This window comes from Curtobacterium sp. MMLR14_002 (genome assembly GCF_001864975.1).
In the GTDB taxonomy this organism is placed as follows: domain Bacteria; phylum Actinomycetota; class Actinomycetes; order Actinomycetales; family Microbacteriaceae; genus Curtobacterium; species Curtobacterium flaccumfaciens.
In genome coordinates this window covers 170563-225313 of record NZ_MJGT01000001.1, presented here as the reverse complement: position 1 = coordinate 225313, position 54751 = coordinate 170563, and the positions used below count along the sequence as shown (strand labels likewise).

General features: G+C 68.2%; 62 protein-coding genes and 1 pseudogene (1 of these 63 cut by a window edge). 26 read left to right on the top strand and 37 right to left on the bottom strand.

Translation table 11 applies throughout. The features are described 5' to 3' along the window. The 5 genes from BIU91_RS01055 to BIU91_RS01035 form a co-directional block, all read right to left on the bottom strand. On the bottom strand, positions 1–637 hold the 5' portion of the coding sequence (locus BIU91_RS01055; RefSeq protein WP_071403836.1) for a phosphodiesterase. 323 nt of this gene lie to the left of the window's left edge; the window shows 637 of its 960 coding nt (coding positions 1–637); it begins with the start codon at positions 635–637; its stop codon lies off the left edge, out of view. 167 nt (positions 638–804) lie between these two features. Beyond that, complete coding sequence (locus tag BIU91_RS01050) at positions 805–2493, bottom strand: ubiquinol-cytochrome c reductase cytochrome b subunit (protein ID WP_071403835.1); 1689 nt, start codon at positions 2491–2493, stop codon at positions 805–807. Further along, entirely contained in the window at positions 2493–3557 is a 1065-nt protein-coding gene (locus BIU91_RS01045) for a Rieske (2Fe-2S) protein (protein ID WP_027465615.1), read from the bottom strand. Before BIU91_RS01045 ends, BIU91_RS01050 begins: the two co-directional genes overlap by 1 nt. A 33-nt stretch (positions 3558–3590) precedes the next feature. Next, positions 3591–4400 carry a cytochrome c gene (locus BIU91_RS01040; protein WP_071403834.1) on the bottom strand — a complete coding sequence of 270 codons (810 nt, stop codon included), beginning with the start codon at positions 4398–4400 and terminating at the stop codon, positions 3591–3593. Positions 4401–4421: 21 nt separating this feature from the next. After that, positions 4422–5060: a heme-copper oxidase subunit III gene (locus BIU91_RS01035; protein ID WP_027465617.1), complete on the bottom strand. Its 639-nt coding sequence runs from the start codon at positions 5058–5060 to the stop codon at positions 4422–4424. A gap of 70 nt (positions 5061–5130) precedes the next feature. Between BIU91_RS01035 and trpD the strand changes: the two genes are divergently transcribed. Next, the gene (trpD, locus tag BIU91_RS01030) at positions 5131–6186 is read left to right on the top strand and encodes an anthranilate phosphoribosyltransferase (RefSeq protein WP_071403833.1); all 1056 of its coding nucleotides are present in this window, start codon (positions 5131–5133) and stop codon (positions 6184–6186) included. 729 nt (positions 6187–6915) lie between these two features. Here the strand turns inward: trpD and glpK are convergent. Together glpK and BIU91_RS01020 are read right to left on the bottom strand one after the other, a co-directional pair. Beyond that, complete coding sequence (gene glpK / locus BIU91_RS01025; protein WP_071403832.1) at positions 6916–8427, bottom strand: glycerol kinase GlpK; 1512 nt, start codon at positions 8425–8427, stop codon at positions 6916–6918. An 84-nt stretch (positions 8428–8511) separates the two neighbouring features. Further along, positions 8512–9237 carry an MIP/aquaporin family protein gene (locus BIU91_RS01020; protein ID WP_084740395.1) on the bottom strand — a complete coding sequence of 242 codons (726 nt, stop codon included), beginning with the start codon at positions 9235–9237 and terminating at the stop codon, positions 8512–8514. Between the two features lie 315 nt (positions 9238–9552). Between BIU91_RS01020 and dhaK the strand changes: the two genes are divergently transcribed. From dhaK to dhaM, 3 genes are all read left to right on the top strand, one after another. Then, positions 9553–10554: a dihydroxyacetone kinase subunit DhaK gene (gene dhaK, locus BIU91_RS01015; protein WP_071403831.1), complete on the top strand. Its 1002-nt coding sequence runs from the start codon at positions 9553–9555 to the stop codon at positions 10552–10554. 110 nt (positions 10555–10664) lie between these two features. Further along, positions 10665–11291, top strand: a complete 627-nt coding sequence (gene dhaL / locus BIU91_RS01010) for a dihydroxyacetone kinase subunit DhaL (protein WP_071403830.1) — start codon at positions 10665–10667, stop codon at positions 11289–11291. After that, on the top strand, positions 11288–12022 hold the full coding sequence (dhaM, locus tag BIU91_RS01005; RefSeq protein ID WP_071403829.1) for a dihydroxyacetone kinase phosphoryl donor subunit DhaM: 735 nt from the start codon (positions 11288–11290) through the stop codon (positions 12020–12022). The genes dhaL and dhaM overlap by 4 nt, the downstream gene beginning before the upstream one ends. A gap of 62 nt (positions 12023–12084) precedes the next feature. Here the strand turns inward: dhaM and BIU91_RS01000 are convergent, their stop codons facing one another. After that, positions 12085–12663 (bottom strand): TetR/AcrR family transcriptional regulator C-terminal domain-containing protein, encoded by a 579-nt coding sequence (locus BIU91_RS01000; protein ID WP_071403828.1) that lies wholly within the window; start codon positions 12661–12663, stop codon positions 12085–12087. Between the two features lie 54 nt (positions 12664–12717). On the opposite strand from BIU91_RS01000, the gene BIU91_RS00995 reads away from it, so the two are divergent. Next, positions 12718–13938 carry a beta-ketoacyl-[acyl-carrier-protein] synthase family protein gene (locus BIU91_RS00995; protein WP_084740392.1) on the top strand — a complete coding sequence of 407 codons (1221 nt, stop codon included), beginning with the start codon at positions 12718–12720 and terminating at the stop codon, positions 13936–13938. Here the strand turns inward: BIU91_RS00995 and BIU91_RS00990 are convergent. Further along, positions 13925–14758, bottom strand: coding sequence for a helix-turn-helix domain-containing protein (locus BIU91_RS00990; protein WP_071404000.1), 834 nt, complete (start codon positions 14756–14758; stop codon positions 13925–13927). The two genes, BIU91_RS00995 and BIU91_RS00990, sit on opposite strands and share 14 nt — an antisense overlap. 102 nt (positions 14759–14860) lie before the next feature. Between BIU91_RS00990 and BIU91_RS00985 the strand changes: the two genes are divergently transcribed. Further along, on the top strand, positions 14861–15541 hold the full coding sequence (locus BIU91_RS00985; RefSeq protein ID WP_071403827.1) for an SDR family NAD(P)-dependent oxidoreductase: 681 nt from the start codon (positions 14861–14863) through the stop codon (positions 15539–15541). Between the two features lie 31 nt (positions 15542–15572). Here BIU91_RS00985 and BIU91_RS00980 read toward each other — a convergent pair whose 3' ends face one another. Beyond that, entirely contained in the window at positions 15573–16013 is a 441-nt protein-coding gene (locus tag BIU91_RS00980; RefSeq protein ID WP_084740384.1) for a GNAT family N-acetyltransferase, read from the bottom strand. Positions 16014–16202: 189 nt separating this feature from the next. On the opposite strand from BIU91_RS00980, the gene BIU91_RS00975 reads away from it, so the two are divergent. After that, the gene (locus BIU91_RS00975; RefSeq protein ID WP_071403825.1) at positions 16203–17234 is read left to right on the top strand and encodes an alcohol dehydrogenase catalytic domain-containing protein; all 1032 of its coding nucleotides are present in this window, start codon (positions 16203–16205) and stop codon (positions 17232–17234) included. Positions 17235–17249: 15 nt separating this feature from the next. Here the strand turns inward: BIU91_RS00975 and BIU91_RS00970 are convergent, their stop codons facing one another. Beyond that, complete coding sequence (locus BIU91_RS00970; RefSeq protein WP_084740380.1) at positions 17250–17891, bottom strand: copper resistance protein CopC; 642 nt, start codon at positions 17889–17891, stop codon at positions 17250–17252. A 534-nt stretch (positions 17892–18425) separates the two neighbouring features. On the opposite strand from BIU91_RS00970, the gene BIU91_RS18035 reads away from it, so the two are divergent. After that, entirely contained in the window at positions 18426–18518 is a 93-nt protein-coding gene (locus BIU91_RS18035) for an Lsr2 family protein (RefSeq protein WP_084740377.1), read from the top strand. Positions 18519–18648: 130 nt separating this feature from the next. On the opposite strand, the gene BIU91_RS00965 is transcribed toward BIU91_RS18035, so the two are convergent. The 5 genes and pseudogenes from BIU91_RS00965 to BIU91_RS00945 form a co-directional block, all read right to left on the bottom strand. Further along, complete coding sequence (locus BIU91_RS00965; RefSeq protein WP_139196847.1) at positions 18649–19608, bottom strand: hypothetical protein; 960 nt, start codon at positions 19606–19608, stop codon at positions 18649–18651. A gap of 169 nt (positions 19609–19777) precedes the next feature. Beyond that, the gene (locus BIU91_RS18365; protein ID WP_139196711.1) at positions 19778–20800 is read right to left on the bottom strand and encodes a hypothetical protein; all 1023 of its coding nucleotides are present in this window, start codon (positions 20798–20800) and stop codon (positions 19778–19780) included. Positions 20801–21144: 344 nt separating this feature from the next. Then, the gene (locus tag BIU91_RS00955) at positions 21145–21741 is read right to left on the bottom strand and encodes a recombinase family protein (protein ID WP_071403821.1); all 597 of its coding nucleotides are present in this window, start codon (positions 21739–21741) and stop codon (positions 21145–21147) included. A gap of 115 nt (positions 21742–21856) precedes the next feature. Next, positions 21857–22075: pseudogene (locus BIU91_RS18030) on the bottom strand (ATP-binding protein); the annotation flags it as partial. Between the two features lie 576 nt (positions 22076–22651). Then, positions 22652–23716, bottom strand: a complete 1065-nt coding sequence (locus tag BIU91_RS00945; RefSeq protein ID WP_253183654.1) for a TDT family transporter — start codon at positions 23714–23716, stop codon at positions 22652–22654. A gap of 171 nt (positions 23717–23887) precedes the next feature. Between BIU91_RS00945 and BIU91_RS00940 the strand changes: the two genes are divergently transcribed. Then, a complete protein-coding gene (locus tag BIU91_RS00940; protein ID WP_071403819.1) occupies positions 23888–24814 on the top strand; it encodes a LysR family transcriptional regulator in 927 nt (308 codons plus the stop codon). Here BIU91_RS00940 and eno read toward each other — a convergent pair. The 14 genes from eno to BIU91_RS00870 all read right to left on the bottom strand — a co-directional run bounded on the left by eno (position 24799) and on the right by BIU91_RS00870 (position 35437). Next, the gene (gene eno / locus BIU91_RS00935) at positions 24799–26133 is read right to left on the bottom strand and encodes a phosphopyruvate hydratase (protein WP_084740375.1); all 1335 of its coding nucleotides are present in this window, start codon (positions 26131–26133) and stop codon (positions 24799–24801) included. The two genes, BIU91_RS00940 and eno, sit on opposite strands and share 16 nt — an antisense overlap. Before the next feature lie 138 nt (positions 26134–26271). Further along, positions 26272–26757, bottom strand: a complete 486-nt coding sequence (locus BIU91_RS00930) for an inorganic diphosphatase (RefSeq protein ID WP_071403818.1) — start codon at positions 26755–26757, stop codon at positions 26272–26274. A 26-nt stretch (positions 26758–26783) separates the two neighbouring features. After that, positions 26784–27155: a CrcB family protein gene (locus BIU91_RS00925; RefSeq protein ID WP_071403817.1), complete on the bottom strand. Its 372-nt coding sequence runs from the start codon at positions 27153–27155 to the stop codon at positions 26784–26786. Further along, a complete protein-coding gene (locus tag BIU91_RS00920) occupies positions 27152–27562 on the bottom strand; it encodes a CrcB family protein (protein ID WP_071403998.1) in 411 nt (136 codons plus the stop codon). The genes BIU91_RS00925 and BIU91_RS00920 overlap by 4 nt, the downstream gene beginning before the upstream one ends. Before the next feature lie 89 nt (positions 27563–27651). Then, positions 27652–28395, bottom strand: coding sequence for a 2,3-diphosphoglycerate-dependent phosphoglycerate mutase (locus BIU91_RS00915; protein ID WP_055960826.1), 744 nt, complete (start codon positions 28393–28395; stop codon positions 27652–27654). Beyond that, positions 28392–28898, bottom strand: coding sequence for a universal stress protein (locus BIU91_RS00910; protein ID WP_060915497.1), 507 nt, complete (start codon positions 28896–28898; stop codon positions 28392–28394). Before BIU91_RS00910 ends, BIU91_RS00915 begins: the two co-directional genes overlap by 4 nt. A gap of 357 nt (positions 28899–29255) precedes the next feature. Continuing rightward, positions 29256–29483, bottom strand: a complete 228-nt coding sequence (locus BIU91_RS00905; RefSeq protein WP_071403816.1) for a hypothetical protein — start codon at positions 29481–29483, stop codon at positions 29256–29258. A gap of 498 nt (positions 29484–29981) precedes the next feature. Beyond that, on the bottom strand, positions 29982–30269 hold the full coding sequence (locus BIU91_RS00900; protein WP_071403815.1) for an antibiotic biosynthesis monooxygenase: 288 nt from the start codon (positions 30267–30269) through the stop codon (positions 29982–29984). 20 nt (positions 30270–30289) lie between these two features. Beyond that, positions 30290–31372 carry a cation diffusion facilitator family transporter gene (locus BIU91_RS00895; protein ID WP_071403814.1) on the bottom strand — a complete coding sequence of 361 codons (1083 nt, stop codon included), beginning with the start codon at positions 31370–31372 and terminating at the stop codon, positions 30290–30292. After that, a complete protein-coding gene (locus tag BIU91_RS00890) occupies positions 31369–31731 on the bottom strand; it encodes a metalloregulator ArsR/SmtB family transcription factor (protein WP_071403813.1) in 363 nt (120 codons plus the stop codon). The genes BIU91_RS00895 and BIU91_RS00890 overlap by 4 nt, the downstream gene beginning before the upstream one ends. Before the next feature lie 167 nt (positions 31732–31898). Continuing rightward, on the bottom strand, positions 31899–32360 hold the full coding sequence (locus BIU91_RS00885) for a DUF4383 domain-containing protein (RefSeq protein WP_071403812.1): 462 nt from the start codon (positions 32358–32360) through the stop codon (positions 31899–31901). 110 nt (positions 32361–32470) lie between these two features. Beyond that, complete coding sequence (locus BIU91_RS00880; protein ID WP_071403811.1) at positions 32471–32974, bottom strand: DUF4396 domain-containing protein; 504 nt, start codon at positions 32972–32974, stop codon at positions 32471–32473. Positions 32975–32981: 7 nt separating this feature from the next. Then, a complete protein-coding gene (locus BIU91_RS00875; RefSeq protein ID WP_071403810.1) occupies positions 32982–35183 on the bottom strand; it encodes a heavy metal translocating P-type ATPase in 2202 nt (733 codons plus the stop codon). Further along, the gene (locus BIU91_RS00870; protein ID WP_253183652.1) at positions 35180–35437 is read right to left on the bottom strand and encodes a heavy-metal-associated domain-containing protein; all 258 of its coding nucleotides are present in this window, start codon (positions 35435–35437) and stop codon (positions 35180–35182) included. The genes BIU91_RS00875 and BIU91_RS00870 overlap by 4 nt, the downstream gene beginning before the upstream one ends. A gap of 284 nt (positions 35438–35721) precedes the next feature. Between BIU91_RS00870 and BIU91_RS00865 the strand changes: the two genes are divergently transcribed. From BIU91_RS00865 to BIU91_RS00835, 7 genes are all read left to right on the top strand, one after another. Further along, a complete protein-coding gene (locus BIU91_RS00865) occupies positions 35722–36207 on the top strand; it encodes a hypothetical protein (RefSeq protein WP_216099622.1) in 486 nt (161 codons plus the stop codon). A gap of 38 nt (positions 36208–36245) precedes the next feature. Beyond that, a complete protein-coding gene (locus BIU91_RS00860) occupies positions 36246–36560 on the top strand; it encodes a metal-sensitive transcriptional regulator (RefSeq protein ID WP_056120637.1) in 315 nt (104 codons plus the stop codon). Positions 36561–36655: 95 nt separating this feature from the next. After that, a complete protein-coding gene (locus tag BIU91_RS00855) occupies positions 36656–37108 on the top strand; it encodes a hypothetical protein (protein WP_071403809.1) in 453 nt (150 codons plus the stop codon). 104 nt (positions 37109–37212) lie between these two features. After that, positions 37213–37812 (top strand): DUF305 domain-containing protein, encoded by a 600-nt coding sequence (locus BIU91_RS00850; RefSeq protein ID WP_071403808.1) that lies wholly within the window; start codon positions 37213–37215, stop codon positions 37810–37812. A 280-nt stretch (positions 37813–38092) separates the two neighbouring features. Next, a complete protein-coding gene (locus tag BIU91_RS00845; protein WP_139196709.1) occupies positions 38093–38872 on the top strand; it encodes a M23 family metallopeptidase in 780 nt (259 codons plus the stop codon). Beyond that, positions 38869–40218, top strand: a complete 1350-nt coding sequence (locus tag BIU91_RS00840; protein ID WP_084740369.1) for a M23 family metallopeptidase — start codon at positions 38869–38871, stop codon at positions 40216–40218. The genes BIU91_RS00845 and BIU91_RS00840 overlap by 4 nt, the downstream gene beginning before the upstream one ends. A gap of 84 nt (positions 40219–40302) precedes the next feature. After that, the gene (locus BIU91_RS00835) at positions 40303–40707 is read left to right on the top strand and encodes a four-helix bundle copper-binding protein (protein WP_071403806.1); all 405 of its coding nucleotides are present in this window, start codon (positions 40303–40305) and stop codon (positions 40705–40707) included. 192 nt (positions 40708–40899) lie between these two features. Here the strand turns inward: BIU91_RS00835 and BIU91_RS00830 are convergent, their stop codons facing one another. Next, positions 40900–41253 carry a metalloregulator ArsR/SmtB family transcription factor gene (locus BIU91_RS00830; protein ID WP_071403805.1) on the bottom strand — a complete coding sequence of 118 codons (354 nt, stop codon included), beginning with the start codon at positions 41251–41253 and terminating at the stop codon, positions 40900–40902. Positions 41254–41369: 116 nt separating this feature from the next. On the opposite strand from BIU91_RS00830, the gene BIU91_RS00825 reads away from it, so the two are divergent. From BIU91_RS00825 to BIU91_RS00800, 6 genes are all read left to right on the top strand, one after another. Continuing rightward, on the top strand, positions 41370–42767 hold the full coding sequence (locus BIU91_RS00825) for an FAD-dependent oxidoreductase (protein WP_071403804.1): 1398 nt from the start codon (positions 41370–41372) through the stop codon (positions 42765–42767). 5 nt (positions 42768–42772) lie between these two features. Continuing rightward, on the top strand, positions 42773–44170 hold the full coding sequence (locus BIU91_RS00820) for an arsenic transporter (protein ID WP_071403994.1): 1398 nt from the start codon (positions 42773–42775) through the stop codon (positions 44168–44170). A 19-nt stretch (positions 44171–44189) separates the two neighbouring features. Beyond that, positions 44190–44606, top strand: a complete 417-nt coding sequence (locus tag BIU91_RS00815) for an arsenate reductase ArsC (RefSeq protein WP_071403803.1) — start codon at positions 44190–44192, stop codon at positions 44604–44606. Positions 44607–44626: 20 nt separating this feature from the next. Further along, the gene (locus tag BIU91_RS00810) at positions 44627–46024 is read left to right on the top strand and encodes an FAD-dependent oxidoreductase (RefSeq protein WP_071403802.1); all 1398 of its coding nucleotides are present in this window, start codon (positions 44627–44629) and stop codon (positions 46022–46024) included. 14 nt (positions 46025–46038) lie between these two features. Next, positions 46039–46434, top strand: a complete 396-nt coding sequence (locus BIU91_RS00805) for a low molecular weight phosphatase family protein (protein ID WP_071403801.1) — start codon at positions 46039–46041, stop codon at positions 46432–46434. Positions 46435–46548: 114 nt separating this feature from the next. After that, on the top strand, positions 46549–46953 hold the full coding sequence (locus BIU91_RS00800; RefSeq protein ID WP_139196708.1) for a hypothetical protein: 405 nt from the start codon (positions 46549–46551) through the stop codon (positions 46951–46953). Between the two features lie 125 nt (positions 46954–47078). On the opposite strand, the gene BIU91_RS19100 is transcribed toward BIU91_RS00800, so the two are convergent. The 3 genes from BIU91_RS19100 to BIU91_RS00780 all read right to left on the bottom strand — a co-directional run bounded on the left by BIU91_RS19100 (position 47079) and on the right by BIU91_RS00780 (position 49266). Further along, positions 47079–47693 carry a hypothetical protein gene (locus tag BIU91_RS19100; RefSeq protein WP_139196846.1) on the bottom strand — a complete coding sequence of 205 codons (615 nt, stop codon included), beginning with the start codon at positions 47691–47693 and terminating at the stop codon, positions 47079–47081. 235 nt (positions 47694–47928) lie between these two features. Continuing rightward, the gene (locus tag BIU91_RS00785) at positions 47929–48516 is read right to left on the bottom strand and encodes a hypothetical protein (RefSeq protein ID WP_071403797.1); all 588 of its coding nucleotides are present in this window, start codon (positions 48514–48516) and stop codon (positions 47929–47931) included. Positions 48517–48567: 51 nt separating this feature from the next. After that, positions 48568–49266: a hypothetical protein gene (locus BIU91_RS00780; RefSeq protein ID WP_139196706.1), complete on the bottom strand. Its 699-nt coding sequence runs from the start codon at positions 49264–49266 to the stop codon at positions 48568–48570. Positions 49267–49332: 66 nt separating this feature from the next. Between BIU91_RS00780 and BIU91_RS00775 the strand changes: the two genes are divergently transcribed. Further along, entirely contained in the window at positions 49333–49737 is a 405-nt protein-coding gene (locus tag BIU91_RS00775) for a hypothetical protein (protein WP_139196705.1), read from the top strand. On the opposite strand, the gene BIU91_RS18025 is transcribed toward BIU91_RS00775, so the two are convergent. Beyond that, positions 49734–50012, bottom strand: coding sequence for a helix-turn-helix transcriptional regulator (locus BIU91_RS18025; RefSeq protein ID WP_216099621.1), 279 nt, complete (start codon positions 50010–50012; stop codon positions 49734–49736). The genes BIU91_RS00775 and BIU91_RS18025 overlap by 4 nt on opposite strands. 308 nt (positions 50013–50320) lie before the next feature. Here BIU91_RS18025 and BIU91_RS00770 point away from each other — a divergent pair, with 308 nt between their 5' ends. From BIU91_RS00770 to BIU91_RS00760, 3 genes are read left to right on the top strand one after another with little or no spacing between them, the layout of a single operon-like run. Further along, entirely contained in the window at positions 50321–51445 is a 1125-nt protein-coding gene (locus tag BIU91_RS00770) for a site-specific integrase (protein ID WP_071403794.1), read from the top strand. After that, complete coding sequence (locus tag BIU91_RS00765; RefSeq protein WP_071403793.1) at positions 51438–51785, top strand: helix-turn-helix transcriptional regulator; 348 nt, start codon at positions 51438–51440, stop codon at positions 51783–51785. Before BIU91_RS00770 ends, BIU91_RS00765 begins: the two co-directional genes overlap by 8 nt. Further along, positions 51778–53238 (top strand): Fis family transcriptional regulator, encoded by a 1461-nt coding sequence (locus BIU91_RS00760; protein WP_071403792.1) that lies wholly within the window; start codon positions 51778–51780, stop codon positions 53236–53238. Before BIU91_RS00765 ends, BIU91_RS00760 begins: the two co-directional genes overlap by 8 nt. An 8-nt stretch (positions 53239–53246) precedes the next feature. Here the strand turns inward: BIU91_RS00760 and BIU91_RS18355 are convergent, their stop codons facing one another. Further along, positions 53247–54350, bottom strand: coding sequence for a hypothetical protein (locus tag BIU91_RS18355; RefSeq protein ID WP_139196704.1), 1104 nt, complete (start codon positions 54348–54350; stop codon positions 53247–53249). Between the two features lie 166 nt (positions 54351–54516). Then, complete coding sequence (locus BIU91_RS18695; protein WP_163343611.1) at positions 54517–54672, bottom strand: hypothetical protein; 156 nt, start codon at positions 54670–54672, stop codon at positions 54517–54519. Between the last annotated feature and the right edge of the window lie 79 nt (positions 54673–54751).

Genomic DNA, 54751 nt, shown 5'->3' with positions numbered 1-54751 from the left:
CACTGGTGGAGTAGTGCAGGTGCCCGGCGATGATGGCGAGGACGTCACTGCCCTCGACGACCTCGGCCAGGGCCTGCTGGTCGCGGAGCTCGACGAGGACGGTGAGGTCCTGGACACTCGGCACCGGCGGGTGGTGCATCGCGAGGATGGTGCCGTGCGGCGCGGCCTCGGACAGGACCTCGGCGAGCCAGTCGAGCTGCTCGGGGGAGACCTCACCGTGGTGGTGACCCGGCACGCTCGTGTCCAGGGTGATCACGCGGAGACCGTTGACGTCGTAGACGAAGTCGACCGGGCGGTCGGTGGGCTGCAGGCCGAAGAGCTCCTGGCGGAAGGCACCGCGCTCGTCGTGGTTGCCCATGGCCCAGATGACCTGTGCACCGATGCGCTGCGCGGCCGGTTCGAGGATCTCGCGGACGCGGGCGTACGCTCCCGGCTCGCCCTTGTCGGCCACGTCGCCGGTGACGACGATCGCTTCGGGACGCGTGCCCGAGGCTTCGATGTCCGCGACGATCTGCGTGAGCCGAGCGGCGGAGTCGACAGCGCCGTACAGGTTGCGGTCCCCGGAGACGAGGTGCGTGTCGCTGAGGTGGAGGAGGAAGTGGTTCGGCCTGGGGTGTTCGGCCGTCCGGCTGTCCATCGGGGTCTCATTCCGTTGGCGGATGCGTGGTGCAACACGTTGCCACACCGTCCTGGACGAGTCCAGCACGCGAGAGTGAACCAGCCGTGAACTGGGGGCGGCGTTTCGCGGTGTGGACGAAGAAACCCCCGCCACTTCGTGACGGGGGTTGCTTCGTGCGCTACCGATCAGTGATCGCCGGGGCCGACCTGGGGAGCCTGGTGGCCACCCTCGAGGTTCGGGCCGTGGTGCGCGGCGTGTGCTGCCTCGAGTTCTGCCTTCGAGACCGGCTCGATGCGGTCTTCGAAGAAGAAGCGGGAGACGCCGGCGCGGACCTTCTGCAGACCCGTGATCTTGCCCTTGGCGTTCGGGCGGATCATCAGCGGCTTGTACTCGTTGAACTGCAGGAGCTTCCACCGCTCGTACTCGTCGAGCTGCTCGTGCACCTCGATGTACTCGCCGTGGGGGAGTCGGACGATGCGGCCCGACTCGTAGCCGTGCAGGACGATCTCGCGGTCCTTCTTCTGGAGGGCGAGGCAGACACGCTTCGTGATCCAGAAGGCGATGAACGGACCGAGGACCGTCGTTGCCTGGATCACGTGGATCACGTGTTCGATCGACACCAGGAAGTGCGTCGCGATGATGTCCGACGAGGCTGCTGCCCACAGGCTGGCGTAGAGCGTGATGCCAGCGGCACCGAACGCCGTGCGCGTCGGCGCGTTGCGCGGGCGGTCGAGGATGTGGTGCTCACGCTTGTCGCCCGTGACCCACGCCTCGATGAAGGGGTAGAGCAGGATCGCCAGGATGAGCAGCACCAGGACCGCGATCGGCGCCAGGATGTTGAACGACACCGTGTAGCCGAACCACACGACCTCCCAGTGCGGCGGGACCAGTCGGAGCGCACCGTCGGCGAAGCCGATGTACCAGTCGGGCTGGGTACCGGCGGACACCGGGGAGGGGTCGTACGGGCCGTAGTTCCAGATCGGGTTGATCGTGAACAGCGACGCGATGAGGGCCAGGATGCCCGCGACGATGAAGAAGAACCCACCGGCCTTCGCGGCGAACGCCGGGAGGATCGGGACACCGACGACGTTCTCGTTGGTCTTGCCCGGACCGGCGAACTGCGTGTGCTTGTTGATCACGACGAGCACGAGGTGGACACCGAGCACCGCGACGAGGATCGCCGGCAGCAGCAGGATGTGCAGCGTGTACAGGCGGCCGACGATGTCGGTCCCCGGGAACTCGCCACCGAACAGCAGGTAGGCGATCCAGACGCCGATCACCGGGACACCCTCGATCATGCCGACGATGATCCGCAGACCGTTTCCGGAGAGCAGGTCGTCGGGGAGCGAGTAGCCGGTGAAGCCCTCAGCCATGGCGAGGACCCAGAGCAGGAAGCCGAAGACCCAGTTGAGCTCACGTGGCTTGCGGAAGGCGCCGGTGAAGAACACGCGGGCCATGTGCAGCATGATCGACGCCACGAACAGCAGGGCTGCCCAGTGGTGGACCTGGCGGACGAAGAGCCCGCCGCGGATGTCGAACGAGATGTCGAGCGTGGACTGCAGGGCCGTCGACATCGCCACGCCCTTGAGCGGGACGTACGAGCCGTTGTAGACGACCTCGGTCATGGACGCCTGGAAGAAGAACGTCAGGAAGGTCCCGGAGAGCAGCACGACGACGAAGCTGTACAGCGCCACCTCGCCGAGCATGAAGCTCCAGTGGTCCGGGAAGATCTTGCGGCCGACTTCCTTGACGAGGCCCGAGATGCTGGTGCGCTCGTCGATGTAGTTGGCGACCCCGCCGATGATGCGGGATCCGCGCTCCGGCGCCGGCTTGTTCGTCGACGTGTTCGGTGCGGTGGTGGTGGTGCTGGTCATCAGCGTTCACGCTCCCAGAAGGACGGTCCGACCGGCTCGTGGAAGTCGCTCTGGGCAACCAGGTAGCCGTCGTCGTCGATCGCGATCGGAAGTTGGGGGAGGGGGCGTGCTGCCGGACCGAAGATGACCTCGCAGTTGTTCGAGACATCGAAGGTGGACTGGTGGCACGGGCACAGCAGGTGGTGCGTCTGCTGTTCGTAGAGCGCGACGGGGCAACCGACGTGGGTGCAGATCTTGGAGTACGCGACGATGCCGTCGTAGCCCCAGTTCTCGTGGCCCTTGGACGGGTTGAGGTCCTTCGGGTCGAGACGCATGAGGAGGACGGAGGCCTTGGCCTTCTCCTCCAGCATGTGCTCGGACTCGAGCATGCCCTCGGGGATGACGTGGAACACCGAACCGATGGTGACGTCGGAGGCCTTGATCGGCAGACCCGTCGGGTCCTTCGTCAGGCGCAGGCCCTGCTTCCAGAAGGTGTGGCGGAGCAGCTCGTTGGGGTCCTCGGCCGGAGCGAGGTCACGGACCAGGACGATGCCGGGGAGCGGGAACGCGGCCAGGGCACCGATCATCGAGTTGCGGATCAGCTTGCGACGGCTGAAGCCCGACTCCTTGTCGGCGAGCTGGAACGCCTCGACCGCCTTGGCGCGGGTCGCGTCGGTGCCGCGGGTGCCGTGGCGGAGCTCGGTGATCTCACGGTCGACGACCAGGGACTTCGACCAGTAGACGGCGCCGAGGCCGAGGGCGAGGAGCGCGAGGGCGATCGACAGGCCCAGGAAGAGGTTCGCGGTGCGGACCGTCCCGAAGTCGCTCGGGTCGATCGGGAAGGCGACGTACGCCGCGATCGACAGGACGCTGCCGACGATCGACAGGTAGAAGTACGCGGCGACCTGGCGCTCGGCCAGACGCTGCTTCTTCGGGTCGACGTCGGTGCGACGCGGGCGGTGCGGCGGCTCGCCCGGGTTCTCGAACGGGTCGACGGGGAGGACCGCGATCCCGGGGGAGGTGGTCGTGCCGTGCTTCTCGACAGCCGAGGACGAGTTCAGCGTCTCGTCGTCGTGCTCTGCCATGGTGTTCCCTTCAGTGTCGTTCGACACGGACGATCAGTTGGACTTCGCGGTCAGCCAGACGGTCATCGCGACGACCGCGCCGAGTCCGAAGATCCAGATGAACAGACCCTCGGCGACCGGCCCCAGGGAGCCGAGTGCGAAGCCACCGGGGGACTTGTTGTCCTGCACGTACTTGAGGTACGTGATGATGTCGGCCTTCTGCTCCGGCGTCAGGTTCAGGTCGTTGAAGACCGGCATGTTCTGCGGGCCGGTGAGCATGGCCTCGTAGATGTGCTTGCCGGAGACCGTCTCGAGGTTCGGGGCGTACTTGCCCTCGGTCAGCGCACCGCCGGCGCCGGCCACGTTGTGGCACATGGCGCAGTTGATGCGGAACAGCTCGGCGCCTTCGGCGGCGTCGCCGTCCTCACCGTTGGTGAGCTCGGTGGAGGGGACCGACGGGCCGGGGCCGAGGGAGGCGACGTACTGCGCGAGTGCGTCGACCTGCTCGTCCGTGAACTGCGCGGGCTTCTCTTCGGCCTGCGGGCCCTGAGCGGCCATCGGCATGCGGCCGGTGCCGACCTGGAAGTCGACCGACGCGGCGCCGACACCGATGAGGGACGGGCCCTCGCTCGTGCCCTGCGCGGAGAGACCGTGGCAGGTGGCGCAGTTCGAGGCGAAGAGCTTCTCGCCCTCGTTCACCTGCGACTGGCTCGAGGCGGCGACGGTGTTCGTGCTGTCGTCGGCGTTCGCCGTGGAGCTGAACAGTGCGTACGCGCCACCGGTGGTCATGAGACCCACGACGATGAGCGACACGGTCGCCATCGGTGAACGGCGGCCCTTCTTGGACTTGGTTCTGTTGAACATGTGCTGGGGGGTGTCCAGTTCCTACTTGAGAAGGTAGATGACGGCGAAGAGGAAGATCCACACGACGTCGACGAAGTGCCAGTAGTACGACACGACGATGGCGGTGGTCGCTTCCTTGTGGCCGAAGTTCTTGGCGGCGAAACCGCGGCCGAGCGTCAGCAGGAAGGCGATGAGGCCACCGGTCACGTGGAGCCCGTGGAACCCGGTGGTCATGTAGAACGCCGAGCCGTAGGCACTGGAGGAGAGCGTCACGCCCTCGTGCCAGAGGTTGGCGTACTCGAAGATCTGGCCGCAGACGAAGATCGCACCCATCGCGTAGGTGACGAAGAACCACTCCGTCATGCCCCAGTGGCGCGGGTTCCAGCTCGTCCGGTGCACCTGGAAGCGCTCCGCGGCGAACACGGCGAACTGGCAGGCGAAGCTGGACAGCACCAGGATGATCGTGTTCACGGAGGCGAAGGGCACCTCGAGCTTCGCGGTCTCGGTCGCCCAGAGCTCAGGGGACGTGCTGCGGAGCGTGAAGTAGATCGCGAACAGGCCGGCGAAGAACATGACCTCGCTGCCCAGCCACACGATCGTCCCCACGGCCACGGCGTTCGGCCTGTTGAGGGCCGGACCGCTGGCTGATCTGGAGAGAGAGGTGCTAGTCACGTCCTCCATTATGGCCGAAACCCCCGACAGTGTTTTCGCAGGAGACTGGCGGGTCTCTCGAATTCACTACGATCGAGCCATGCCTGACGCACTTTCTTGGCCAGCGGTGATCAGCGCGCTCATGGCGCGCGAGGACCTGACGATCAGGCAATCCACATGGGCCATGGAGGAGATCGTGCACGGGCGCGCCACCCAGGCACAGATCGCGGCCTTCGCCGTGACGCTCCGCGCGAAGGGCGAGACCGTCGACGAGGTCGTCGGGTTCCGCGACGCGATCCTGGACGCCGCGGTTCCGCTCGACGTCGATCCGATGGCGCTCGACATCGTCGGCACCGGTGGCGACGTGGTCGGCACCGTGAACATCTCGACCATGGCGGCCATCGTGATCGCCGCCGCCGGGGTCCCCGTCGTCAAGCACGGCAACAAGGCCAGCTCGTCGAAGTCCGGGTCGAGCGACGTGCTCGCCGCCCTCGGACTCGATCTCACGATGGACGCCGCGCGTGTCGCGGACACCTTCCGGCGTGTCGGGCTGACCTTCGCCTTCGCCAGCGCGTTCCACCCCGGTTTCGCCCACGCAGGGCCGGTGCGGCGCGAGATCGGCGTGCCGACGGTGTTCAACTTCCTCGGCCCGCTCGTCAACCCCGCGCGGTGCGAAGCCAACGCCGTGGGGGTCGCCCAGCTCGACCTCGTCCCGATCATCACGGGTGTGTTCCAGACGCGCGGCGCGACGGCCCTCGTGTTCCGCGGCGACGACGGACTCGACGAGCTGACCACCACCGGGCACAGCCACATCTGGGAGGTCACCGGGGGCCGCGTGACCGAGCACGACCTCGACCCGCGGGACCTCGGCATCGCCCGGGCACGCACGGAGGACCTGCTCGGCGGCGACCCCGAGCACAACGCCGGCGTCGTCCACCGGGTGCTCGCGGGGGAGACCGGACCCGTCCGTGACATCGTCCTGCTGAACGCCGCGGCCGGCCTCGTCTCGTTCCGGCTGGCACAGGACCCGAACGAGTCCGACCGGCCGATCCTGCAGCGCTTCCGCGAGCAGCTGGTCGTCGCCGCCGAGGCGGTCGACTCCGGCGCCGGTGCGCGCAAACTGGCTGATTGGGTCGGCGCAGCCCCCGCCGCGTAGTCCACGCCGCCCCCGTGCACCGTGCGCGGTGCGTCACCCGGTGCGAGCCTGACGGCTCGGTGCTGCGCCACGAGCGCGCACCCGGCGGTCACCGCTGCGCCCGGTCAACAAGCCCGCACCGTGCCGTGTCGACAACCCCGAGCCGGACTGGAGGCCCGTGGCGGGCCCGCCCCGCGCCTCCAGTCCGCACCGTGCGCGGTCCGCGATCCCGTGCCGCTTCCGCGCGAGCCGCACCGTGCGCGGTGCGACACCCGGTGCGAGCCTGACGGCTCGGTGCTGCGCCACGAGCGCGCACCCGGCAGTCACCGCTGCACCCGGTGAACAAGCTCGCACCGTGCCGTGCCGGCCACCCCGTGCCGGCCACCCCGTGCCGGACCGGACGGCCGTGGCGGGCCCGTCCCGCGCCTCCAGTCCGCACCGTGCGCGGTCCGCGATCCCGTGCCGCTTCCGCGCGACCCGCACCGTGCGCGATGCGTCACCCGGTGCGAGCCTGACGGCTCGGTGCTGCGCCACGAGCGCGCACCGGGCAGTCACCGCTGCACCCGGTCAACAAACCCGCACCGTGCCGTGCCGGCAACCGCCCGACCACCGCACCACCCGACCGACCGGCCGACCGCGACCGACCCGCAGGAGACGCAACGCACAGGAGGCCCGGTGCCGGTTCCTGGAACCGGCACCGGGCCTCCCGTCGGTGCGTTCAGTGCACGCGCTCAGAGTGCGCGTGCTTCGTTACTGCACGTCCTCGTCGACCCAGTCGAAGGTCTTCGTGACGGCCTTCTTCCACAGGCGGAGCGTGCGCTCGCGCTCGGCGGCGTCGAGCTGGGGCTCCCAGCGCTTGTCCTCCTGCCAGTTGGCACGGAGCTCGTCGAGGTTGGCCCAGAAGCCGACCGCGAGACCAGCGGCGTAGGCCGCACCGAGCGCCGTCGTCTCCGCGACGACCGGACGGACGACCGGCACGTTGAGCATGTCGGCCTGGAACTGCATGAGCTCGCTGTTCGCGGTCATGCCGCCGTCGACCTTGAGCTCGGTCAGGTCCACACCGGAGTCGGCGTTGACCGCGTCGAGGACCTCGCGGGTCTGCAGCGCCGTCGCCTCGAGGGCGGCACGCGCGATGTGGCCCTTGTTGACGAAGCGGGTGAGGCCGACGATCGCACCGCGGGCGTCGGGACGCCAGTACGGCGCGAAGAGCCCGGAGAACGCCGGCACGAAGTACACGCCACCGTTGTCCTCGACGGTCTTGGCCAGGGCCTCGACCTCCGGGGCGCTGCCGATCAGACCGAGGTTGTCGCGGAGCCACTGGATGAGCGAGCCCGTGACGGCGATCGAACCCTCGAGGGCGTAGTGCGTCTCCTGGTCGCCGAGCTTGTAGCCGACGGTGGTGAGCAGGCCGTTCTCGGAGCGGACGATCTCGGTACCGGTGTTGAAGATCAGGAAGTTGCCGGTGCCGTAGGTGTTCTTCGACTCGCCCTGGTCGAACGCGGCCTGACCGAAGGTCGCGGCCTGCTGGTCGCCGAGGATGCCGGCGATCGGGACCTCGCGCAGCAGGCTCGAGGACTCGACGTGGCCGTAGACCTCGGAGGAGCTGACGATCTCGGGGAGCATCGACTTCGGCACGCCGAAGTCGGCGAGGATGTCGTCGCGCCACTGCAGCGTCTCGAGGTCCATGAACAGCGTGCGGGACGCGTTCGTGACGTCGGTCTTGTGGACGCCGCCGTCGATGCCACCGGTCAGGTTCCAGAGGACCCAGGTGTCGGTGGTGCCGAACAGCAGGTCGCCCGCCTCGGCCTTCTCACGAGCACCCTCGACGTTCTCGAGGATCCACATGATCTTGGTGCCGGCGAAGTACGTCGCGAGCGGCAGACCGACGATGGCCTTGTACTTGTCGGTGTCGCCGTCGGCGAGCTTGTCGACGAGCGCCTGCGTGCGGGTGTCCTGCCAGACGATCGCGTTGTAGATCGGCTTGCCGGTGGTCTTGTCCCAGACGACGGCCGTCTCGCGCTGGTTGGTGATGCCGACGGCTGCGACGTCGTGGCGCGTGATGTCGGCACGCGACAGTGCCTGACCGATCACCTCGCGGGTGTTGTCCCAGATCTCGGCGGGGTCGTGCTCGACCCACCCGGCGCGCGGGAAGATCTGCTCGTGTTCCTTCTGCCCGGTCGAGATGATCGAACCGGAGTGGTCGAACACGATTGCTCGGGTCGAGGTCGTGCCCTGGTCGATGGCGACGATGTAGTCGGCCATTGGTGCTCCTTACGGGTGTGTTCGGTGCGGGTGCGTGTTCGGTCGTGCGGAACGGCCGTTCCACGCCTTCGGGGTGGGGGTGGGTCAGCTGACGATGGGCAGCAGGGCGTAGGACAGCCCGGCGGCGAGGGCGCCACCGATCAGCGGTCCGACGACCGGCACCCAGGCGTAGGCCCAGTCGCTCGAGCCCTTGCCCTTGATGGGCAGGAAGGCGTGCGCGATGCGGGGGCCGAGGTCACGGGCCGGGTTGATGGCGTAGCCGGTGGGGCCACCGAGGCTGACACCGATCGCGATCACGAGGAAGGCGACGGGGATCGCACCGAGCTCCGACGGGGTCTGCCCGTTGGTGAACGCGATGACGACGAAGACCAGCACGAAGGTGCCGATGATCTCCGTGACGAGGTTCCAGCCGTACGACCGGATCGCGGGGCCGGTCGAGAAGACGCCGAGCTTGGCGGCCGCGTCGGGCTCCTCGTCGAAGTGCTGCTTGTAGGCGAGCCAGACGATGACCGCACCGATGATCGCGCCGATCAGCTGGGCGAGCCAGAACAGGAACATCTCGCCGACGGTGATGTTGCCGAGGATCGCCTGCGCGAGGCTGACCGCGGGGTTGAGCTGTCCGCCGGACTTGTAGGACACGGTGACACCGGCGAAGACCGCGAAGCCCCAGCCGATCGTGACCATCAGGAACCCGGCTCCGAAGCCCTTCGACTTCGCCAGCGACACGGCGGCGACGACGCCGCCACCCAGGATGATGAGCATCGCCGTACCGACGAGCTCGGACAGGAACTTGACGCCGATGTCGTCCATCGGTGACCTCCAGTGCGTGAGGTGGGGGTCCGGCCGTGCTGCGCCGCACTCCCCGTTGAGTGATTGAGGCCAACCATAGTGACGACGCTCACGGCCGGGCGATGAATTCGTGAGCGAAGTGCGGCATCGTGCACGAACGTGCAGGACGAGTGTCCCCTGCACGATCCCGAGCCGGTGGCGCATCCTCGACGCACTGCACGAACGTGCATCGGGAGCGGACGGCTGCCCGTGCCGTCGATGTAGATTGGGCCCACTCCGGTCGACGACGTGCGGTGTGACCGCCACGGTTCGACCCCGTACCCGTGGAGGCACCGCATGAAGAAGCTCATCAACGACCCGCAGGCCGTGGTCGAGGAGACCGTCCGGGGCTTCGCCCGGGCACACGCCGGACACGTCGTCCTGGTCGAGGACCCGATCCACCTGCACCGCGCTGACGCACCCGTCGCCGGCAAGGTCGGGATCGTCAGCGGCGGTGGCAGTGGCCACGAACCGCTGCACGCCGGCTTCGTCGGGTACGGCATGCTCGACGCCGCCGTGCCCGGCCCGGTGTTCACGAGCCCGACGCCCGACCCGATCGTCGCCGCGACGAAGGCCGTCGACGGCGGTGCGGGCGTGCTGCACATCGTGAAGAACTACACCGGCGACGTGCTCAACTTCGAGACGGCAGCCGAGCTCGCGGCGATGGACGACGTCCGGGTCGAGTCCGTCGTGGTGGACGACGACGTCGCGGTGCAGGACTCCCTGTTCACCGCCGGCCGGCGCGGTGTCGCCGGGACCGTCGTGGTGGAGAAGTGCGCCGGCGCCGCCGCCGAGCGCGGGGACGACCTGGACGCGGTCGCAGCCGTGGCCCGGCACGTCAACGACGTCACGCGGTCGATGGGGCTCGCGCTGGCGTCGGGCACCGTCCCGCACGCGGGGGAGCCGTCGTTCGTGCTGGCCGACGACGAGGTCGAGCTCGGCATCGGCATCCACGGCGAGCCGGGCCGCGAGCGGATCGCGATGGCACCGGCGGACGAGCTGGTCGACCGCGTGCTCGAACCGATCCTGACCGACCTCGACGCCCCGGCCGGGTCGTCGCTGCTGCTCCTCGTGAACGGCATGGGCGGCACCCCGCTGTCCGAGCTCTACATCGCGTACCGACGCGCCGCCGAGGTCCTCTCGGACCGCGGCCACCAGGTCACGCGTAGTTTGGTCGGCGACTACGTCACGTCCCTCGAGATGCAGGGGTTCTCGCTCACCGTCACGGTGCTCGACGACGAACTCACGGCCCTCTGGGACGCCCCGGTGGAGACCCCGGCCCTGCGCTGGGGACGCTGACCGACCACGGCCGCGACCGCGACTGCAACGGCAAGCGCGACCGACCACGGCCGCTCGACCACCGGACCACGACACCGGGCCACCGGGCCCGACACACGAAGGGAACCGCATTGGCGCTCGACACCGCATGGGCCATCGACTGGGTCCGTCGCACCGCCGCGACGATCGACGAACACCGCGCCGAGCTCGTCACGCTCGACCGTGAGATCGGGGACGGCGACCACGGCGAGAACCTCGACCGCGGGTTCCGGGCCGTGCTCGAGGCCGTCGACTCCGGGTCCTTCGACACCCCGGGTGCCGTGCTCAAGACCGTCGCGACGAAGCTCATCTCGACCGTGGGCGGGGCGGCCGGCCCGCTCTTCGGTACGGCTTACCTGAAGGCGGCGCAGGCCGCCGGTGACGCGGCCGAACTCGACGCGGACACCCTCGTCGCCGTCCTCACCGCCGCCCGCGACGGGGTCGTGTCCCGCGGCAAGGCAGCGGTCGGCGACAAGACGATGGTCGACGCGTGGAGCCCCGCGGTCGACGCCGCAGCAGCGGCCGCCGCTGCCGGCGACGACCCGAAGGCCGTGCTCACCGCAGCAGCCGACGCCGCCGCGCAGGGTGCGGCGGACACCGAGCCACTCGTCGCCCACAAGGGCCGCGCGAGCTACCTGGGCGACCGCGCGATCGGGTACCGCGACCCCGGTGCACAGTCGACCGCGTACATCCTGCGCGCAGCGGTGGACGCAGCGTGACCGTCGGCATCCTGGTCGTCTCGCACAGCGCGGCGATCGCGACGGGCACCGTCGAGCTGGCCCGGCAGATGGCCGCGGACGTACCGCTCGTCGCCGCGGGCGGCACGGACGACGGCGGCATCGGCACCTCGTTCGAGGCGATCACCGCCGGCATCGAGGAACTCGCCCAGGCGGACGCCGTCGTGGTGCTGTGCGACCTCGGTTCCGCGTACCTGACGACCGACACCGCGCTCGACTTCCTGGACGACGACGTCCGTGCCCGCGTCCACGTGTCGCAGGCCCCGTTGGTCGAGGGAGCGGTGGCCGCTGCGGTCGCCGCCCAGACGGGCGGCGACGCCGACGCGGTGCTGGCCGCCGCGGCGTCGGCCGCGGGTTCCGAGGCGGACGCGAGCACCGCCTCCCGTCCGTCCGGTGACCAGCCTGGAGGCACGGGGCCGGCCGACGGAGCTGCTCCCGTCGACGGCGCGGCCGGCTCCGACCGCGTCAGCGCGTCGGTCGAGCTGGTGAACGAGACCGGGCTGCACGCCCGGCCCGCCGCGGAGTTCGTGAAGACGGCGGCGAAGTACGACGCGAGCGTGCACGTCAACGGCGTGGACGCGAAGAGCCTGCTGGCGATCATGGCACTGGCGCTGCCGAAGGGTGCGACGGTGTCGATCGACGCGACCGGGCAGGACGCGCAGGCCGCAGTCGACGCCCTGGTGGAACTGGTCCGGTCCGGCTTCGGCGAGTGACACCGCCGCCGGGCGAGTGACAGCGCCGCCGGGGGAGACCCCGGCGGTGGTGCCCGCCCCGGTCAACGGATCGAGATCGTCCCCGCCAGGTCGAGGTCCGAGGGGACGCCGGTGACCCCGGCGTCCGCGAGCAGGGTGGCACCGAACACGGCGCTCCAGAACGTGCGGGCGTCGCGGGCGACGCCGCTCGGGCTCGTCCAGCCCTGGTCGGCGACGACGCGCTCCAGGTAGCGCTCGGACTGCCGGAACAGCACGGCGAGCAGCAACCGCACGCGCGCACGGTGCGCCGGGTCGTCCCCGGCGGCCCCGAGCGCACGGACCACGAGCGGGGTCGACGGCATCGCGAGCGCGGTGCGGGCGAGTACCTGCCGGAACGCCTCCGCCGAGCGGGCACGACGGCCGGCCGCCTGCAGTCGCGTGGTGTCGCGGAGGAACAGCGCGAACGCGGCGTCGAGCACCAGGCGGTCCTTCGAGCCGTAGTGGTGCGTGATCTGGTTCGGGTAGACACCCGCGGCCCGGGCGACCTCGCTGACGGTGACGCTCCGAGCGCCCGCGCTGAGCAGTCCGGCCGTCGCGGCGAGGATCTTCGCCCGTGTCGCCGCGCCGCGTGCCGTGCCGGAGCCGTCCACCGTGGTTGCCATGTCGGAATTGTACGTGGTACAACTCAACTTGTTCAACGTACAAGAGGAGTTCCCGTGGACATCGTCATCACCGGCTTCGGCGCGGTCTCACCCTTCGGCCACGGCGTCGCACCGCTCTGGGACGCCCTGGTGGCCGGTCGCTCCGGCGTCCGCGCCCTGCACCGCGACGGAGCGCTCTGGGAACAGGTGCCGATCCGGGTCGGGGCCGATGCCGCACTCGACCCCGAGGGGTCGCTCGGGCGGGTCCGTGCGAATCGCCTCGACCGCAGTCAGCAGCTGGCGCTCGTCGCCGCGGACGAGGCCTGGGCCGACGCCGGTGCCCCCGCGGTGGAGGGCGACCGCCTCGCCGTGGTGATCGGCACCGGGATCGGGGGAGTGGAGACGCTCCTCGACGCCCACGACGTGCTCGGCGCGTCCGGTGCCCGGCGGGTCTCACCGCGCACGGTGCCGATGCTCATGGCGAACGGTGCCGCCGCGCAGATCAGCATCGCGTACGGGGCGCGGGGCGGCGCCTACACGACGGTGTCGGCATGTGCCTCCGGTGCGGAGGCCATCGCCACCGCCGCACGACTCATCGCCACCGGTGAGGCCGACGTCGTCATCACCGGCGGGACCGAGGCCGCGGTCACCCCGGTGACGATGGCGTCGTTCGCCCAGTCGCAGGCACTCGCGAAGCCCGACGGCGACGACCCGACGACCCTGTCCCGGCCGTTCGACGCCGACCGGCGCGGCTTCGTCCTCGGCGAGGGCGCCGGCATCGTCGTGCTCGAGCGCGCCGACCACGCCGCCGCCCGGGGGCAGCGGTCGCACGGCACGCTCGCCGGGTGGGGGATCACCTCGGACGCGCACCACATCACCGCACCGCTGGCGGACGGCAGCGAGCAGGAGCGGGCCATGCGCGCCGCGATCCGGATGGCGGGCCTCACCGGCGCCGACGTCGACCACGTGAACGCGCACGCGACCGGCACCCCGGTCGGCGACGTCGGCGAGGCGGCCGCCATCAGCCGTGCGGTGGGGACCGGAGCGCTGGTCACCGCTCCGAAGAGCGCCATCGGGCACATGTTCGGCGCTGCCGGCGCGGTCGAGGCGATCCTGACCCTGCGGGCGCTCGAGACCGGGACCGTGCCACCGACCCTGAACCTCGACCGGCTCGACCCCGCGGTGGACCTCGACGTCGTCTCCGGCACCGCACGGACCGCGCCGCTCCGTGCCGCGTTGAACAACTCGTTCGGGTTCGGCGGTCAGAACGCGTCGCTGGTGTTCACCGCGGCGTGAGCTCCTGCAGGCCGGTGACCCGGAGCAGGTCGAGCTTCGCGGCGTCCTCGGAGCCCGGGACGACCGTGTAGACGACGATCCGCAGGTCACCGCCGGGGACACTCAGCACGTCGCAGTCGATCTCCACCGGCCCGACCGGCGTGAGCACGACCTTGCGGCTCGCACGGTGCTCGGCGATCCGGCCGGTCTCCCATCGGCGGGCGAACTCGGGGGACTCCCGCAGCAGCCGTTCGACCAGGTCCGCCAGGTCGCGGTCCGCCGGGTAGCGCCCGTACGCCTGCCGCAGGTCGGCGGCGAGGTCGCTCGAGAACTCCTCCTGGTGCTCGTCGTCCCAGTCCACCCCGTCGCGCTCCTGCGTGAAGTGCCGCCAGACCAGGTTGCGATCGAGCCCGACGTACCGCGAGGGGTCGCCGTTCACCGCGGCCCACAACTCGTTCCAGAGCACGATGTCGTGGGTCGCCGTGAACACCGCGAGCGGCACGTCGCCGAGCCGGTCGACCAGCCGCTGCACGCCGGGCGTGATGTGCCGCGGCACGACCTGACGCGACGGCGGGGCGACGCCGGCCACCCGGCACAGGTGGTCCCGCTCCTCGGACGACAGCCGGAGCGCCGTCGCGAGGGCGGCGAGCAGCTGCGGCGACGGGTTCGTCGCCCGGCCCTGCTCGAGGCGGACGACGTAGTCGACGCTCACGCCCGCCAGCGCGGCGAGCTCCTCGCGACGGAGGCCCGGGGTCCGTCTGCCGGGGCCGGCCGGCAGGCCGACCGCCTCGGGACGCACCCGGTCACGCCAGGAACGCAACACGTTCGCGAACTCGCTCATGCCCACCATCATCGCCCCGCGCCTCCAGTCCGTCCTGGTACTGCCGGTCCCACCGTCGCACCGTGCCTGGGGAAGCCGGGCCGGCGGGGGCAGGCTGGGCACATGACAACGACACTGATCACCGGGGCCAACCGCAGCCTCGGACTCGAGACCGCACGCCGACTGCTCGAAGCCGGCCACACCGTGTACGCCGGCATGCGCGACCCGGCCAGCGGCGACGACGCCCGCGCACTCGGCGCCCACGTCGTGCAGCTGGACGTCACCGACCAGGCCAGCATCGACGCGGCGATCGCGACCATCCCCGAACTCGACGTCCTCGTGAACAACGCCGGGATCCTCGGCACCTCGTTCGGGGTCGACGACCTCGACGCGAGCGCCATGGCGACCGTGCTCGACACCAACGTCACCGGCATCGTCCGGGTGACCCAGGCCGCGCTGCCCCTGCTGCGACGTTCGGCGGCACCCGTCATCGTGAACGTCTCGTCGGGGGTGGGGTTCCCGCGCTGGCTGACGACACCGGGACACGACGAGTACGGGGTGCCTGCGGTGCCGTACGCGGCGTCGAAGGCGGCCGTGATCGCGTTGACCGTGCAGTACGCGAAGAACCTGCCCGGGTTCCGGGTGAACGCGAGCGACCCGGGCTACACGGCGACGGAGTTCAACGGGTTCGGCGGACACCAGACGATCACCGAGGGCACCGACGCCACGGTCATGCTCGCGACGATCGGCACCGACGGGCCGACGGGGGAGTTCCACAACCGCGAGGGCCGCATCGAGTACTGAGGGGCAGCGCTGCGTGTGCGCCCGCGCCCCCTCAATCGTGCACGTCGGCGCCGAACCCCGGCCCGGGACGCATCATCCAGCCGTCCGGATCGGGCAGCGGGCGGAACCCGAACCGCTCGTACAGCCCGTGGGCATCCGCGGTGAACAGGGCGAAGCGCTTCAGGCCGAGCGGCTCGACCGCCTCGATAACGCCGCGCACGAGTGCGACCCCGACGCCGCGGCCCCGGGCGTCGGGGTCCACGAACACGTCGGCGAGCCACCCGAACGTCACGCCATCGGTGATCACCCGCGCGTAGCCGAGCTGCTCGCCGGTCGTCGCGTCGTACACGCCGAAGTTCCGGGAGCCGGCGATGATCGCCTCCTGCGTCGCCCGGTCACGGCCGCGGGCCCAGTACGACTCCTCGCTCAGCCAGCGGTGCACGCGGTCGACGTCGAGGTCGGCGGGGTCGGCGGAGAAGCGCAGATCGGTCACGTGACGAGTCAACCGGCGGACGCGCCTGCGGCGCAACGGCCGATCGGGATGCGGTGGACCGCTCGGGTGGTCGGGTGGTCGGGTGGCCGGCGGCCTGGAGGCCCGTGGGGACCCCGGCGGACGGGTCGCCTCGGGCGGTCGGTCGCGCTGGTCCGCCGTCCGGCGTCGGGCGTCTGTCAGGATGGCCGCATGCGCGCCGTCCAGTACGCCCAGTTCGGTTCCGTCCCCTCGATCGTCGACCTGCCGGAGCCCGTGGCACCGGACCACGGTGTCGTCGTGCGGGTGGCCGCCACCGGCGTCTGCCGCAGTGACTGGCACGCCTGGAAGGGCCACGACGACTCCGTCCGGCTGCCGCACGTGCCCGGCCACGAGTTCGCCGGCGTCGTCGCGTCGATCGGCACGGGCGTCCAGCGCTTCGCCGTGGGTGACCGGGTGACGGCACCGTTCGTGTTCGCCTGCGGGACCTGCGCCGAGTGCCTCGACGGCGCCACCCAGGTGTGCACCGCCCAGCAGCAGCCCGGGTTCGACCTGCAGGGCTCGTACGCGGACTCCCTGGTCGTCCCGCACGCCGACCTGAACCTCGTCGCGCTGCCCGACGCCGTGGACTTCGCGGTGGCTGCGGCGCTCGGCTGCCGATTCGGCACCGCGTTCCACGCCCTGCACGCCCGAGGGCGCGTTGCCGCAGGGGAGTGGGTCGTGGTCTACGGCTGCGGGGGAGTCGGGCTCTCCGCGGTCATGGTCGCCGTGGCCGCCGGCGCGCACGTCGTCGCCGTCGATGTCTCCACGGCCGCACTCGAACGCGCAGCCGCCCTGGGCGCCGACACCGTTCTGATGGACGCCGATGTCGTCACCACGGTCCGGTCCCGCACGGGCGGCGGAGCACACGTCTCGCTCGACGCCTACGGCAGCCGTGCCACCTCGGTCGCCGCCGTGGCGTCCCTGCGTCCGCGCGGTCGGCACGTGCAGGTCGGGCTGCTCCTCGACGACGAAGCCGCTCCGGCGATCCCGATGGGCCGGGTCATCGCGGACGAACTCGAACTGCTCGGCAGCCACGGGGCAGCGGTCGGGGAGTACGGCGCGATGCTCGACGCCGTCGTGGCCGGGCGGCTGCGTCCGGAGGAGACGATCGGCCGCACGATCGGCTTCGACGACCTGCCCGACGCGCTCGTCGCGATGGACCGCCCTGCGACCTCGTCGGGCATGACCGTCGCGGTGTTCTGAGGCTCGGGCGTCCCGTCAGCCCTCGGTCCGAGCGTCCGCGCCCCGGCGGATGCGGAGCACGACCGCGCCGATGACGAGCACTGCCAGGATCCCGACGACCCCGAACAGGAGTGCGGGGCCGCCGTGGCCGTGCGCATGCGTGCCGGCACCCGTGTTCGGTGCGGCTCCCGCTGCCGCTGCCGACGGTTCCGAGGATGATGTGGGCGCGGCCGTCGGGCTCGTCGTCGTGGGTGGAACGGTCGGAGATGCGGCCGGTTCCACCGAGAACGCGAGCTGTCCCTCGATCGGATGGCCGTCGGGGGAGACGTACCGCCAGACGAGGGTGTGCGGGCCGGGGGAGAGCGACACCGCCTTGGACATCGAGGTGCCGTCGACGGCCACCGCTCCGGTGGACTCGTCGGTCCCGCCGTCGTCCCGGACCTCGATGCGCAGACCGGCTTCGAGCCCGGCCAGCGGCGCCTCGCTGAAGGTGAGCGTCACTCGCTCAATGTCGGCAGTGACCGTGGCGCCGTCCGCCGGATCACTCGAGGTCAGTGCTGCGTGCGCCGATGCGGGTGTCGTGCCGATCAGCACGAGGAACGCGGACAGGGCGACTGCGAACAGGACCCGGGGTGTCACGGTCCGGGAGCGGCGTTGGTCATCTCGGTGATCGTGCACGGATCCAGGCTAGGGAAGTGATGTCGAGCGTCCCGTCAGCCGAGCGGAGCCACTCACAACCTCTGGGTTGACATAATATGCATTATCGGCGCTCAAACATCGTGAGTTGCATCTAGTGCAACGACTCCGGCACCGCTTGTACCGCAGTGTTTGACCTGATCAGCCCCAGAATCCGTCCGCTAGGTGAAACCTGGAAACTAGCTCGGCGCGACAGCGGCATGCTCGCGAGCAAGAGGATCCTGCGTTTAATGCAGAAATCCACGGCAGCTCGAGTGCCGTGCGGTGCGGTGCGGTGCTCAACTTCCTCACTGGAGCTTCTTAGAGCGCAACCGCGGACGACGGATGATGACAAGGTCTTTGCTGCTCAGCGAGGAACGCGCCAACCTCACCGACTAACCGCAGCTCGCCGGCGCCGGAGAAGTGAGTCGGCCACGTTCTATGCAACGGCCACCTTGCCCATCTCACCGTGGATAACTTCTCGCCCTTTTGCTATATCAACAGGTCCGCTGCTCGAACCAGATACTTCCGTGAGCCGTGAGTTCTTCAATCAAGGCGAACGGCCACGAGGTCTCCGCCCGCGGCCGCATGAGCCAGGCCGTACGCGACGCGTACGACGCCGCCCTCTGACGCCGCTCCCCCGACGAAGCAGCCGGCCACCCTCGGGGTGGCCGGCTGCTTCGTTCACGCCGATACGGCGCTCTTATGTCAGATCGCAGTCGCAGTCGCCCGGACAGCAGAGACTCCGGCGCATCCCTCGTCAGTACGTTGCCCGCGCCCAGTTTGCGGACCACGAATCGTCGTCGTGTATCTCAAAATGATACCCGACGATATTCCGAGTCCACAAAACGACGATTTTGCAAAGGTCAGTGAGAACGGAAGCGATCTCAGCTAGCGCCATTGATTTGTCAGCGGGCTCCAGCCGATCGAGATTCAGAGCCCATGCATCCCAAACCTCCTCCAAGTACTCATCCCAGCCCGGAGGCAGGGGCGCAGGCCGCAATCCACTTACGATCTTATCGACGCCCAGTTCGGCGGATAGATACGTCATGACCCGAAGGAGATCATTGACGGCGGTGGAGCTGCGGAACATCGCCGCATCACCATCGGTTATGCGGAGGCGGCTCGACTCCCCCAACTCAATCCTCATGTGAGCGAGAGTGTCGCCGATGCCGTCGACGTTTGAAACTGGTGACGGCGCGGTGCGGTTCGTCATCTTCTCGATACGAAAGTCGTCGACATGCGCTGCAAGATGTTTACGCCAGGCTCGCTCTGTCTTGCTACCAGCGGCGAGGTCTTGGTACTCGTCCAGGTCCTCACCGCGCTGATGGAGTATCGCGTGGCCAGCCTCGTGAATCGCGAGATGCAGTCCGATCCTGTGCATGTACCCGACCAGCTCCTCGGGCGAAGAAACCTCGAACGGGGGCATGAACGCCGAAGCGTTAATCACAATGTCGTATGTTCCATCGGCCGCACTGATGGTTCGAGCACCGACTTGCCCAATGCCTCGGTTCATCGAGTAACCATTGCCCTCGACGCGCTGCTCAATCGCGTTAACAGTCGAGACCACATCGCCACTGACCGTGAGCCTCCAGGTGCTCATATCGGACAGAAATGCGTTAAGCCCAGCCACGAGTGTGCGTGCCAGCCCGGCATCGCGGAGGATGGAGTGAAGTGCTGTTGATACTTCGGGATCGAGGGCGTCGAAGTACTCAATCATCACTCGGTGCTCAGACTCGCGCATCTCGACTACCGCCCGTTCCGTCATACACCCAACATTAGCGACAACTAGTGATGCTCCCGACGATCGAACCGCGCTGAGTCGCCTCGTAGAGGGCGACGGTGGCAGTATTCACGGCTAGCCCCAGTGGGTGGGCGTGCCCGAGCGATCAGGAGAAGACGGCGAGAGGCATCACGCGGATAGACGACCCGCGGACCCTAGAGTCAATCTTCAACTCGACGAGCTCTGACGGCGCTACACCACCAACTTCAGGGACTTCCTCGATCAACTCATGGAGCTTACCAATGCCCTCATCAAGCGCTGTCGGCGCGAGATTGCGGAGAAGCTTGTTACGAGAGAAGGTGGGCACGTCCAGCTCGACGGCCGATATGACCTTGCCGATCACCGTAAAAGTGCCATCGAGAAGTCGGTCGGGGTCATCAACGATAAAGTGTGCCAGATCGCAAATTGTGACAACGGTAAGTGCGGGCTCATCTGCAACACGCCCGTAGTATTCCCGCGTGGTTTCCTGCCGAGTGTCAGCTTTGACGGCGTTCGTGATCGCTCGCGCGAGACCCCCCTTTGCCTCAGCCTCAAGGTGCATTTTTTCTGCATGTTGCACTCGCGCTTTATGGCCCCCACCCTCGGGGAATCGGGAGATATAGTCACGCTCGACTGTGTATCGGGTGATTGCTTCAACAAGTTCCGGAGAAACAACATCCAGCGCGAGTGTTAGTTCGACCGGGTCAAACGCCGTCGTGTACTCGACGAAGGATCCTGGCCGCAGCTCCTCGGCTTCCTCCGCCGTCGTGAGACGCGTTATCAGGGAACCCTGTTCGAGAAACTTCCGGACGAGGTGCAAATTATATGCTTGGGAGTAGACAAACTGCTGACGAGACGCTGTACCGGTCGTCTGAGTCCAGCTGGAGGAAAGGCTCGCTTGTGCCTCGGCGGCGAGTTCAACCCCACCAATAAAAGGCGCTTTTGCTTTTCCGCTTATTTTGCCCGTCGCCGACCCGCCGGCTGCAGTATCGCTGCCTCCTGCCGCGTTGGAATCGCGCGTCTCCTCGGTCAGAAGGGGCTGGCTCACGATCTGCTGCAGGATCCCTGCAACCTGATCCGAGTTCTGATAGATCGTTGCGATGGGCGCCCCGGGGGCGTCCCCCCGCGAAGGCGAGACGGAATCGGTCATGACGCGATCATCCGCGCGACGTCCGACATTCGGTAACTGGGCGAATCTCGAAGCCGTGGGGCCCGCGCTGACGCGCCCCAAAGTGCCTTCTCGCCACCGCTTGGTCGTTGCCTGCGGCTGACGTCGCCGTCATCATCGCGCTCGGCGAAACCGGCGGGGTCGGAGCGAGCAGGCACCAAGGTGTGTGCAGTTCTGGGGTATGCCCCAGTGCCACGGCCCCGGTGCGGTTGAGAACCGCGGTCATGGGGTCGGTTCGGGGGGTCCGCGACAGATCCGGTCTTGGCTCTAGACATGTTGCAACACCCCCGTGCCCATCGGTCGCACGGACCGCGCGAGCCCGACGGTCAGCCGGACGTCTTTCGACGTCGGCCCGCGCCTGGCTCTCTCTCACGTCGGAGTGCCCTGTACACCGTGGTCCTACTGACTCCGAGTACTTCACCGATCTGCGCGACCGTCATGTCCCGTTGCTCATACAGGCGCCTGGCAGTTCGTACCTGATCGGCCGACAGCCGAGGCGGCCGACCGCCGTTCCGCCCTCGAGCTCGAGCGGCCGTGAGGCCGGCGTGCGTGCGTTCGCGGATGAGATCCCGTTCGAACTCGGCCAGGGCGGCGAAGACGTGGAACACGAGCCGGCCGCCGGGTGAGGTTGTGTCGATCGTCTCTTGCAAGGACCGGAACCCCACACCCCGCTCCCCCAGCGCCTGCAGCTGGTCGATCAGATGCCGGATGGATCGCCCGAGCCGGTCAAGCCGCCACACGACGAGAGTGTCGCCTGGTCGGAGCTGATCGAGCAGCTTGGTGAGCTCCGGACGGTGCTCGAGCGATCCGGACATTGTGTCGACCCACACCCGGTAGCAGCCGGCAGCATTCAACGCGTCGAGCTGCAGCGCCGCGTCCTGATCGGTTGTCGACACCCGCGCATACCCGAGAAGCTCACCCATGACCCAGAACGTAGCGGAACCCGTCGAACATCGGTGGAAATGGCACGTAGATACCAGCACTGAGTTGTGAGCAGCCTCGCTCTGTGTCGTCGTTTTCGCTGCGATCGGTGTCGGGTCAGGTGGTGCCGATGACGAGGGTGCTGCGGGCGGCCTCGACGACGTCGTTGGTGATGACGTCGAGCTCGTTGATCTTCAGGACGCGTTGGATCTGAGGGAGGAGGCGCTCAAGGAGCCGGAAGTTGCCGCGGGTGATGCGTTCGACGGCGGCGATGGCTTGCGCGTCGGTGAAGTCGTCGGGGTCGAGCGTCTTGCCGAGCTTGCGCCATTGACGTTCGTATTTGTTACGTCTGCCGCGCTCGCGCGGCGAGCCGGAGTGCTTGCACGGAACGGAGGTGTTGTTCCGATCGGTGGCGGCCGTTGGCGGGAGACGGATGTGGTGCTGCGATGACCGGAAGGAGTCGGGGGTGCTCGTCCAGGGTGAAGTGTCGCATGACGCCGTCGAGGGCAACGGCCCCGTACGTGACGATCGCAGTGAGAGCGGGGAGGGCCGCGAGCAGTGTGGCGAGGGCATGCCGCCCCTCGTCGATGTCCTCGAGTCGCACGCGGTCGGGCAGTTCCCATGGGACAAGGTTCCAGCGGACGTACTCGCCGCGTGCGAGTCCGGACTCGATACGGGCTGCTCAGAACGCGGCCGCGGTCGGGCCCGGGTTGTCCTCGCTGCAGATCGCTGCGTGCGCTGCGGCGATGGTCTGGGGGCCAGGCGACTGCATCAGGACCAGGACACGGCTGAATCTGCCGCCGGATCGTGGGTCGAAGCTCGGGACGAACCGTCGGCTGCCGTCGGGCGCGGTCCGCCACGTCTCCGCGAGACCGTTCAGCGATCGAACGTCAGCGAGTTCCTCGGGGGTACTCATGCCGGCTGTGGCGGTGCCAGCAGGGTGCCACGGATGACGGATCCGTGAAAGGTGCGAAGGGCAACGGTGATCCATGCGGCGACGAGGCCGGCGTAGTAGATGACGGCGAGGACGGCAACGACGGTCAGGCCTGAGTGCAGGGCGAGCCCGTTGACTCCGGTGACGCAGGTGCCGACGGGGAACGTGAACGACCACCAGGTCAGGCTGAACGGCAGGTGTTCGCGGGCGGTCCGGACGGTGACGGCGAGGGCGATGGCGGTCCACAGCAGCGCGAAGCCGAGCATCGCGAACCCGTACACCAGCGCCACGACCAGGAGCGCGTGAGCGGTGGAGGCATCGACGACGGTGGGTGCGTTCGATGCGAGGAGGTTCACCGCCGTGATCGACTGTCCGACGGGTCCGAGCACGATCCACAGGGTCGGGACCATGCCGGCGGCACCGACCTTGTGGTGCGCGAGACGGTTCCAGATCAGCGTGATCACGACCAGCGACGTGATGAGGCTGAGGCCGAAGAAGCCGTAGCAGGACCACAGCAGCGTCTCCCGCGCCTGTCCGGCGGGAGCGTACGGCAGCAGCAGGGCGCCGGTGGAAGCGGACACCATCGGCGGGACGATCGGCATCAGCCAACCGCCGAACGCGGAGTCGGGCGTGTTCTCGTGGCGGGTGAACGCCAGGTACGGCACCAGGACTGCCGTGAGCAGTCCTCCGATGGTGCCGATGGTCCACAGGACCCAGTCGATGGTGACGGCGGCGGGCAGGCCGACCCAGTCCTTGCCGAGCAGGAGTGTCCCGGCGCCGACGGTGAGGAACGCCATCGGTGGTGCGCCGTAGAAGTGGGAGATGACCGGGTTGAGGTGGTGCCTGGCTGCGGTGCTCCGGTAGCGGATCCAGTGCAGCACCGTCGCGATCGTGAGGGCGACGAGGAGCACCGCGGCGATCGCCCACACGACCGTCGCCGCGATGCGCAGGCCGGGGAACTGCAGTGGGAGTGACGCAGCTGCGACAGCGACGATCCCCGTGCCCATGATCGACGCGAACCAGTTCGGTGTGAGATTCGACACGATCAGGCCTGGCCGCTCCAGGTCACGGAACAACGCCGTCTGCGGCCGTTGGGGCAGCTGGCTACCGTTCGCGGGTGCAGGGTCCGTGCGGAGCGTTGTCATGGGCCAAGCCTGCGCGAATCCTGCCTCTGGCGGTACCGGGAACCTCTTGGCAGGGCACAATCGTTGGTTGTGGCACTACGGCGACTCACGGACCGAACGCTCGACCTCGACACACTCGACGTGCTCGCATGCGTCGCCGAGACCGGCTCCCTCTCCGCTGCCGCTGGAGCGCTCGGCGTCACGCAACAGGCAGTGTCTGCTCGGATCCGGGTCGCCGAGCGCATGGTCGGTCATTCGTTGGTGCACCGCTCGACCACGGGGTCGGTGCTGACCGAGACCGGCAGGCTCGTCGTCGGGCTGGCCGGACCGGTCCTCGACGCGTCTCGCCACCTCGAAGCAGGAGTGGCTGCGCTGCGGACTCCGACGGGTTCGCTCGTCGTCGCAGCGTCACAGACGATCGCGGAGCTGCTGCTGCCGGGCTGGCTTCTCGAATTCCGACGCCGTGAACCAGACGTGCGGGTGCGTCTGATCGCGGGCAACTCCGCCGCGGTGACGGACCTCGTGCAGTCGGGTGGCGCGAACCTCGGGTTCACGGAAACCCCGGTGACGGCGGCCGGTGTGTCCGCGCAGGTGATCGCGAACGATGAGCTCGCGGTTGTCGTCGCGCGGGACCATCCCTGGGCCGGATCGACCGGGATCACCGCGGAGGTCCTGGCGACGACGGCTCTGCTCATGCGGGAAGAAGGCTCCGGGACTCGCGCGACCCTCGCCGCATGGGTCAGGGAGGCCGGTTTGAGCATGTCGGTTCCGGCCGCGGTGCTGGAGACCACGAGCATCATCCGGGCGAACGCACAGGCAGGAATTGCACCGGCGGTGATGAGCCTTCGCACGGTCGCCGCGGACATCAACGACGGGTCGCTGGTGCGAGTCCCGCTCTCTGGGCCGCCACTTGCCCGGCCGTTGCGGGCGATCTGGTCGGGAGAGCCCCAGCCAGCTGCTTCTGCTTTCCTGCGCGTCGCCCACGAGGTGGCCGGTCGGGGTCAGCGCAGCCCGTAGGGCAGCTCCGGATTGTTCTCCGCGATCTCGGTGAGCCGGTTGTACTTCGCGACGCGTTCTCCGCGGGCGGGGGCGCCGGACTTGATCTGCCCGGTTCCGGTGCCGACGACGAGGTCCGCGATGAACGTGTCGGTGGTCTCGCCGGACCGGTGCGACACCATGCTCCGCATCCCGAGCGAGCGTGCGACGCCGATCGCGTCGAAGGTCTGGGAGACGGTACCGATCTGGTTCGGCTTGATGAGCGCTGCGTTCGAGAGCCCGTCCTTCCCGCCGTCGCGGATGCGCTGCGGATCGGTGACGTAGAGATCATCGCCGACGATCTGGAGCATGTCGCCGAGCGCGAACGACATCGCCTTCCAGCCGCCGTGGTCGTCTTCGGAGAAGCCGTCTTCGATGCTCCGGATCGGATACCGGCTGATGAGGTCGCGGTAGTAGTCGACCATGCCTGCGCGGTCGAGCCGGCGGTCCACGACCCGGTAGCTACCGTCACCGAGCGCGAACTCGTTCGCCGCCGGGTCGAGTGCGATCGCGACGGTGTCGACGCCGGGCTCGTAGCCAGCGGCACTGATCGCGGCGACGAGGAGGTCGAGGGCTTCCTCGGGCGCGGCGATCGATGGGGCGAAGCCGCCTTCGTCCCCGAGACCGAGACTGCCGAACCGTTCCCGGACCAGTGCCGCCAGTGCGTGGTAGACGTCCGACCCGATCCGAACCGCGTCGGTCATGGTCTCGGCGTTCACCGGGGCGATCATGAACTCCTGGAAGTCGAGCGCGTTCGCTGCGTGCGCTCCGCCGTTGAGCACGTTGAAGTGCGGGACGGGCAGGCGGGGCGTGCTGCCGGTGACGTCTGCGATCCAACGCCAGAGCGGCAGCTCCGCTGCGGCGGCGAGAGCGCGTGCCATCGCGATCGAGGTCGCGACGACACTGTTCGCGCCGAGCCGGCGGTAGTTCGGGGTGCCGTCGAGGGCAGCGAGGGCGGCGTCGGCCTGCCCGATCGAGGTCCACGACTGGCCGGTGATCATCGGTGCGACGTCCGTCGTGATGAGGTGCAGTGCCTGGCTCACGTCGCGGCCGCCGTAGCTGCTGCCGCCGTCGCGAAGCTCGACAGCCTCATGCGCGCCAGTGGATGCGCCTGCGGGGGCGTCACCGGTGACGACGGTGCCGTCCTCGAGCTCGAGACGCACCTGGATCGTTGGGTAGCCGCGGGAGTCGAGGATTCGGGAGCCGTGCAGGCTGCTGATGGTGACGGGGCGGCTGGTGTGGGTCACGTACTCGCCCTGATGGTGGGTGGTGTGGTGGACGTTGCTGATGTAGTCGTTCATGGCGGTTGTCGCCTTTCGGGTTGGTCGTGCGGGTGTGGGCCGCGGGGAGGCGGAGGGACGACCTCCTGGCGATCACTGGGCGCCAGTTGCCTCCCCGCGGCGGTTCAGGGCGCGCACTGGATGGTGCGCGGGTGCCGGTCAGGGGTGCGGGGTGAACCGTTCCTGTGCGGCGCGGATGATGGCTTCGGCGTCGACACGGTTCGCCCACCCGTTGGTGGTGACGTGCTTGCCGTGCTCGATCTCCTTGTAGTGGGCGAAGAAGTGCTCGATCTCCGCCAGGACCGGCTCGGCGACGTCGGAGATGTCCTGGACGTGGTCGAAGCGGATGTCTCCGGCGGGGACGGTGAGGATCTTGTCATCGCCGCCGTTCTCGTCGACCATGCGGAGCATTCCGACCGGGCGGACGTCGATGACGACGCCGGGGAACGTGGGCCGGGGCAGCAGCACGAGCGCGTCGAGGGGGTCGCCGTCGTCGCCGAGAGTGTCGTCGATCGAGCCGTAGTCCTGCGGGAACACCATGCTGGTGAACACCGCCCGGTCCAGGCGGATCTGTCCGGTGGCGTGGTCGACCTCGTACTTGTTGCCGCTGCCGCGGGGGATCTCGATCGTGATGTCGAAGTGCATGAGCTGTTCGTCTCCCAGTCGGATGGTCAAGTGAGGGTGCCGAGGGTGACGCCTCCGGCGGCTGCGGCGACGGAGACGACGAGCATCCCGAGCCCGTTCAGGGCAGCCGCGGTGGTGCGGCCGGTGCGTGCGAGGCGGACGGTCTCGAAGCTGGCGGTGCTGAACGTGGTGTAGCCACCCATGAGCCCTGTTCCGAGCACCGCGACGGGGGTGGCGCCGAGGTGACCGGCGGCGCCGGTGATCAAGCCCAGCAGGAACGAGCCGGTGATGTTGATCGTCAGTGTCCCGACCGGGAGCCGGAACTGCCGACCCCGGTTGATTGCACCGTCCAGGAAGAACCGTGCGGCCGCGCCGACACCGCCAGCGACCGCGACGCTGAGGAAGGCGAGGGCGCTCATGATGTGGCTCCGTTCGGTCGGACCAAGCCCGCGATCGCGAGGCCGCTACCGGTGGCGATCGCGCCGGCGAGGACCGTCAGGAGCGCGTACCCGGTGCCGGCCAACCCGCGGCCGTCGAGGAATAACACCGCGGTGCTGGTCGCGAGGGTGCTGTAGGTGGTGAACCCGCCGAGGACACCGGTTCCCAGAAGCAGGCGCAGTGTCCGGCGGCGACCCTCGTCAGGTCCGCGATGCGCGAGGTGTTCCAGCAGCACACCGAGCAGGAGCGCGCCGGCGATGTTGATCCAGAAGATCGCCCAGGACACCTCCTGCTGAGCGGGGAACGCGGTGCTGAGTCCGTCGCGTGCGGCGGTACCGATGGCGCCGCCGAGTGCGACGACACCGAGGTACCGCCACCGCAGATGCACTGGCCGGTCGATACGTTCCGGGTCGTTGGCGTCGATGTCTGGGTCGGGCGGGAGCTGCCCATCGGGCAGGTGCGTGTCCGTTCGGGAGGTCATGTTCCACCTTCCGCAGCGACCGCTGCCGCTGCTGCTCGTGCTGCCGGATGCAGGTACTCCCCACCCCGCGGACAGAACCCACCGTCGCCGTCGAACCGGTAGATCAGGGGTTCGCCCGTGGGGAGGTTCAGGTCCGCGAGCTCACCGTCAGTTAGGCCGTCCATGCAGGCACACAGTGCCCGCAGTGAGTTGCCGTGCGCGACGACGAGCACTGTCTGCCCGTCGCGGAGTGCCGGGGTGATGCTGTGCGACAGGACGGGTTGGACCCGGCGGATGACGTCGGAGAGTGTTTCGGTTCGACGAAGTGCCGCCCACGGCAGTCCACGAAGCGCCGGCGTCCGCCGGAGCGCCAGCCACGCGCGGATCGACATGCGTGGTGGCCGTCCCGTGCGGGTCCGACGAACAGCGAAGAACTGCTCCGCCCCCAACGCCGCTTGCGCATTCTGCTTGGACATGCCGGTGAGGGCGCCGTAGTTCCGCTCGTTCAACCGCCACGTCGACTCGATCGGCGCATCACGTCCGAGGACGTCGGTGACGAGCTCCGCCGTGTGGAGCGCCCGCTCGAGCGTCGACGTGAGCACGAGGTCCGGTCGGATGCCGGCATGCAGAAGTAGCAACCCAGCCCGATTCGCTTCGGCGCTGCCCTGTTCGGTCAGCGCGACGTCTCGCAAGCCGGTGAAGGTACCGGCAGCGTTCGCAGTGCTCTGTCCGTGGCGGAGCAGAACAAGCTGGCCGGTCACGGGGTGTCCCACGGCAGTGGGGCATCGAACCCGACCGGATCAACGGGCACTACGAGCACTGAACGGTGCTGCTGATGGGTCAGCCGTACCGCGACCGACCCCGTGAAGAACTCCGCGATTCGACCCGCTCCCGTCCTGGCCCCGACGACCAGCATCGCCGCGTCGCGGTCTTCGGCCACCTGCGACAGTGCCCGGCTCGGATCCCCGACACCCGGGACGAACGTGACGTCGACGCCGTAGGTCGTTGCGGCAGCACGTACTGCCGCCTTGTCACTGTCCGACAAGCCCTGCGGTGTCGTGTCAGCGGTGTCAGGGTCGATCGGTTCCACCATCACCGACCCGTCCGAGCGCGTACCGGCATCGAAGAGCGATGCATCCACGCTGACGCACACCAGCGTCGTACCGAAGCGCCGCGCGATAGACGACGCAACCTCGATGACCCCCGGAGCGAGGCCGGGCAGGACGCCGACGACGACCGGTCCGGAACCGATTGGTGCTGTCATGACACTCCCTACCTCAGGCGCGCAGAAGCGCGACCAGCTGAGATAGGGACTGTTGTCGACAACTGTCGAGGTTGGGTCCGGCAAGCCCCACTACCGGGTCCGAAGACACCACCATTATGCACCCGAACCCCAAGTCACGCGGGCCGTCTCGCGCACCCGCGACGTCCCGACACCGAAGGAAGCGATTCCGACGACACGGAGCGAAGCTGCCCACAACTGAGTTCCGCTACATGGATGGCCGGCGCGGCGCGCTCTGCTGAACCCAGAGCGAGCAATGTGCCACAAACGGATGTTTTTGATACGTACAGAAGACAGAGCTCTCCTGACCGAATGAGGGACGGCTTTTTGAACCGGCGGTTACTTCTGTCCGCGGCGTGCTCGACGCAGTTCTGCGACGATGCGAGCGCGCTCGGGATCCCTGGCCAGCGTGCGGTCGTCGATGACATCGATGACGTGCTGGATTAGTGCGACGACCTGCTTAGACAGGACGACACTGAGCACGCCACCGACGACGGCGATGACGCCAGTCAGGGCAGCGGTACCACCGGAGGCCATCAGCATGTCCACCGTGTCGGTGATGGGCATGATGCCTCCTTCGGGGTTGGCCAGATGCGGCCAGAACCCACCCGGCTTCGGGTGGGGGCATGAGAGCGCCGACGCGCAACAAGGTGCGGCGGCGGGCAGGAGCGTTGAGCGCTTCCCACGGATGCCCGAGTCAGATCAGGGCATGAAAAAAGCCGGTCCCGAAAGGGCCGGCCGGAGACAGCCTCGTGCTGTCTTGAGCGTCAGCGTACAGAGCGGATACGACACCGGGGAGATTCCGGGCAGACGCGTGCCGAGCGGGTCTCAGAGTAGCGGAGCGGTCAGGCATGAAAAAAGCCGATCCAGAGGACCGGCTGTGGGCGCGCACTATGAACGCAGGACCATCTTGGCACGACCGGCGGACATTCAGCTAGCCCTTTGCACTGGCGAGTGCCGATGTACTACTTCGCCGGAGCTCGTGCTCGCGTCGATGGCGGCCGGGCCCCGGGAGAAGTAGGCGAAGTGCCGCGCTTCTCCCGGGTGCTCCGAGCGCACCTCGTGTCAGAGGACGACGGTCTCGAACTCAAGCAGCTCGGCACCGGTGGCGACCGGGTTACTGCCGCCGTGGTGCGCGCCGGCCTGCCCGGCCCGCCACGCCTGGTAGGCGTCCTCGTCTGCCCAGGTGGAGACAACGAAGTAGCGGCTCTCGCCGTGCACGGGGCGGAGCAGTTGGAAACTCTCGAACCCGGGCTGCTGTTCCACGTCGTGGTTCCGACCGACGAAGCGGGCTTCGAGGTCCGCCCCCTCGCCCTCGGGGACGGTGATCGCGTTGATCTTGACGACGGACATGCTGCTTCCTTTCGTGATGCTCAGTGGTGATGGCTCGTCGGAGTGATCGTGAACGCGTCGACGTTCCCGATCGTTTCGTGCAGGTGCTCGGACGCGTGCTCCGCGACGTGCGACGCCGCGTTGAGGTCGGTGGTGTCGACCTCGATGGTCGCGGAGCCGGTCAGGCGGTGTCCGATCCAGCGGAGTCGGAGGTCCCGCACCGCCTGCACTCCGTCGGCGTGCTCGAGTGCGTGCTCGGCTCGGGAGTAGAGGTCCGGGTCGATGGCGTCCATGAGTCGAGCGCCGATGGACTTCACTGTGCCCCAGAGCAGCATCAGGATCGAGATCGCGATGAGCAGGCCGATGATCGGATCCGCCAACGGGAAGCCGAGGAGGACACCGACCGCGCCGAGAACGACGGAGAGCGAGGTGAACCCGTCGAGACGAGCGTGGACGCCGTCGGCGACCAGCGCTGCAGAGCCGATCTTCTGACCGACTCGGATGCGGTAGATCGCGACGATCTCGTTGCCGGCGAATCCGATCACGCCCGCCGCGACGAGCAGCCATGGGTTCTCAACCGGGCGCGGATGGATGAACCGGTCGATCGCTTGCCAGCCGGCGACGACGGCGGAGAGCGCGACGACGAACACGATGAACATGCCCGCCAGGTCTTCGGCCCGGCCATACCCGTAGGTGTAGCGCTTGTTGGCGACGCGGCGCCCGAGGACGAACGCGATCCACAGCGGCACCGCGGTCAGCGCGTCCGCGAAGTTATGGATCGTGTCGGCCAGCAACGCGATCGATCCCGTGAACGCGACGATCACGGCCTGCAGCACGGTGGTGCCGAGCAGGATGAACAGACTGATCTTCAGCGCGCGGACACCAGCGGTACTGGCCTCCATCGCGTCATCGATCGAGTCCGCAGCGTCGTGTGTGTGCGGCACGAACAGGTCGTAGAGGAACCCCTTCACACCACCATGAGGATGACTATGCCCATGGTCGTGGTCGTGGTCGTGGTCGTGGTTGTGGTCGTGCTCGTGCTCGTGCTCGTGGTCGTGGTCGTGCTCGTGCTCGTGCTCGTGCTCGTGCTCGTGGCTATGGTGCTGATGGGTGTGGTTGCTCACGCGCTTGCCGCCTCAACACGGTGGTGCGGGGCCGCACCGATCGCGTGCTCGGCTTGCTTCACGGCGTCAATGACGAGCTCCGACGCGTGCTCATCGGTCAGCCGGTAGAACACCGTCGTGCCCTCACGCCGCGTCGACACCATGCGCGCCAAGCGGAGCTTCGCCAGGTGCTGCGACACCCCGGCCGGGCTCTTGTCCACGACGTCCGCGAGGTGGTTCACGGACATCTCCTCCGCGCTGCGAAGCGCGAGGATGATCTTCACCCGCGTCGCGTCCGCGAGCATCGCGAACACCTCGACCGCCAGCTCGACGTACTCCGACTCCGGGCTAAGCCCGCAGGGCTGCTTATCTACGTGCACACGAAGATAGTAAGCGAAGGAGCGGGCTGCGCACCACGGGATGCGCTGGAGAGCCGACGAGCGTCGTGCTCGTCGGGCTCACAGGCCGAGGACTTATAGAGGCTCCGGAACGGGCAATGGCCGCGTCCCCAGTGCGGGGACGCGGCCATTACCGGCTGATGCGTCGATCAGGCGCGTCGGGTGGCGCCGGCTCGAGGCAGCACGATGCCAAGGACAATCATCGCGACGGCGAGGATCAGGTGCAGCCAGTTGTCGGCGCTGTTGAGGGGGACGAAGTTCGCGCCGCCCATCATGCCGGCGGTGAAGAGGCCGTAGATGAACAGGACGGCGTAGACGATGCCGCCGACCAGGAGGTACAGCCGAGCTGCGACGGCGGTGCGGGCGGCGATGAGGCCGACGATGCCGAAGAGCAGGTGCACGATGTTGTGCAGGACGGACACCTGGAACAGGCCGAGGAGCATCGCCATCGAGCCGTGGCCGGCGACGGACATCGAGCCCATGTCCATCGTGAGCCCGGGGATGAAGCCGGCGATGCCGACGATGAGGAACACGACTCCGAAGACGAGGGCGCCCTTCTGCGTCAGGGTGCGGCCGTACCCGGTGCGGGCAGTTGCTGCGGTGCTGGTCATGATGGGGTCTCCTCCGACGGGGTGCCGTGATGGCGTGTGCTTCTCAGGTAGTTCGGAGTGAACGTGCATCTGGTTTGCGGCGCGATCCGAACCCTGTAGAAGGGGCCTGGTCAGTGGTGACCGTGGACGACGGCGTGGCCGAGACCGCGGCTGATCATCCACCGGTTCACCGGGGTGGTCACGATGAACGCGATCACGAGGGAGAACGCGAGGGAGCCCCAGAACAGCCAGTCGTTCAGCTGCGCGTCCATGGCGCCGGGAACGGCGACGATGACGGTGTTGTCGATGATCTCCATCACGGCGATCGACACCGTGTCTGCGGCAAGGGCGACCTTGAACGCGGCGGAGAAGCTCAGCCCGGACCGGACGACGCCGCGCATGGTGAGGGCGTAGCCGAAGATGAACGCCAGCACGATCGACAGGATGATCGTGCCGGTGTTGTGCAGGCCGGTCGCGGTGCCGATGACCATGCCAAGAACTTCACCGATCGCGCAGCCGGTGAGGCAGTGCAGGGTCGCTTGCGCGGCCATCGTCCACGTCGTCGTCCCGTGACCGCCGCCGTGGTTCTGGTGGTTGTCGTGGTCGGTCGTGGTGTGGTGTTCGTGGGTGTCCATGTCGCTCCTATCGGGTGTGGAAGGTGCGGAGGCGGAGGCTGTTGCTGACGACGAAGACCGAGGACAGTGCCATCGCGGCGCCGGCGATCATCGGGTTCAGCAGGCCGGCCATCGCGAGCGGGATCGCGGCGACGTTGTAGGCGAAGGCCCAGAACAGGTTCACCTTGATCGTGCCGAGGGTGCGGCGGGCGAGCGCGATCGCGTCCGCCGCGGCGCTCAGGTCCGCTCGGATGAGGGTGATGTCGGCGGCTTCCATGGCCGCGTCGGTGCCGCTCCCCATCGCGATCCCGAGATCCGCGGCGGCGAGAGCGGCGGCGTCGTTGACGCCGTCGCCGATCATCGCCACGGACCGGCCCTGCTGCTGCAGCCGGGTGACGGTCCGGTACTTGTCTTCGGGGCGCACCTCGGCTTCGACGTCGTCGATGCCGACCTCGGCGGCGACCGTCCGGGCGACGTCTTCAGCGTCGCCGGTGAGCATGATCGTGCGCAGCCCCATGTCGTGCAGGCGACGGATCGCGTCCGGGCTGGTCGGCGCGACGGTGTCCGCGACGCTGATGACGCCGCGGGCTGCGCCGTCCCACGCGACAACGACCGCGGTCGCGCCGCCCTGTTCCGCGGTCCGGACCGCGTCCGTGACCGCTTCGGGGATGGTGATGGCCCACTGCTCGGTCAACCAGGTGGGTCGGCCGACGAGCACGAGGGTGCCGTCGACGACGGCCTGGACGCCGAGCCCGGCGGTGGACTGGAACGTTTGCGCGGTGGGGTGGTCGGTGCCGGCTGCGGTGATGGCGCGGGCGATCGGGTGTTCGGATCCTGCTTCCGCGGCGGCGGCGAGGGCGAGCACCCGGGTGTCGGTTTCCTCGGCGACGGCGGTGACCTGGTGGACGCTCATCTTGCCGGTGGTGACGGTGCCGGTCTTGTCGAGTACGACGGTGTCGATCCGGCGGGTGGCCTCGAGGACCTGGGGTCCGCGGATGAGGATCCCGAGCTGGGAGCCACGTCCGGTGCCGACGAGCAGCGCGGTCGGAGTTGCCAGCCCCAGGGCGCAGGGGCAGGCGATCACCAGGGTCGCAACGGCGGCGGTGAACGCGGCTTGCACGTCGCCGGTGAGCAGCAGCCACCCGATGAGGGTCAGCACCGCCAGGCCCATGACGATTGGGACGAACACGGCGGAGACCCGGTCGGCGAGGCGCTGCACCTCGGCCTTGCCGGTCTGCGCGGACACGACGAGCCGGCCGATGCGGGCAAGCTCCGTGTCGTGACCGACGCGGGTGGCTTCGACGATGAGTCGGCCGCCGACGTTCACGGTCGCACCGGTGACGGTGTCGCCGGGGCCGACCTCGACGGGGACTGCTTCGCCGGTCATCACGCTGGTGTCGATTGCGCTCGTGCCATCGGTGATGGTTCCGTCGGTGGCGATGCGTTCACCGGGACGGACCACGAACCGGTCCCCGACCTGCAGTGCTGCGGTCGGCACCTCGGTTTCGGCACCGTCTCGGAGCACCCGGGCAGTCGGTGCACCCAGGGCGAGGAGCGCCTGCAGGGCGGCGCCGGAGCGGTCCTTCGCGCGGGCCTCAAAGTACCGGCCGGCGAGGAGGAACACCGTCACCGCAGCGGCGACTTCGAAGTACGGTTCCGGAGCCGCGCCGGGGTGCGGGAACCAAGAGAACGCCATCCGCATCCCGATGTGCCCGGCGCCGCCGAACACGAGTGCCCAGACGGACCACACGGTCGCGGCGGCGACGCCGACGCTGACGAGGGTGTCCATCGTCGCGGCCCCGTGCCGGGCGTTGATCGCGGCAGCACGGTGGAACGGCCACGCACCCCACACGGCGACCGGCAGCGCCAGCACCAGAACGGCCCACTGCCATCCCGGGAACTGCAGGACCGGGATCATCGACAGCGCCACCACCGGGACAGCGAGCACCGTGGACACGATCAGGCGTCGCCGCAGCGGCGCGAGCTCGTCGGTGTCCGCGCCGGCCGGTTCGGGCAGGTGTGCGCCGTAGCCGGCAGCTTCAACGGTGCGGATCGCGTCGTCGACAGCGAGGTCCGCGGGGAGCGTCACGGAGGCGCTTTCGGTGGCGTAGTTCACGCTCGCGGTCACGCCGGGCAGCTTGTTCAGCTTCCGCTCAATCCGGTTCGCGCACGACGCGCAGGTCATCCCCTCGATCGTCAGCTCAACTGGCGGGGTGCTGGTCGTGGTCATGATGCGACCAACGTGTAGCCGGCCTCCTCCACAGCGGCGGAGACTTCCTCCTGCGGCAGGTCACGGGTACTGGTCACCCGGGCGGTGGAGACACCGCCAACGTTGAGGTCGATCGTCACGTCCGTGACGCCCGGCACGGCGATGAGTTCCTCGTTGACACTCATCACGCAGTGCCCGCACGTCATGCCCGTGATGCCGTACGTGTTCGTCAGCTGCTCGCTCATCGTGGTGATCCCTTCGTCGTTCACGTTCATCAGGTACCCTAGGGGGGTACCGTAGCGAGTGTAACGCCGGATGAGCGGATGTGTTCCCGATCCGCTCGACCGGCACCCGGAAAGAGGACGTGATGGCGACAAAGACTGATCGGCGCGAAGAGGCGCGGCAAAAAGTCGCTGACCGCAGAGCGGAGCAGCAGCGCAGCCGTACACGCCGGTGGTGGCTACTGGGCGCCGCCGTGGTCGTCGTCCTCGCCGCGGTCACCACGATCACGGTCACCGCCCTCACCCGTGGCGACGACTCGGCGCCGACGGCGTCCGGGGTGACGGCGGCACCGCCGTGGCCGGCCCCCGCGGATGCGCCGGCGCGGGCGAAGGCTGCGGGACTTGAGGTGGCGGGGATGGAAGGTGCGGCGCTGCACACCCATCAGCATCTGTCCGTATCGGTGGACGGGGAGCCGGTGGCGGTGCCGGCGAACATCGGCGTCGACGTGCAGCGGGGCGGCATGTCCGCACTGCACACCCACGACACCTCCGGCATCGTGCATGTCGAATCCGCGAAGGTGCAGCCGTTCACCCTCGGACAGCTCTTCACCGAGTGGAACGTGACCTTGCGCGACGGGCAGGTCGGCGGGTACGTCGACGGGAAGAACGACCGGCACGTCGCCGTGTTCGTCAACGGCACCCGCACCACCACGCCACTGCCGGACCTGGAACTGCAGGACCAGCAGGACATCGCCATCGTCATCGCCCGCGGCGTCGGCACCCCGATCGCGCCGGCCCCGTTCGATTGGTCGACGGCGGCATGAGCGCCGCTACCGTAAACGGTGACCCCCGAGGAGCGTCCATGACCGACACCACCGCACCTGCTGCAGAGCACCACCACGGGTACATCACCGCGAAGGACGACTACCTCAAACGGTTGCGCCGCATCGAGGGGCAAGCCCGCGGCCTGCAGCGGATGGTCGATGAGGAGCAGTACTGCATCGACATCCTCACCCAGGTGTCCGCGATGACGAAGGCGCTGCAGTCCGTCGCGCTCGGCCTGCTGGATGACCACCTCGCGCACTGCGTCACCGACGCCGTCGCCGAAGGTGGCGACGCGGCCGCGGTGAAGCTCAAGGAAGCCTCCGACGCGATCGCCCGCCTCGTGCGCGCCTAACCAGCTTCCCGCCCACCGGACGGGGCGGTTGTCCTCTCAGCGCTCGTCCTGCACCATAGAACCCGCACCCCGACCAGCCATCAGTACGGATCCGCATGCTCACCACCGCGAACACCACGCGCCGCCGCCTGCTGCTGCAGGCCACGGCGGTGCTGGCGTTGCTGCTGCTGGTCGGGTTCACGGTCCTGATGCACAGCATGCTCGGTCACGCGACCACGGGCGAGCACGCCATGACCGCCATGACGGCCGAGCACACCCACAGCGACGCAGCCGGGCACGGTGCCGACGCGGCCGCGCCGGCTGGCGCGGTGGTGAGCGTGCTCAGTGATGCTGGCTGCGATGGCGGCCTGTGCGCGCTGATGTGTTCCCTGATGGGGATGGCGTGCGCGCTGACGATCGCCCTGTTCGCGTGGGCGCTGCTGCGCACCCGGAACGGTGGGGTCCTCTACGTCCTCGCACGCCTCCTCGCCCTCGGGGACCGTGTTGCGCGCCGCGTCGCGGCACCCAAGCCGCCATCACTGACGGCGCTGCAGATCATCCGTATCTGATCCATCCCCGGCGGGAGCGCTCCCTTCGGAAGCTCCCGCATGCCCAGAACACGGGCAGGTATTCGCCTGCCCGGAACACCTGACGCATTCACGGGAACGGATCCATGAACACCACCATCACGCGCACCCTCGCGGCCGCCGCCGCCCTCACCATCGGCCTCACCCTCGCCGGCTGCTCCACCAACAACGCCGGCTCCTCGGACAGCTCCTCCTCGTCTTCGTCGGCGGCGTCGGCGCACAACGACCAGGACGTCATGTTCGCGCAGCAGATGCTGCCGCACCACAAGCAGGCCGTTGAGATGAGCGACATGCTCCTCGCTAAGGGCTCCGACGTGGACGCTGACGTTGTCACCCTCGCCAAGCAGATCAAGGCGGAGCAGGGGCCGGAGATCACGTCCCTGACCAGCTGGCTGAAGCAGTGGGGTGAGCCCACCGAGATGTCCAGCATGTCCGGGATGGACCACTCCTCGATGTCGGGGATGATGTCCGACTCCGACATGGACGCCCTCGACAGCGCCTCCCCGGCGGACGCCGGGAAGCTGTTCCTGCAGCAGATGGTCGAGCACCACACCAGCGCCGTCGACATGGCGGGGACCGAGGTCGACAAGGGCAAGAACACCGACGCGGTCGCGATGGCGAAGTCGATCGTGTCGAGCCAGACCGAGCAGATCAACCAGATGAAGGACATGCTCGCGTCGATGTGACCCCGGCCGCGGGTCGCGGCGGTGTCCCCCCTCCCTGCCGCGACCCGCGACCGGCCTTCCCCCTCCCGCTCGAGCACCCCGCCGAGCGGCCCTGTTTCTTTTGACGGGTCATCCCGTCCGCCGTCTTTCTTGGAGCCTGCCTGTGCCCCAGCAGCACCCCCACACCCCCACTGCCACGCCGCTGACGCGCCGCGAAGCCCTCGCCGCAGAACGCGCCACACCCCCCGCCCCACGGCCGCCCCGCACCCGCACTGTCGTGAGTCGGCCGCCACTGCCCGCCGTGACGGTGACAGCGCCGGCACCCACGCGGACGCTCCGATCCCGGGCTCTGGCGGCGATCCCGCTGACCGGTGCTGCTGCGGCGATGGCGCTGTTCACCGCCGCGGCGCTTCCCGCGCAAGCATCCACCAGCCCCACCGTCACCGTGCCCGGCGGCACCCCGTCCGCTGCCGGGCAGAGCTTCACCGCGACCGGGCTGACCGTGACGGTCGACCGGGACGGCTACACCGTCACCAAGCCCGCCGTCAAGCCGGTGATCACCAAAACCACCACCGCCACGAACAGCGCCACGGCAGCGGCGGGCAGCACGGCTGCGGTCGCGCCGACCGGGACGATCGTGAACACCGGCGCCGGCGATATCCGCTGGCCTATCGCCGGCAGCATCCGGGTCAGCTCCCCGTTCGGCCCCCGCCTGGCCCCGTGCGCGGCGTGCTCGTCGATCCACCAGGGCGCCGACATCACCCCCGGCGCCGGCACCCCCATCGGCGCCGTCGCCGCCGGCACCGTCCGGATCTCGGGCACCCACCCGGAGTACGGCCAGTACGTCATCATCGACCACCAGATCGACGGACAAACCATTTCCACCCTCTACGCGCACATGATCTTCGGCTCCTCGCCGCTGCGCGCCGGGCAGAGCGTCGCCGTCGGGCAGCTCGTCGGCCTCGTCGGCAACACCGGCGCCAGCACCGGCGCGCACCTGCACCTGCAGGTCATGCTCGGCGGCACCACCCCGATCGACCCCATCGCCTGGCTCACCACCAACGCCGGACGCACCTTGTGAGCGCGCCGCTCACCACACCCGGACGGCTCCGTCAGGGCCGGCTCCGCACGGTGGGGCTCGTCCTCGCCGTGGCCGCCGGGTTCATCGTTCCGCTCACCGTGCCCGCGCCAGCTCGAGCGGCGAGCTTCCCCACCTGGGACCAGGTGGAAGCCGCCCGCAGCAGCGAGGAGAGCAAGCAGGCGCAGATCAGCACGCTGAACGGGCTGATCGACCAGCTGCAGGAGAAAACCCAAGCAGCCACCGACCGTGCGGACGCCGCCGGGCGGACCTACCAGGCGGCGCAAGACGACCTCGATCAAGCCACCGCAGCGCACGCGAAACTCGCCGCGAGCACGGCCGCTGCAACGACAGAATCCGAAGAGCTCGGCAGCACCGTCGGGCAAGTCGCCGCGGCCCTCACCCGACCCGGCGGCAGCGGCCTCGGTGCCGGCGCGATCCTCGGACAGGACGACCCAGATGCGTTCCTGCAGGGATTGAGCATGTCGAGCAAGATCGGTGAGCAGGTCGATGGCCTCTACGCCCGCGCGAGCACCGCGGCGAAAACCGCCGGCGCCCTCGCCGCCCAAGCCCGCGTCGCGAAAAACGCCCGCACGAAGCTCGCAGATGCCGCGCAAGACGCCCTTGACGCCGCCGTCGCCGCCAGCGACGCCGCGGCAGCCGCGGAGGCAAGCGAGCGGGAGAACGTCAGCACGATGCGTGCGCAGCTGGCGACGCTGCGCGATGACCGGCTGAGCATCGAGCAGGGCTACCAAGCAGGCGTCCGTGCCCGCGCTGCGGCCGCCGCTGCCGCAGCGAAAGCCGCCGCGGAAGCCCGCGCCCGCCAACAGGCCGCCGCAGCCGCAGCCGCGTCGCGCCCTGCCGCGTCAGCGCCCGCACCGTCCGCCCCCGCTGCGGGCAGCACGCGTCCCAGCGGCAGTAGTGCATCATCCGGGTGGACCCGGCCAATCACCTCGTACACCTTCTACCAGGCGTACGGGTACCGCATCCACCCCGTCTACGGCGACTACCGCCTCCACGCCGGAGCCGACTTCAGCGCCCCCTGCGGCACCCCCTGCGGCACCCCGCTCTACGCCACCGCCGCCGGCACCGTCACCTACGCCGGACCCTACGGCGGCTACGGCAACATCATCATCATCGACCACGGCGGCGGCATCACCAGCGCCTACGCCCACGTGTACGCCACCGGCATCTACGTCCGCACCGGCCAAACCGTCGCCGCCGGCACGAACATCGCCGGCGTCGGCAACGCCGGCGTCTCCACCGGATGTCACCTGCACTTCGAGATCCGCAACAACGGCGTCGCCACCGACCCGATGGCCTTCCTCGCCACACGAGGAGTCAGCTAAGCCCGAACCGGCCACCATGGCCCCCACACGTTCGACGTCAACCGACGCCGGCGAAACAGCAGTACCGACGGAAAGGGATGACCCATGAGCACCACCACCGACATGCTCCGCACCTACCCGAAGGACCTCGGCAGCATCGACCAGGCAGCCCTCGCCGCCTGCGTCGACGCGTGTTTCGAATGCGCGCAAACCTGTACCGCCTGCGCCGACGCGTGCCTCGCCGAAGACATGGTCGCCGAGCTCACCAAGTGCATCCGCACCAACCTCGACTGCGCCGACATCTGCGCAACAACCGGCAACGTCCTCTCCCGCCACACCGGCTACGACGCCAACCTCACCCGCACGATCCTCGAGGCGTGCCTGGCCGCCTGCAAGGCGTGCGGGGACGAATGCGCACAGCACGCCGACATGCACGAGCACTGCAAGATCTGCGCCGACGCATGCCGCCGCTGCGAAGAAGCCTGCACCGCGCTCCTCGCCAGCCTCTAACCGTCCAGACGAGCAGAAGGCCACCCTCACGTCAGGGTGGCCTTCGTGGGTGCTCGGTTGCCAACCAGCATCCCCGGCGAGTGCTCACACCATCGACACGAAGCGCGGCGAAAAGGGCGACATCGAGCAAAGCTGCTCACAGTCGCGCCGCTTGGACCAACCGAAGTATTTCGGGGCCCGTGGAAATCGTGACTATCGGGCTGGCGTGGTGATGAGGCTGGCGAGGGTGTCGAGCGCGCCGGGGACGAGGGAGAAGTACGCCCAGGTGCCGCGCTTCTCGCGGTGCAGGATCCCGGCGTCGACGAGGACCTTGAGGTGGTGCGAGACGGTCGGCTGGGACAGGCCGAGCGGTTCCTGCAGGTCACACACGCATGCCTCGGCGCCGTCGTGCGCGGCGACCATCGAGATGAGCCGGAGCCGTGCCGGGTCGGCGATCGCTTTGAGTGACTTCGCCAGCACCTCCGCGGATGCCTGATCCATCGCCTCGGTCGTGACGGGTGAGCAGCACGCGGTGACGTCCTCAATGGGGAGCAGCTCGATCGTCATGACCTCATCCTCCCACGGACTTCGACACACGTCTATATTTGCGCTCATCGATATCGACGTGCTTCGATGTACTCGCCGGGTTCCGGCTCCCGCTCGATCCGTGAAGGACCAGCCTGATGACTCACCTCCTCGCCGTCGGCGGCAGCGACGCCGGCATCGCCGCAGCGCTCCGCGCCCGTGAACTCGACCCGTCCACGGATGTGACGGTGGTGCTCGCGGATGAGTTCCCGAACTTCTCCATCTGCGGCATCCCGTACTGGGTTTCCGGTGACGTCGCTACGGAAGCGTCCCTCGCGCACCGCACCCGCGCGGACCTCGAAGCCGCCGGCATGACCGTGCGTTCTTCGACGTGGGCTTCCGCCGTCGACGTCGACCGGCGCCGGCTCTCCGTCACCGGTGCGGCCGGCGATGAGGAGATTGCCTACGACGAGCTGCTGATCGGCACAGGCGCTGAGCCCGTGCGCCCGGCAGGGGTGCCGTTCGGGGAGCCGGGCATCCACCTGCTGCACACCATGACGGATGCTGAGCAGGTCGTCGCTGCCCTCGAGCTGCTGCCGGCGGGGAGCCGGGTCGCGGTGGTCGGTGCCGGCTACATCGGCCTGGAGATGACCGAAGGGCTCGTCGCCCGCGGGTTCGACACGACGCTGATCCAGCGCGGTCCCGAAGTACTCTCCACCCTCGACCCGGAGCTTGGCTCCCTGGTCACCGCGGAGGTCCGCCGCCACGGCGCAACGGTGCTGACGGGGTCGACGGTCACGGGGATCACCCCGGCAGGCGGTGGGCAGTGGTGTGTCGCCACGAGCTCCACGTCCGGTGACGCGGAGGGGACGTTCGCGCTCGTGGTCGTGTGCGTCGGCGTCCGCCCGGTCACGGACCTCGCCGTCGCCGCCGGAGCACAGCTGGGGCAGGCCGGCGCGATCGTCGTCGACGCGTCCATGCGCACCGGGGTGCCGCACGTGTGGGCTGCCGGTGACTGCGTCGTGACGCACCACCGACTCCTCGGCACGACGTGGTTGCCGCTCGGGACGACGGCGCACAAGCAGGGCCGGGTCGCCGGGGAAAACATGCTCGGCGGCAGCAAGGTCTTCGCCGGTTCGGTGGGGACGCAGGTGGTGAAGGTGTTCGACCTCGTCGCCGCCCGCACCGGCCTCCGCCAGCACGAGACCGCTCCGCTCAAGGTATCGCCGCTGACCCGGGTGACGGTCGCGGATGACCACAAGCGGTACTACCCGGGCGCCGTCCCGCTGACGATCAGCGTCACCGGCGACCAGACCACCGGTCGCCTCCTCGGTGCGCAGATCGTCGGGCAGCGCACGGCGGAGATCAGCAAGCGCATCGACACGTTCGCCACCGCCCTCCACGCGGAACTCACGCTGGACGACGTCATCGACCTCGACCTCAGCTACACGCCGCCGCTCGGGTCCCCGTGGGACGCCGTCCAGGTCGCCGCGCAGGGCTGGGAACGCGCCGCCGCGAACCAGGCCGCAGGGAACCAGACCGCGGTGATCGCCTGATGGTGATGGCTGTGGTCGCTGCGGCGATCTTCGTCGCGACGCTCGTGGTGGTGATCTGGCAGCCCAAGGGCTTCCCAATCGGGTACACCGCGCTCATCGGCGCCGTCATCGCCCTCGCCACCACCGTCGTCGGCCTCTCCGACGTCCCGACCGTGGTCGGGATCGTGTGGAACGCGACGCTGACGTTCGTCGCGGTGGTGCTGATCTCGTTGATCCTCGACGAGGCCGGGTTCTTCGAGTGGGCAGCCCTCCACGTTGCCCGCTGGGGCCGCGGCAACGGCCGGCTGCTGTTCGTCCTCATCGTCGGCCTCGGAGCCGTCATCGCCGCCGTGTTCGCCAACGACGGAGCCGCGCTGATCCTCACACCAATCGTCGTCGGGATGCTCCGCGCGCTGAACATGCCGCAGAAGGCAGCGCTCGGGTTCATCCTCGCCACCGGGTTCATCGCCGACACCGGCAGCCTGCCGCTGGTGGTGTCGAACCTGGTCAACATCGTCTCCGCCGACTACTTCCACCTCGGCTTCGCCGAGTACGCCGCCGTCATGATCCCCGTCGGCATCGTCTCCGTCCTCGCCTCCCTCGGCATGCTGCTGCTCTACTTCGGCAAGAGCATCCCGAAGCGGTACGACGTCCTCGCCCTCACCAGCCCCACCGCCGCCATCAGGGACCGGGCGACGTTCCGTGCCGGCTGGGTCGTCCTCGCACTGCTGCTCGTCGGCTACTTCGCCGCTGACCCACTCGGTGTGCCGCTCGCGGCCGTCGCTGGTGTCGGGGCGGTCGTGATCGTGCTCGTTGCCGCCCGGCAGCCCGCGTTCCTCTTCGCCCGCGCCCAGGCCGCACCGGTCCTCGTCAGCACCGGTGGCACCGCCACCGTCAGCGCCGGCGGCACTGGGTCGGGTGCACCGTCGGGGCGGGTGATTCCGGTGTGGAAGACGATCCGGGAGGCGCCGTGGCAGATCGTGCTGTTCTCCATCGGCATGTACCTCGTCGTCTACGGCCTGCAGAACCAGGGCCTCACCGACCACCTCGCGAAACTGTTCGACGTGTTCGGCGACCACGGGGTCCTCGTCACCGCGCTCGGCGTCGGGTTCACCATCGCGATCCTCGCGTCCCTGATGAACAACATGCCCACCGTCCTCATCGCCGCCCTCGCCATCGGCGGTGCCGGCGCGACCGGGCTGACGCACGAGGTGATGGTCTACGCCAACGTCATCGGCTCCGACCTCGGCCCGAAGATCACCCCCATCGGCTCCCTCGCGACGCTGCTGTGGTTGCACGTGCTGGAGAAGAAGGGCATCCACATCGGGTGGGGGCAGTACTTCCGCACCGGCGTCGTCCTCACCATCCCCGTCCTCGCCGTCACCCTCGCCGCCCTCGCCGGCTGGCTCACCCTCATCCACTGAACTCGGAAGGCACACACCCATGAGTGACAAGCCCACGATCCTGTTCGTCTGCGTCCACAACGCCGGACGCTCCCAGATGGCCGCCGGCTACGCGCAGGCCCTCGGTGGCGATCGCGTCGAGGTCCTCTCCGCCGGCTCGGAGCCGAAGGAGCAGATCAACCCGATCGCGATCCAGGCGATGGCCGAGGACGGCATCGACATCGCCGGCAACCAGCCGAAGATCCTTACCACCGACGCCGTCCGCGACTCCGACGCCGTCATCACCATGGGCTGCGGTGACGCCTGCCCGATCTTCCCCGGCAAGCGGTACGAGGACTGGGACCTCACCGACCCCGCCGGCCGCGGCATCGAGGACGTCCGCCCCATCCGCGACGACATCAAGCACCGCGTCCAGACGCTCCTCGCCGAGCTGCTGCCCACCAACGCAACCGCGTAACGACCAGGAAGCCGCAGACCATGACGCTCACCCTCACCGTCCCACCACGGACCGACGCGGACCGCCTCACCGGACTCCCCGTCGCCGTCATCGGTGCCGGCCCCGTCGGCCTCGCTGCCGCAGCGCACCTCCTCGAGCGCGGCCTCGACGTCGTCGTCTACGAAGCCGGCCCGACGGTCGGGACGAGCGTCCGCGCGTGGGGACACACCCGCCTGTTCTCCCCGTGGCAGTACGTCATCGACCCCGCCGCGCAGCGGCTCCTGGAAGCCACCGGCTGGGAAGCACCCCGGGCATCATCCCTGCCCACCGGCCAAGACCTCGTCGACACCTACCTGGCACCCCTCGCCGCAACCCCGCAGCTCGCACCGGTGATCCAGTACGGCACCCGCGTGGAGGCCGTGTCACGGCAGGGCATGGACCGCACCCGCTCCACCGGCCGCGCAGAAACCCCGTTCCTGCTCCGCCTCCACACCGCCGACGGCGTCACGGACGTGACCGCGCGTGCCGTCATCGACACCTCCGGCACCTACACGACCCCGAACCCCCTCACTGCCGCCGGGCTCGCACCCGCCGCGGACCTCGGCGACCGCGTCGGCCACGCACTGCCTGACGTCCTCGGCGCCGACCGTGCCCGGTTCGCGGGGAAGCGGGTCCTCGTCGTCGGCGCCGGCCACTCCGCGGCGAACACGCTCATCAAGCTCGCCAGCCTCGCCAAGACGGCGCCGGGCACCGACGTTCTGTGGGCTGTCCGAAACGCCGGCACGGCCCGGCTCGGCGCGGAGGCCGCTGACGGGCTCGCCGCTCGCGGGCAGCTCGGCTCCACCGTCCACGGGCTTGTCGAGTCCGGTCAGGTGCAGCAGATCGCCTCGTTCGAGATCGACGACGTCCGCCCCGACGGCGATCAGGTCACCGTCAGTGGCCGCCGCGCGGGAGAAGTCTTCGCGGTGACCGTCGATCTGATCGTGAACGCGACCGGATTCCGGCCCGACCTCGACATGCTCCGCGAGATCCGCATCGGACTCGACGACATCGTCGAAGCACCCCGAGCCCTCGCACCGCTCATCGACCCGAACCTGCACTCCTGCGGCTCCGTGCCCCCGCACGGTGTCGCGGAGCTTGCGCACCCGGAGCCGAACTTCTTCATCGCCGGCATGAAGTCCTACGGCCGCGCACCCACATTCCTGCTCCTCACCGGCTACGAGCAAGTCCGCTCCATCGCCGCCGAACTCGCCGGAGACCACGCCGGAGCCCGACAGCTCGAACTCGTCCTCCCCGAAACGGGCGTCTGCTCCACCGACATCGGTGGCAGCTCCTGCTGCACCACCCCAGCCGCGACCGGCACTCCTGCCGCTGAGGACGCTGCCTGCTGCACTCCGCCAGCGCCGACTAGTGACAGCACCTCGTGCTGCACCAACTGACCAGACCTGCATCCATGACCACGAAGCCCACTGTCCTGTTCATCTGCAAGCACAACGCCGGCCGCTCCCAGCTCGGCGCAGCACTCCTCGAACTCGCCGCACCCGACCGATACACGGCCACCTCCGCAGGCATCACCCCGGCCGACGAGGTGAACCCCTCGATCGCCGCGACCGTGGGCGAGCTCGGCCTCGACATCACCGGACGCGTCCCCCGGCGCGTGACGCCCGACCTGCTCGAACAGGCGGACATCGTCGTCCTCATGAAGCCCGGCCTCGAACTCCCCGCAGAACCACGCGGGACAGTCCTCGAGTGGTCGTTCCCCGACCCCAACTCCTGGCCACCGGAAGACGTGCGACCGATGCGGGACGCCGTCGCGGAACGCATCGAACGAGAGCTCCTGCAGCCGTAGTGACCAGGCCGTCCGGATAGGGAGCGAAGCCAGAAGCACGACTCAGACCGAAGCTGCCTACTGTTGTACATCGCCAATGCCCGATGCATCTTGCTGTGGCGGGAGGGGGAAGTCATGCCAGAGGATCCAGAAGGGCAGGCGTTCAAGGACGCGCGAGCGCAGGTGCGCTGGATGATAGAGCAGCAGAACCGGCAGCCCAACGTCTTCACGGGGGTGAAAGACCGGGATCTGATCACGCTGATGGATCGGTTCGCGGGATCGCTCGAGTTCCACTCGATGTTGGTCGCCGGGCAGCTGATGGCCGAGGTGAGCCGTCGCCAGATGTGGGACGCGGTCCTGGAGCGACGGACCGCGATGCTGTCTCGTATGCACCCCGCAGAGGATGTTTCGACGCTGCGGGACAAGGCTCGGGCGTCGCTCGATCACTTCCGGAACGCGCACTTTCCGGTTGATCCCGACGTTTTCGGGGAGGACGGGTCAGATGCGGAGCGGGACTGGAACGGGTACCTCCAGTTCTGACGTCTACATTCGTGAGGTCCGGCCTCCCCTCCAGCGCGATGTCTCGGGGCTTGGCCAGGTGCACCTGCCGCCCCATTAGGTCGGGGATATTGCGAGTGGGGCTGAGCAGGTCTTCGGTGCAGGATCTATCTCAAGCGCCGGGTCTCGAGTAGTTCTAGCAACGGCTTCACCCCGCGGCCCGCGGTGAGCCATTCGACGGGCGTCGCCGGTTCGCCGTGGATGCGCGTGTACGGGTGCGGTGTCGTCATGAAGCCGAGGATCGACGTCGGGTGCATGTCGTCGTCGAAGGCTCCGGCCAACGTCGATAGGTGGTCCAGCACGGGGTGGTTCGGGTCGTCGGTGAACTGCCATGCCGGGAACCGAAGCTCGTCGTCGCATACGAACGCGAACAGGTCGCCGAACGCGAGGTGGGTGAGGACCCGTGCGGTGCCGGCATCCAGCCAGTCGGCCGTCTCCTCCAGGGTGAGGGAGGCGCTCATCGCGCGCTGCCAAGAGCGGCGTTCGGCTGCTGCGAGCTCTCCGCGTGCGACTGCAGCCTTCGCTGCTTCGTACCGCTCCCGGGTGCCGAACGCGGACTCGATGAGTGCGTCTTCCTCGTCAGGTGTGAGCTCTCGGTGGGTTCGACGACGCGGCGGGTTGTGGCGCGGCCCGAAGTCTCGACCGTCGGCGTGAACACCGATCAGTCGCGTGAAGGCGCCGTCTTGCCGCGGCGGGGCAAGCTTGCGGTCCCGGGCAACCAACACAGCATCGTCCGCATCCGCGAAGTCGATGGCGGCGGTGCTGCGGACGCTGTCGGGCAGGTCTTCACCCGTCAGGGCGGCGAGAGCAACACGTGCGCGTGCGCGTGCGATCTGTACTCGTGACGTCATCGGGCACTCCCCTCGTGTTCGAGTTGTTGGTCCTCCACAAGCGCCGCCAGGAGGGATGGGTGAGTGGAGGGCGATTGTGAGACGCGAATCGGCGTTCGAGGTGTTCCTACTGCCAGCTCGCGGCTTCGAGATGGTCGAGGACGACCTGGACGTCGCCGCCGATCGTCAGCCACTCGACTGGTGTGAAGGACTCATCGGTTCCCTCGATCTCGAGGTCCGCGTTGTACATGAAGCCGAGGATCGTGGACGGGTGCTTCTGCTCGCCCCATGCCGGCGTGAGTCGTGCAAGGCCGGGGAGGACAGGCATCGCTGGGTCATCGGTGAACTGCCACGCCGGGTACCGCAACTCCCCGTCGCACACGAAGGCTGTCACTCGCCCCGTGGCGAGGAGCGCGTGCAGCTCAGCGTCGTTGATGCGCAACCAGTCCGCGGCTTCCTCGGCGCTCACCGCAGAGACGAGCCCCTCAAGTTCCGTGCGATGTTCCACGTTCTCCAGCTCGCCGCGGGCGACTTCGGCCTTCGACTCCTTGTACTCTTCGCGGGTCCAGCCGCCGAACCGGATGAGGAACTCCTCCTCCTCGAGTGTCGCTTGTCGGCCACGCGGACCTGTGGGTGGCTCAGCGACTCGGCCATAGTCGCGGCCGTGCGCGATGACACCGGCGAGGGAGTTGAAGCTCGATAGGGGGACGTTCACAGTGGTCGCCTCCGCCTCCGCCGGAGTGTGGAGGCCGTTTCCCAGCCAACCTCACCGGTCACCCCGTCCTCCGAGTACGAGATCTTGGAGGCGTGAAGCAGACCCCTCGAGCACAAGCAGCAAGGTCCGCACCACCGGCCAAGGCGATCCGCCCGCTATCAGATGTTCTCTTGGACTGCACCGCGCGCCGCCCCGCTGCAAGTGCGGGTCTTCGGAGCACATCAGGCGAGCAACTAGTGCTGGCGGCGCGTCAGGCGGTACGCACTGCAGCACCGTCGGTAGAACATCGGAGATGAGCTCCAAAGTCTTGGCACCGGCGTCGATGAACTGCCACGAGGGGAACAGCAAGGCTCCAGCCCGCTCGAATCCCCAGAGCTGTCGAGAAGCCACGTCAGCCTGAAGCTCAAGGAGAGTGCTCCCCCGTCGTCGGGCCACGTCATCGGCCTGCAACACCGTCGCGTGTTCGATCGATATGGCTCGGACCAGCACGGTCATGAGATTTCGGTCGCTCAGCTCCGCTTCCCATTGGAACTCGTCACCGACCGCGCCGATCCACTGCAGGATGAGAGCTCGCTTCGCCGTTCCCAGCGGACTCGGCCGGTTGAGCGCCGTTAGCGATTCGGCGATCTGCTCAACCGTTGCGTCGAACTCGAGTCCAAGCGATTGGATGGCCGCCTCCAGCGCGGCGAGCGACATCTGACGCGAGGCGGCAGACCTCACCGGCGAAGGGGCCGCCTCTGATGCTTCCAACGCCACTTCCTCACCTGCCAGCCGCTCGCAACACGTCTCATGCCGCGTGCTGATTATAATCAGCACATGGGAGAAGGCGAGCGAGGCGCGGGTCCTGGTTCACCCCGCCTCACGATCGAGGCCACAACCGGTGCCAGAGTCGAACTCTCTTGGCTGGACGCGGTCGTGGTCCCCGAGGCCGCGCGTATCGACTACCGAACAGTCGGCCGCCGCGGCGACTTCGTCGTCACCGTCGGAACTGCCGAGCTCGTCGCTGTCTGTGACCTCGACTCCGGCGAGTACGTCATCAGCGGACAGCTTGGAGGCGACGAATCGGCTGCGGCGCTGATGCGCGACCTACTGAGGCGCCGCCTTCAACACCTCCATGAAGCTCCCATCGAGTCACGGCAGCGCTTCGAGGGACGCCTCCGTTCCCTCGCCGACATGTCAGGCGGAACCTGGTTTGCTTTCGAAACGGCGTTCGACCTTTAGCGTTCGGGTCGTCGCCACAGCTCGGTGTCGAGGGCAAGCTCAAGCCGAGCGAGCGTGGCGAGATCCGGCCAGGAACGACCGGCCAGAACACCGAGCAACGTTGTGTGATGCACTCCAGCAGCCGTCGCGACCGCGCGCGTGCTCTGAGTTCCCATTGCCTCCCTCAGCCGCACCACGAAGGTACGAGCCGCTTCCGCGATCGCATCGTCGGCGGGAATCTCCGGCCAGGGCGCCGGCGCGAGCTCGAACGGTCGCTGTCGGGGAGTTCTGCTCACGCGTCCCAGCGTAGAGCGCGAAGCCGCCTCAACCGACGGCCGGCACTCGATCCATACCAGTCAAGGGCCGGATGCCGGCCCAACGCCTGCGGCGCGAGGCGCCGGTCGATCGCGAAGGCGAGGGCCGGCGACACTCCGTGCGTTGCCCCGTGTGGGAAGCTTCGGGACCGGTCACTTGGCTCGGCCCGCTCGATAGGGCACGCTGCGAGCGAATGAGGCGAACCGGACGAGAGTCGGGTCTTGTGCTCTTGGCACCGGGCAGCGTATATTTCCTGCATTTAGTGCAGGATTCTACGAAGAGAGTTCGCATGGCAGGCGCGATACCAGGCGCGGTCCCGAGGCATCTGAAGGATCGCTCCGTTCAGCTGTTCCGGGCCGACGAGCGCGTGTTCGAAGCAATGGTCGACGGGTGGACAAGCCAGATGCTCGCGCGCGGTCTGCAGACCTCGTCGATCGAGCCAAAGCTCAGCCTCATCCGGAGGTTTCAGAACTACACCGGCACCTACCCGTGGTCGTGGGGACCGGCCGACCTCGACGAGTTCCTCGCGGAGCACCGCCTCGGTGAGCGCGCGTACGCCTTGTCGACGTTGCGGGCGTACAGCAATGCGATCGCAGCGTTCTGCGGGTACGTCGCGAACATCGCGTACGGCTGGGGGGACTACTGCGAGGCAATGTTCGGCGAGATCCCGGCGCAGATCGTCTTCGAGTGGAACTCCCCACGCCACACCGCTGACGATGCTCGGGATCCACGGCGACGCGCCTTCACTGTCTCGGAGCTGCAAGCCCTGTTCGACCACATCGACGATCAAGTGGACTTCGCTTACCGGAAGCGTCTGAAGCAGTGGCCGGCCCTGATGCGGAATTCGACGGCGTTCAAGGTCGGTTATGCGTTCGGGCTCCGACGTCGCGAGCTCGCGATGCTCGAAATCAATGATTTTGGGCCCAACCCGCATGTTCCGGATTACGGCCTGTTCGGTGCGTTGACAGTGCGCTGGGGCAAGGGCACGAAGGGGTCCGGGCCGCGCCGACGCACTGTCTTGACGGTCCCCGAATTCGAGTGGGTAGTCCCACTCCTGTCGACCTGGCTCTCCCCCGGCCGCCGCGACCGGTTCAAGACCGCAGACCGGTCCAGCGCCCTCTGGCCAACCGAACGCGGCCGCGTCGCCGTCAGCACCGTCGGTGACGCCTTCGTAGCCCTCCGTCGCGCCGTCGGCTACGACGAAGGCCTGAACCTGCACTGCCTCCGGCACTCCTACGTCACGCACCTGCTAGAGGCTGGCTACGACGCAACGTTCGTCCAAACGCAGGTCGGTCACCGCCATGCCTCAACGACCAGTCTCTACACATCGGTCGGATCGGACTTCAAGCAGAAGATCCTGCAACAGATGATCTCCACCCGGATCGTCCAGCGAGAGGAACACCACGATGAGTGAGCAGCGACGAATCGGCTACCGCTGGAACCTCCGCACCCTAATGGCGCAGCACAACCTCTGGAAGAGCACCGAACTCGTTCCGTTGTTGCGAACCCGCGGCATCGACCTCTCGGAGAGCCAGGTCTACCGTCTCGTCACGGGCACCCCAGAACGGATCCCCGCTCGAACGTTCGCTGCGCTGTGCGACATCCTCGACTGCACCCCGAATGACCTCTTCGAGCCGTTTGTCGAGATGCGAGCAGCTGGCCGTGTAAACGCCCCCGGGCCGGGCGAGGAACCCCCCGCCATCAACGGTAACCCCGTGGCTCATCGGATCCGCCTCGCCGACGACCATGGCTAGGCCGAAGGCGCCCGAGGACGCAGATGCCTACGAGGCCTGCGGCCGCTGCGGCGAACACCGGCCCGTCGCCGCGCGTTGGCCGGACGGGCTCATCTGCCAGAACTGCTACCGGAAGGCGATCCGAACGTCGGGCACCTGCGCTGTCTGTGGGCACGTCGGCATCCTGCCCGGGACAGCCGACGACGGCCCGACCTGCCGCACATGCTCGGGCGTCCGGATCAACGTCGACTGCGTGCGTTGCGGCGCCGAGGACGAGCTCTATTCTCAGGGTCGGTGCTGGTCATGCGCGCTCTCCAACTACGTCGACACTGCCCTTTCCGCGCCGAACGGCGGCGTCCCCGCACAGCTCGAACCCTTGGCTGACGCCCTCAAGCGAATGCAGCGCGCAAACTCCGGGTTGACCTGGATTCGGCAGGACCACGTACAAGCCACGCTTCGGATGATCGCTACGAACGGGACCATCACACACGAGGCGATCGACGAGCTACCGAAATCGAGAACGCGGGACTTCGTCCGCGGTCTCCTGATCGAGCACGGCGTACTCCCTCGACGCGATCACTACCTCGCAGCCTTCTCCGAGTGGCTGACACAGATCCCAAACCGCGTCGCCGACGACGAGCATCGTCGCCTGGTTGACCGATGGATCCGATGGAACTTCCTACGGAAGTTCCGCGCCATGGACGAAGTGCCTCGAAATGCATTCCTGCGCGCCAAGCAGTCGATCACGGTGGGCGTCGACTTCCTCAACTGGCTCACCGAGCACCACGTCACGTTCGTCGACACAACGCAGGGCGACGTCGACCGTTGGCTCACCAGCGGACCCTCAACGAGGCAGTTCATCGATCGGCTCATCCCTTGGGCGCAGAGCGCTCGGCTGATCAACCGGGACCTGATCGTTCCCCGACACCGCCGTGGAACCGCCCCGCGGATGAGCGCCTCCGACCAGGCCAACGCCACCGAACGGCTCGTCCACACCGACGAACTCTCACCGCGAGACCGGGCGATCGGAATCCTGGTCCTCGTGTTTGGCCAGCAGCTCCGCAAGAGCCTCGAACTGCGATGGAGCGACATCACGGTCAACGAGGACACTGTCTGTGTTCGGCTCGGCTCCATCGACCTCGAACTGCCCCCGCCGCTGGATGCACCCTGGCGGGAGCTCCTCGCAGAACCCGTGAACCTCCGCACCGCGTCACACCCGAGCAGCGACTGGGTCTTTACCGGTCAATCACCAGGACGACCGATTAATCCCGGTCACATCGCCACCCACCTACGCGACGTCTTCAGCGCTCGAGCCGCCCGCCTCGGAGCCCTGCACGAACTCAGCAAACTCGGCCCCGTCCCGATCGTCGCGGAGGCACTGGGCTACTCCCCCGAGACGATCGAAGCGCACCGCGTCGACTCCGGTTCCACCTACGCGCAATACGTCGGCGCGGTTAGGCGACAGCGCTTGTGAACGATCTGTCAATCGAGACGATTCGATCGTTCCACCTGCAACCAGGGAACAAGCTTTGCGGAGGAAGGAGGAAGATCGTCGCCCGACAAGAGCGCCGGCCAGTCAACAGTCGCAGCAAAAGAGTGAACAGGCACACCGGGTCGGGTTGCCATCGGGTGCAGGTGAATGCCATCGACATCATGCGGGACGGCGGATCCTCCGCGTGAGGTCAGCCATTGCGCTTCCGAAGCAGCGTCGTGCTCGACGAGCATCTTCCGAAACGCCTCAAGTTCGTCCCGTCGGAACGCAAAGTAGTCACGGAGAGCGTCCGCAAGTTTCATGTCTCCGTCATGCAGGACAGCCGTCGCTCGGGAGATGAACTCAAGCACTTCCCAAAGGAAGTGTTGGACGTCCCGCCAACCGGAGCTCACCTCAACGGCAAGCGCAACTGGCACATCCTCGACCGCTGCCCCCGCAATCACCTCCGTAGACCGATACTCGACAAAATCCTTGCCATTTTCGACGGGTGCTAGCGGCGCGACCCAGTCAACCCAGCACTCCCCTGCGCTCGCGGGCGGCGGAAACAAGTGATCGAAAATCATCACAAACTCAGCGTCAGGCACCACGGCTAATCGCAGCGGTGCCTGGTGTTTGTCGTCATTGTGGACCTTGGCGAACTCACTGAGCGTGCCACTGCCCGTCACGAATGGCTGAAGCTTTTCTAGATTCTTCAGCTGATCGGCGGTTAGAGCCTTCATATATGGCTGTCCGGCGAGCGAATTCCAGTCCGCCTCGGTTGCCGCGATAGGAAAGTAGGTCGATCGCTCTTGTCTGGCCGTTAGAGGCGGGGATGCTTGCCTCGTCACTGCGTCGAACATGGCAATGTCGAGAACGGATCGTCCTCGAGCGAGGATATCCCGAAAGTCTTCGATAACGTCAAACGGCAGTAGTTCACCTAAGACCCCATACCGATAGACGACTCGATGCCTACCGTCGCTTCGAGGGATTGCCCTTACAACCAGGTGCTCGTTGCTTCGGTCCGACTGCGAGCCGAGAAAGTCGAAGGATTCCTGAACGAGCCTTGCGAAGCGAGCTCCCCAGACAGGAAGCGTCGGCGTCGGCGGTGAGGACATCTCACTGAGGGTAGTCAAGTGGTGGCCGCGGCGCGACACCTGTTCGTGTCGACTCCGGCCGTCCTCACACGCGCGGTTACCAGTTTGACGGAGGTGCTTCGTGAGCAGAAGAGGTCGAGTCCGGTGTACGGACTCGACCTCTTCTGCTCACTGGATGACGACGGCGTCAGTCGGCGGGCTTCGTCGGGACGTCGTCGGCGTCGATCTCGAGCGCTGCCGGCTCGCCGCCCTGTTCCTCCAGGGTGTCCTGGTCGGTGTCGGGCTGCTCCGGCGACTCGCTCTGGGTGGTCTCTTCGGCTGGGTCAGGCTGGCTGTAGCTCATGCGCCGGACGGTACGCCCGGGTTCCTGAACAGCCGCAAGCTCGGCGCCCGAGACGCTTGGTGAGCAGCAATGGTCGAGT

What these genes read in the sequence shown, in the direction of transcription:
- BIU91_RS00975 (WP_071403825.1), top strand. Translation starts at nt 16,203, where the DNA reads ATGCGCGCCGTCCAGTACGCCCAGTTCGGTTCCGTCCCCTCGATCGTC.
- BIU91_RS00815 (WP_071403803.1), top strand. Translation starts at nt 44,190, where the DNA reads ATGAGTGACAAGCCCACGATCCTGTTCGTCTGCGTCCACAACGCCGGA.
- BIU91_RS00965 (WP_139196847.1), bottom strand. Translation starts at nt 19,608, where the DNA reads ATGATTGAGTACTTCGACGCCCTCGATCCCGAAGTATCAACAGCACTT.
- BIU91_RS00930 (WP_071403818.1), bottom strand. Translation starts at nt 26,757, where the DNA reads ATGCACTTCGACATCACGATCGAGATCCCCCGCGGCAGCGGCAACAAG.
- BIU91_RS00810 (WP_071403802.1), top strand. Translation starts at nt 44,627, where the DNA reads ATGACGCTCACCCTCACCGTCCCACCACGGACCGACGCGGACCGCCTC.
- glpK (WP_071403832.1), bottom strand. Translation starts at nt 8,427, where the DNA reads ATGGCCGACTACATCGTCGCCATCGACCAGGGCACGACCTCGACCCGA.
- BIU91_RS01000 (WP_071403828.1), bottom strand. Translation starts at nt 12,663, where the DNA reads ATGGCAACCACGGTGGACGGCTCCGGCACGGCACGCGGCGCGGCGACA.
- BIU91_RS00830 (WP_071403805.1), bottom strand. Translation starts at nt 41,253, where the DNA reads ATGACGATCGAGCTGCTCCCCATTGAGGACGTCACCGCGTGCTGCTCA.
- BIU91_RS00985 (WP_071403827.1), top strand. Translation starts at nt 14,861, where the DNA reads ATGACAACGACACTGATCACCGGGGCCAACCGCAGCCTCGGACTCGAG.
- BIU91_RS00800 (WP_139196708.1), top strand. Translation starts at nt 46,549, where the DNA reads ATGCCAGAGGATCCAGAAGGGCAGGCGTTCAAGGACGCGCGAGCGCAG.
- BIU91_RS00990 (WP_071404000.1), bottom strand. Translation starts at nt 14,758, where the DNA reads ATGAGCGAGTTCGCGAACGTGTTGCGTTCCTGGCGTGACCGGGTGCGT.
- BIU91_RS00835 (WP_071403806.1), top strand. Translation starts at nt 40,303, where the DNA reads ATGAGCACCACCACCGACATGCTCCGCACCTACCCGAAGGACCTCGGC.
- BIU91_RS00925 (WP_071403817.1), bottom strand. Translation starts at nt 27,155, where the DNA reads ATGAGCGCCCTCGCCTTCCTCAGCGTCGCGGTCGCTGGCGGTGTCGGC.
- BIU91_RS18695 (WP_163343611.1), bottom strand. Translation starts at nt 54,672, where the DNA reads ATGAGCTACAGCCAGCCTGACCCAGCCGAAGAGACCACCCAGAGCGAG.
- BIU91_RS01045 (WP_027465615.1), bottom strand. Translation starts at nt 3,557, where the DNA reads ATGGCAGAGCACGACGACGAGACGCTGAACTCGTCCTCGGCTGTCGAG.
- BIU91_RS00955 (WP_071403821.1), bottom strand. Translation starts at nt 21,741, where the DNA reads ATGGGTGAGCTTCTCGGGTATGCGCGGGTGTCGACAACCGATCAGGAC.
- BIU91_RS00760 (WP_071403792.1), top strand. Translation starts at nt 51,778, where the DNA reads ATGGCTAGGCCGAAGGCGCCCGAGGACGCAGATGCCTACGAGGCCTGC.
- BIU91_RS00885 (WP_071403812.1), bottom strand. Translation starts at nt 32,360, where the DNA reads ATGACCAGCACCGCAGCAACTGCCCGCACCGGGTACGGCCGCACCCTG.
- BIU91_RS00880 (WP_071403811.1), bottom strand. Translation starts at nt 32,974, where the DNA reads ATGGACACCCACGAACACCACACCACGACCGACCACGACAACCACCAG.
- BIU91_RS00805 (WP_071403801.1), top strand. Translation starts at nt 46,039, where the DNA reads ATGACCACGAAGCCCACTGTCCTGTTCATCTGCAAGCACAACGCCGGC.
- BIU91_RS00905 (WP_071403816.1), bottom strand. Translation starts at nt 29,483, where the DNA reads ATGCCCATCACCGACACGGTGGACATGCTGATGGCCTCCGGTGGTACC.
- eno (WP_084740375.1), bottom strand. Translation starts at nt 26,133, where the DNA reads ATGAACGACTACATCAGCAACGTCCACCACACCACCCACCATCAGGGC.
- BIU91_RS01020 (WP_084740395.1), bottom strand. Translation starts at nt 9,237, where the DNA reads ATGGACGACATCGGCGTCAAGTTCCTGTCCGAGCTCGTCGGTACGGCG.
- BIU91_RS00765 (WP_071403793.1), top strand. Translation starts at nt 51,438, where the DNA reads ATGAGTGAGCAGCGACGAATCGGCTACCGCTGGAACCTCCGCACCCTA.
- BIU91_RS01050 (WP_071403835.1), bottom strand. Translation starts at nt 2,493, where the DNA reads ATGACCAGCACCACCACCACCGCACCGAACACGTCGACGAACAAGCCG.
- BIU91_RS00910 (WP_060915497.1), bottom strand. Translation starts at nt 28,898, where the DNA reads ATGACAGCACCAATCGGTTCCGGACCGGTCGTCGTCGGCGTCCTGCCC.
- BIU91_RS00775 (WP_139196705.1), top strand. Translation starts at nt 49,333, where the DNA reads ATGGGAGAAGGCGAGCGAGGCGCGGGTCCTGGTTCACCCCGCCTCACG.
- BIU91_RS18355 (WP_139196704.1), bottom strand. Translation starts at nt 54,350, where the DNA reads ATGTCCTCACCGCCGACGCCGACGCTTCCTGTCTGGGGAGCTCGCTTC.
- BIU91_RS00825 (WP_071403804.1), top strand. Translation starts at nt 41,370, where the DNA reads ATGACTCACCTCCTCGCCGTCGGCGGCAGCGACGCCGGCATCGCCGCA.
- BIU91_RS18365 (WP_139196711.1), bottom strand. Translation starts at nt 20,800, where the DNA reads ATGACCGATTCCGTCTCGCCTTCGCGGGGGGACGCCCCCGGGGCGCCC.
- BIU91_RS00850 (WP_071403808.1), top strand. Translation starts at nt 37,213, where the DNA reads ATGAACACCACCATCACGCGCACCCTCGCGGCCGCCGCCGCCCTCACC.
- BIU91_RS00860 (WP_056120637.1), top strand. Translation starts at nt 36,246, where the DNA reads ATGACCGACACCACCGCACCTGCTGCAGAGCACCACCACGGGTACATC.
- BIU91_RS01040 (WP_071403834.1), bottom strand. Translation starts at nt 4,400, where the DNA reads ATGTTCAACAGAACCAAGTCCAAGAAGGGCCGCCGTTCACCGATGGCG.
- trpD (WP_071403833.1), top strand. Translation starts at nt 5,131, where the DNA reads ATGCCTGACGCACTTTCTTGGCCAGCGGTGATCAGCGCGCTCATGGCG.
- BIU91_RS00900 (WP_071403815.1), bottom strand. Translation starts at nt 30,269, where the DNA reads ATGTCCGTCGTCAAGATCAACGCGATCACCGTCCCCGAGGGCGAGGGG.
- BIU91_RS00855 (WP_071403809.1), top strand. Translation starts at nt 36,656, where the DNA reads ATGCTCACCACCGCGAACACCACGCGCCGCCGCCTGCTGCTGCAGGCC.
- BIU91_RS00770 (WP_071403794.1), top strand. Translation starts at nt 50,321, where the DNA reads ATGGCAGGCGCGATACCAGGCGCGGTCCCGAGGCATCTGAAGGATCGC.
- BIU91_RS00820 (WP_071403994.1), top strand. Translation starts at nt 42,773, where the DNA reads ATGGCTGTGGTCGCTGCGGCGATCTTCGTCGCGACGCTCGTGGTGGTG.
- BIU91_RS00870 (WP_253183652.1), bottom strand. Translation starts at nt 35,437, where the DNA reads ATGAACGTGAACGACGAAGGGATCACCACGATGAGCGAGCAGCTGACG.
- BIU91_RS01035 (WP_027465617.1), bottom strand. Translation starts at nt 5,060, where the DNA reads ATGGAGGACGTGACTAGCACCTCTCTCTCCAGATCAGCCAGCGGTCCG.
- dhaK (WP_071403831.1), top strand. Translation starts at nt 9,553, where the DNA reads ATGAAGAAGCTCATCAACGACCCGCAGGCCGTGGTCGAGGAGACCGTC.
- BIU91_RS00875 (WP_071403810.1), bottom strand. Translation starts at nt 35,183, where the DNA reads ATGACCACGACCAGCACCCCGCCAGTTGAGCTGACGATCGAGGGGATG.